Source organism: Agrobacterium albertimagni AOL15, from assembly GCF_000300855.1.
Classification (GTDB): Bacteria; Pseudomonadota; Alphaproteobacteria; order Rhizobiales; family Rhizobiaceae; genus Allorhizobium; species Allorhizobium albertimagni.
The window spans coordinates 1-55,728 of record NZ_ALJF01000019.1 but is presented as its reverse complement, the minus strand read 5'-3'; the positions used below and the strand labels follow the sequence as shown (position 1 = coordinate 55,728).

The 55,728-nt window shown below is 61.9% G+C and carries 54 protein-coding genes (1 of these 54 only partly in view); 22 read left to right on the top strand and 32 right to left on the bottom strand.

The window, feature by feature from the left end:
* Positions 1-383, top strand: the 3' end of a protein-coding gene (locus QWE_RS21060; RefSeq protein ID WP_006728201.1) for a PAS domain-containing protein. 745 nt of this gene lie to the left of the window's left edge; the window shows 383 of its 1,128 coding nt (coding positions 746-1,128); its start codon lies off the left edge, out of view; its stop codon occupies positions 381-383.
* The gene (locus QWE_RS21055; protein WP_006728200.1) at positions 380-784 is read left to right on the top strand and encodes a response regulator; all 405 of its coding nucleotides are present in this window, start codon (positions 380-382) and stop codon (positions 782-784) included. The genes QWE_RS21060 and QWE_RS21055 overlap by 4 nt, the downstream gene beginning before the upstream one ends.
* Before the next feature lie 2 nt (positions 785-786).
* Here the strand turns inward: QWE_RS21055 and QWE_RS21050 are convergent, their stop codons facing one another.
* The 4 genes from QWE_RS21050 to denD all read right to left on the bottom strand — a co-directional run bounded on the left by QWE_RS21050 (position 787) and on the right by denD (position 5,247).
* A complete protein-coding gene (locus QWE_RS21050) occupies positions 787-1,461 on the bottom strand; it encodes a BA14K family protein (RefSeq protein WP_040300829.1) in 675 nt (224 codons plus the stop codon).
* A 126-nt stretch (positions 1,462-1,587) separates the two neighbouring features.
* Positions 1,588-3,372, bottom strand: coding sequence for an IlvD/Edd family dehydratase (locus QWE_RS21045; RefSeq protein ID WP_006728198.1), 1,785 nt, complete (start codon positions 3,370-3,372; stop codon positions 1,588-1,590).
* Positions 3,359-4,267 (bottom strand): NAD(P)-dependent oxidoreductase, encoded by a 909-nt coding sequence (locus QWE_RS21040; RefSeq protein ID WP_006728197.1) that lies wholly within the window; start codon positions 4,265-4,267, stop codon positions 3,359-3,361. Before QWE_RS21040 ends, QWE_RS21045 begins: the two co-directional genes overlap by 14 nt.
* On the bottom strand, positions 4,264-5,247 hold the full coding sequence (gene denD, locus QWE_RS21035; RefSeq protein ID WP_006728196.1) for a D-erythronate dehydrogenase: 984 nt from the start codon (positions 5,245-5,247) through the stop codon (positions 4,264-4,266). Before denD ends, QWE_RS21040 begins: the two co-directional genes overlap by 4 nt.
* 157 nt (positions 5,248-5,404) lie before the next feature.
* Between denD and QWE_RS21030 the strand changes: the two genes are divergently transcribed.
* From QWE_RS21030 to QWE_RS21005, 6 genes are all read left to right on the top strand, one after another.
* A complete protein-coding gene (locus QWE_RS21030) occupies positions 5,405-6,868 on the top strand; it encodes an FAD-binding oxidoreductase (protein WP_006728195.1) in 1,464 nt (487 codons plus the stop codon).
* A 34-nt stretch (positions 6,869-6,902) separates the two neighbouring features.
* On the top strand, positions 6,903-7,631 hold the full coding sequence (locus QWE_RS21025) for a FadR/GntR family transcriptional regulator (RefSeq protein ID WP_006728194.1): 729 nt from the start codon (positions 6,903-6,905) through the stop codon (positions 7,629-7,631).
* 157 nt (positions 7,632-7,788) lie between these two features.
* Positions 7,789-8,958 carry a fumarylacetoacetate hydrolase family protein gene (locus tag QWE_RS21020; RefSeq protein WP_006728193.1) on the top strand — a complete coding sequence of 390 codons (1,170 nt, stop codon included), beginning with the start codon at positions 7,789-7,791 and terminating at the stop codon, positions 8,956-8,958.
* Between the two features lie 6 nt (positions 8,959-8,964).
* Positions 8,965-9,498, top strand: coding sequence for a TRAP transporter small permease (locus QWE_RS21015; protein ID WP_006728192.1), 534 nt, complete (start codon positions 8,965-8,967; stop codon positions 9,496-9,498).
* Positions 9,498-10,775: a TRAP transporter large permease gene (locus tag QWE_RS21010; RefSeq protein ID WP_006728191.1), complete on the top strand. Its 1,278-nt coding sequence runs from the start codon at positions 9,498-9,500 to the stop codon at positions 10,773-10,775. The genes QWE_RS21015 and QWE_RS21010 overlap by 1 nt, the downstream gene beginning before the upstream one ends.
* Before the next feature lie 46 nt (positions 10,776-10,821).
* Positions 10,822-11,826 (top strand): TRAP transporter substrate-binding protein, encoded by a 1,005-nt coding sequence (locus QWE_RS21005; RefSeq protein ID WP_006728190.1) that lies wholly within the window; start codon positions 10,822-10,824, stop codon positions 11,824-11,826.
* 78 nt (positions 11,827-11,904) lie between these two features.
* Here QWE_RS21005 and QWE_RS21000 read toward each other — a convergent pair whose 3' ends face one another.
* Positions 11,905-12,834 (bottom strand): DMT family transporter, encoded by a 930-nt coding sequence (locus QWE_RS21000; protein WP_420804572.1) that lies wholly within the window; start codon positions 12,832-12,834, stop codon positions 11,905-11,907.
* 302 nt (positions 12,835-13,136) lie between these two features.
* On the opposite strand from QWE_RS21000, the gene QWE_RS25955 reads away from it, so the two are divergent.
* On the top strand, positions 13,137-13,271 hold the full coding sequence (locus QWE_RS25955; RefSeq protein WP_276307005.1) for a hypothetical protein: 135 nt from the start codon (positions 13,137-13,139) through the stop codon (positions 13,269-13,271).
* A gap of 65 nt (positions 13,272-13,336) precedes the next feature.
* Here the strand turns inward: QWE_RS25955 and QWE_RS20995 are convergent, their stop codons facing one another.
* Genes QWE_RS20995 through QWE_RS20965 form a run of 7 tightly spaced genes read right to left on the bottom strand, consistent with a single transcriptional unit; the run spans position 13,337 to position 20,495 of the window.
* Positions 13,337-14,713: an FGGY-family carbohydrate kinase gene (locus QWE_RS20995; protein WP_006728188.1), complete on the bottom strand. Its 1,377-nt coding sequence runs from the start codon at positions 14,711-14,713 to the stop codon at positions 13,337-13,339.
* Positions 14,710-15,033, bottom strand: coding sequence for an L-rhamnose mutarotase (locus QWE_RS20990; RefSeq protein WP_006728187.1), 324 nt, complete (start codon positions 15,031-15,033; stop codon positions 14,710-14,712). Before QWE_RS20990 ends, QWE_RS20995 begins: the two co-directional genes overlap by 4 nt.
* Complete coding sequence (locus QWE_RS20985; protein WP_006728186.1) at positions 15,030-16,040, bottom strand: ABC transporter permease; 1,011 nt, start codon at positions 16,038-16,040, stop codon at positions 15,030-15,032. The genes QWE_RS20990 and QWE_RS20985 overlap by 4 nt, the downstream gene beginning before the upstream one ends.
* Positions 16,037-17,029, bottom strand: coding sequence for an ABC transporter permease (locus QWE_RS20980; protein ID WP_006728185.1), 993 nt, complete (start codon positions 17,027-17,029; stop codon positions 16,037-16,039). Before QWE_RS20980 ends, QWE_RS20985 begins: the two co-directional genes overlap by 4 nt.
* A 9-nt stretch (positions 17,030-17,038) precedes the next feature.
* Entirely contained in the window at positions 17,039-18,574 is a 1,536-nt protein-coding gene (locus tag QWE_RS20975; RefSeq protein WP_006728184.1) for a sugar ABC transporter ATP-binding protein, read from the bottom strand.
* Positions 18,575-18,633: 59 nt separating this feature from the next.
* Entirely contained in the window at positions 18,634-19,629 is a 996-nt protein-coding gene (gene rhaS, locus QWE_RS20970; RefSeq protein ID WP_006728183.1) for a rhamnose ABC transporter substrate-binding protein, read from the bottom strand.
* A 53-nt stretch (positions 19,630-19,682) separates the two neighbouring features.
* On the bottom strand, positions 19,683-20,495 hold the full coding sequence (locus QWE_RS20965; RefSeq protein ID WP_006728182.1) for a DeoR/GlpR family DNA-binding transcription regulator: 813 nt from the start codon (positions 20,493-20,495) through the stop codon (positions 19,683-19,685).
* A 200-nt stretch (positions 20,496-20,695) separates the two neighbouring features.
* Between QWE_RS20965 and QWE_RS20960 the strand changes: the two genes are divergently transcribed.
* Entirely contained in the window at positions 20,696-22,792 is a 2,097-nt protein-coding gene (locus QWE_RS20960) for a bifunctional rhamnulose-1-phosphate aldolase/short-chain dehydrogenase (RefSeq protein ID WP_006728181.1), read from the top strand.
* Between the two features lie 38 nt (positions 22,793-22,830).
* On the opposite strand, the gene QWE_RS24885 is transcribed toward QWE_RS20960, so the two are convergent.
* Positions 22,831-22,989 (bottom strand): YqaE/Pmp3 family membrane protein, encoded by a 159-nt coding sequence (locus tag QWE_RS24885; RefSeq protein ID WP_006728180.1) that lies wholly within the window; start codon positions 22,987-22,989, stop codon positions 22,831-22,833.
* A 76-nt stretch (positions 22,990-23,065) separates the two neighbouring features.
* Here QWE_RS24885 and rhaI point away from each other — a divergent pair, with 76 nt between their 5' ends.
* Positions 23,066-24,358, top strand: coding sequence for an L-rhamnose catabolism isomerase (gene rhaI / locus QWE_RS20950; RefSeq protein WP_006728179.1), 1,293 nt, complete (start codon positions 23,066-23,068; stop codon positions 24,356-24,358).
* Between the two features lie 87 nt (positions 24,359-24,445).
* On the opposite strand, the gene QWE_RS20945 is transcribed toward rhaI, so the two are convergent.
* The 6 genes from QWE_RS20945 to QWE_RS25385 all read right to left on the bottom strand — a co-directional run bounded on the left by QWE_RS20945 (position 24,446) and on the right by QWE_RS25385 (position 27,715).
* On the bottom strand, positions 24,446-25,165 hold the full coding sequence (locus tag QWE_RS20945) for a Bax inhibitor-1/YccA family protein (protein WP_006728178.1): 720 nt from the start codon (positions 25,163-25,165) through the stop codon (positions 24,446-24,448).
* 23 nt (positions 25,166-25,188) lie between these two features.
* On the bottom strand, positions 25,189-25,962 hold the full coding sequence (locus tag QWE_RS20940) for an anti-sigma factor family protein (RefSeq protein ID WP_006728177.1): 774 nt from the start codon (positions 25,960-25,962) through the stop codon (positions 25,189-25,191).
* Positions 25,949-26,494 carry a sigma-70 family RNA polymerase sigma factor gene (locus QWE_RS20935; RefSeq protein ID WP_006728176.1) on the bottom strand — a complete coding sequence of 182 codons (546 nt, stop codon included), beginning with the start codon at positions 26,492-26,494 and terminating at the stop codon, positions 25,949-25,951. The genes QWE_RS20940 and QWE_RS20935 overlap by 14 nt, the downstream gene beginning before the upstream one ends.
* A 54-nt stretch (positions 26,495-26,548) precedes the next feature.
* Positions 26,549-27,187, bottom strand: coding sequence for an exopolysaccharide biosynthesis protein (locus QWE_RS20930; RefSeq protein WP_006728175.1), 639 nt, complete (start codon positions 27,185-27,187; stop codon positions 26,549-26,551).
* A 79-nt stretch (positions 27,188-27,266) separates the two neighbouring features.
* Positions 27,267-27,536, bottom strand: a complete 270-nt coding sequence (locus QWE_RS20925) for a hypothetical protein (RefSeq protein ID WP_040300838.1) — start codon at positions 27,534-27,536, stop codon at positions 27,267-27,269.
* 11 nt (positions 27,537-27,547) lie between these two features.
* Positions 27,548-27,715, bottom strand: a complete 168-nt coding sequence (locus QWE_RS25385) for a hypothetical protein (RefSeq protein WP_157790747.1) — start codon at positions 27,713-27,715, stop codon at positions 27,548-27,550.
* A 131-nt stretch (positions 27,716-27,846) separates the two neighbouring features.
* Between QWE_RS25385 and QWE_RS20920 the strand changes: the two genes are divergently transcribed.
* Positions 27,847-28,026 (top strand): hypothetical protein, encoded by a 180-nt coding sequence (locus tag QWE_RS20920; protein ID WP_006728173.1) that lies wholly within the window; start codon positions 27,847-27,849, stop codon positions 28,024-28,026.
* A 72-nt stretch (positions 28,027-28,098) separates the two neighbouring features.
* Here QWE_RS20920 and QWE_RS20915 read toward each other — a convergent pair whose 3' ends face one another.
* Positions 28,099-29,202, bottom strand: a complete 1,104-nt coding sequence (locus QWE_RS20915) for a DUF475 domain-containing protein (protein ID WP_006728172.1) — start codon at positions 29,200-29,202, stop codon at positions 28,099-28,101.
* Between the two features lie 333 nt (positions 29,203-29,535).
* On the opposite strand from QWE_RS20915, the gene QWE_RS20910 reads away from it, so the two are divergent.
* Positions 29,536-29,976 carry a DUF1810 domain-containing protein gene (locus QWE_RS20910; RefSeq protein ID WP_006728171.1) on the top strand — a complete coding sequence of 147 codons (441 nt, stop codon included), beginning with the start codon at positions 29,536-29,538 and terminating at the stop codon, positions 29,974-29,976.
* On the opposite strand, the gene QWE_RS20905 is transcribed toward QWE_RS20910, so the two are convergent.
* The 5 genes from QWE_RS20905 to QWE_RS20885 form a co-directional block, all read right to left on the bottom strand.
* Positions 29,973-30,389: an OsmC family protein gene (locus tag QWE_RS20905; protein ID WP_006728170.1), complete on the bottom strand. Its 417-nt coding sequence runs from the start codon at positions 30,387-30,389 to the stop codon at positions 29,973-29,975. The two genes, QWE_RS20910 and QWE_RS20905, sit on opposite strands and share 4 nt — an antisense overlap.
* 62 nt (positions 30,390-30,451) lie before the next feature.
* Entirely contained in the window at positions 30,452-30,853 is a 402-nt protein-coding gene (locus QWE_RS20900) for a hypothetical protein (RefSeq protein WP_006728169.1), read from the bottom strand.
* Between the two features lie 86 nt (positions 30,854-30,939).
* Entirely contained in the window at positions 30,940-33,027 is a 2,088-nt protein-coding gene (pbpC, locus tag QWE_RS20895) for a penicillin-binding protein 1C (RefSeq protein WP_006728168.1), read from the bottom strand.
* On the bottom strand, positions 33,027-38,471 hold the full coding sequence (locus QWE_RS20890) for an alpha-2-macroglobulin family protein (RefSeq protein ID WP_006728167.1): 5,445 nt from the start codon (positions 38,469-38,471) through the stop codon (positions 33,027-33,029). The genes pbpC and QWE_RS20890 overlap by 1 nt, the downstream gene beginning before the upstream one ends.
* 106 nt (positions 38,472-38,577) lie before the next feature.
* Positions 38,578-39,498 (bottom strand): LysR family transcriptional regulator, encoded by a 921-nt coding sequence (locus QWE_RS20885; RefSeq protein WP_006728166.1) that lies wholly within the window; start codon positions 39,496-39,498, stop codon positions 38,578-38,580.
* Between the two features lie 98 nt (positions 39,499-39,596).
* Here QWE_RS20885 and QWE_RS20880 point away from each other — a divergent pair, with 98 nt between their 5' ends.
* Together QWE_RS20880 and QWE_RS20875 are read left to right on the top strand one after the other, a co-directional pair.
* Entirely contained in the window at positions 39,597-40,784 is a 1,188-nt protein-coding gene (locus QWE_RS20880; protein WP_006728165.1) for an acyl-CoA dehydrogenase, read from the top strand.
* 244 nt (positions 40,785-41,028) lie between these two features.
* Positions 41,029-42,036 (top strand): PAS domain-containing protein, encoded by a 1,008-nt coding sequence (locus tag QWE_RS20875; RefSeq protein WP_006728164.1) that lies wholly within the window; start codon positions 41,029-41,031, stop codon positions 42,034-42,036.
* Between the two features lie 13 nt (positions 42,037-42,049).
* Here the strand turns inward: QWE_RS20875 and glgX are convergent, their stop codons facing one another.
* Positions 42,050-44,128 carry a glycogen debranching protein GlgX gene (gene glgX / locus QWE_RS20870; protein ID WP_006728163.1) on the bottom strand — a complete coding sequence of 693 codons (2,079 nt, stop codon included), beginning with the start codon at positions 44,126-44,128 and terminating at the stop codon, positions 42,050-42,052.
* A 137-nt stretch (positions 44,129-44,265) separates the two neighbouring features.
* On the opposite strand from glgX, the gene QWE_RS20865 reads away from it, so the two are divergent.
* Both QWE_RS20865 and QWE_RS20860 read left to right on the top strand, forming a co-directional pair.
* A complete protein-coding gene (locus QWE_RS20865) occupies positions 44,266-44,457 on the top strand; it encodes a DUF3008 family protein (RefSeq protein ID WP_006728162.1) in 192 nt (63 codons plus the stop codon).
* A complete protein-coding gene (locus QWE_RS20860) occupies positions 44,454-45,242 on the top strand; it encodes an SDR family oxidoreductase (protein ID WP_040300828.1) in 789 nt (262 codons plus the stop codon). The genes QWE_RS20865 and QWE_RS20860 overlap by 4 nt, the downstream gene beginning before the upstream one ends.
* Before the next feature lie 22 nt (positions 45,243-45,264).
* On the opposite strand, the gene QWE_RS20855 is transcribed toward QWE_RS20860, so the two are convergent.
* The gene (locus QWE_RS20855; RefSeq protein WP_006728160.1) at positions 45,265-45,753 is read right to left on the bottom strand and encodes an MgtC/SapB family protein; all 489 of its coding nucleotides are present in this window, start codon (positions 45,751-45,753) and stop codon (positions 45,265-45,267) included.
* 37 nt (positions 45,754-45,790) lie between these two features.
* On the bottom strand, positions 45,791-46,177 hold the full coding sequence (locus QWE_RS20850; RefSeq protein WP_006728159.1) for a hypothetical protein: 387 nt from the start codon (positions 46,175-46,177) through the stop codon (positions 45,791-45,793).
* 198 nt (positions 46,178-46,375) lie between these two features.
* On the opposite strand from QWE_RS20850, the gene QWE_RS20845 reads away from it, so the two are divergent.
* Positions 46,376-46,768 carry a response regulator gene (locus tag QWE_RS20845; RefSeq protein WP_006728158.1) on the top strand — a complete coding sequence of 131 codons (393 nt, stop codon included), beginning with the start codon at positions 46,376-46,378 and terminating at the stop codon, positions 46,766-46,768.
* Between the two features lie 7 nt (positions 46,769-46,775).
* On the opposite strand, the gene QWE_RS20840 is transcribed toward QWE_RS20845, so the two are convergent.
* The gene (locus tag QWE_RS20840; protein ID WP_006728157.1) at positions 46,776-47,396 is read right to left on the bottom strand and encodes a riboflavin synthase; all 621 of its coding nucleotides are present in this window, start codon (positions 47,394-47,396) and stop codon (positions 46,776-46,778) included.
* Positions 47,397-47,626: 230 nt separating this feature from the next.
* Between QWE_RS20840 and QWE_RS20835 the strand changes: the two genes are divergently transcribed.
* From QWE_RS20835 to QWE_RS20820, 4 genes are all read left to right on the top strand, one after another.
* A complete protein-coding gene (locus tag QWE_RS20835; protein ID WP_040300835.1) occupies positions 47,627-48,559 on the top strand; it encodes a 1-phosphofructokinase family hexose kinase in 933 nt (310 codons plus the stop codon).
* 148 nt (positions 48,560-48,707) lie between these two features.
* Positions 48,708-49,835: a tonB-system energizer ExbB gene (gene exbB / locus QWE_RS20830; RefSeq protein ID WP_006728155.1), complete on the top strand. Its 1,128-nt coding sequence runs from the start codon at positions 48,708-48,710 to the stop codon at positions 49,833-49,835.
* Between the two features lie 4 nt (positions 49,836-49,839).
* Positions 49,840-50,322 (top strand): TonB system transport protein ExbD, encoded by a 483-nt coding sequence (gene exbD / locus QWE_RS20825; RefSeq protein WP_006728154.1) that lies wholly within the window; start codon positions 49,840-49,842, stop codon positions 50,320-50,322.
* Complete coding sequence (locus QWE_RS20820) at positions 50,319-51,158, top strand: energy transducer TonB (RefSeq protein WP_006728153.1); 840 nt, start codon at positions 50,319-50,321, stop codon at positions 51,156-51,158. Before exbD ends, QWE_RS20820 begins: the two co-directional genes overlap by 4 nt.
* Here QWE_RS20820 and QWE_RS20815 read toward each other — a convergent pair.
* The 3 genes from QWE_RS20815 to QWE_RS20805 all read right to left on the bottom strand — a co-directional run bounded on the left by QWE_RS20815 (position 51,145) and on the right by QWE_RS20805 (position 55,675).
* Positions 51,145-52,686, bottom strand: a complete 1,542-nt coding sequence (locus QWE_RS20815; RefSeq protein ID WP_006728152.1) for a bifunctional aminoglycoside phosphotransferase/ATP-binding protein — start codon at positions 52,684-52,686, stop codon at positions 51,145-51,147. The genes QWE_RS20820 and QWE_RS20815 overlap by 14 nt on opposite strands.
* 125 nt (positions 52,687-52,811) lie before the next feature.
* Entirely contained in the window at positions 52,812-54,353 is a 1,542-nt protein-coding gene (amaB, locus tag QWE_RS20810; protein WP_006728151.1) for an L-piperidine-6-carboxylate dehydrogenase, read from the bottom strand.
* Positions 54,354-54,391: 38 nt separating this feature from the next.
* Positions 54,392-55,675: an NAD(P)/FAD-dependent oxidoreductase gene (locus QWE_RS20805; RefSeq protein ID WP_006728150.1), complete on the bottom strand. Its 1,284-nt coding sequence runs from the start codon at positions 55,673-55,675 to the stop codon at positions 54,392-54,394.
* Positions 55,676-55,728 lie beyond the last annotated feature (53 nt).

The window sequence follows — 55,728 nt, the reverse complement described above, 5'->3', positions numbered from 1 at the left end:
TCGAGGATCTGGTGGGTGCCTTGAAGCGCGACGACATCCGGGTAACGACCGATCTTTCGCCCGTGTTCGTACCTGCGGTCAAGGCTTCGCCGCTTGCCCTCATCATCAATGAGCTGGTTCTGGATGCCGTGCGGCGGGGACTGAGCGATGGGGGTGGAGATATCCATCTAGAGGTGCGGCGAACCAACGGGCATTTCTTGATCCGGGTTACGGACACAACGAAGCCGGTCTCCGTCAACCCGGAGGAAGAAGCTTTCGGCAAGCTGATGCTGGAGACCTGTGCCAAGCAGTTGGGCGCGAAGATCGTGCGAGAGGTCGAGGGCTACCGGACCGATGTTCAGGTCACAATGCTGGTCGAAGAAGCAAAGGAAACAGAAGCTTGAGGATCATGATCGTCGAGGATGAGGCGCTTCTTGCCCTCGAGCTGGAGCTTGAAGTGGAGGCCGCCGGCCATGTCGTCGTGGGAACGGCCGCGTCGCGCAAGGCCGCCTTCGACATTATCGAATCCAGCACGCCGGAATTCGCCTTCGTCGATGTCCACCTCAGCGATGGTCCCTCAGGAATCGAGATCGGTCGTCGCCTTGCGGAACGCGAGGTTCCCTTCGTGTTCGTGACCGGGAACATCAAACGGATACCAGAAGATTTCGTCGGCGCCATCGGGGCAATCGAGAAGCCCTATACGATGAACGGCCTTCAAAATGCCCTGAGCTATATCAGTGAAAAAGTGGCCGGCGGTCAGACGGTTAGCCCGCCGCCGGGCCTCATTCTGGCCAAGGCCTGTTAGCGTCAGAACGACGCCAACTGACAGGGCTGCCGCGGGCCGCCGCCATAAGGCTGATAGGTGTTGTCGCTCGGACGATAGGAGCGATAGCGCTCCATGCAGGCCATGACGTGGCCTTCGTTTTCCATGCCAGCACCAGGATTGTTCCCGCCAGCACTGACGGTCATGACCTGCGCATCACCTTCGTCAAGCTCGGCCATGACCTCGACCTGATAGGGTGAGTCACAAGGGCGGGTCTCGCCGCTGAAGCTGCGATAGGTGTTGCGGACGGGATCGTAGGAACGATAGCGCGCTTCGCACCAGGAAAAATGCTCCGGAGGCAGCGTATCGGCGCCGAAGCCTGAGGTCGGTTCATCGATCGCGGCGGTGACAAGGATGTCGATGTCGGCAACCTCGGAACCCCGCTCGGATGCTGCGGTTTGCACACTCCGATCCGTCGCCTGTGCGTCCGGTTCGACCATCACGACATGGCTTGCATAGCGGGGTGGCAAGCGCTCCAGATTCTGTGCGGTCCTGTCGATCCGGACAGGCTCCATCGTCCAGAGGTCCTTGATGTCGAGGCCGGTGAATCGGTGGGGGTCTTCTTCCGGGGCGAGCGCGGCTGACGCGAGGACGACGCCACCAATCACCATCCCGGCGGCGAGCGCTGACGCTGAGAGCAGTTTTATAACGGGTTTCATCGGGATCTCCATCCATCGTCTGTGACAGGAGAATGAAATTCCCTTCGGACGGTTCCCGATGAAACTTGTCTTGCCCTTGATTTTTCGACTGTTTCTCCAATAGGCAGCAAACGGCCGAGTTGCTTGTCAGTGGTTGTGGCGCGGCGGCGTCTTGGAGATCTGACGGAAATCCTCGGCGTTTTTGATCGTCGCACCATCGGCTAGCTGGGTGACCGTCTGGCGATAGAGCCGCTGCCATGGTGTTGCGTCTTTCGGCACGGGCGGAATGCCCTCGGCCTTGCGCCTTGCGATTTCCTCGTCGCCGACCAGCATGTCACAACGCCCCTGGTTCAGGTCGATGCGAATGACGTCTCCGGTCCTCACCCAGGCCAGACCGCCGCCCGCCGCGCTTTCAGGCGATGCGTTGAGGATCGACGGGCTGTCGGCCGTGCCGGACTGGCGGCCGTCGCCAATCGTCGGCAGGCTGAGGATGCCCCGCTTAATGAGGTGATCCGGCGGCTGCATGTTGACCACTTCGGCCGAGCCCGGCCAGCCAAGCGGGCCGGCGCCGCGGATGACAAGAACGCAGTCCTCGTCGATCTCGAGGGCGGGATCGTTGATGCGCTTGTGGTAATCCTCCGAGCCGTCGAAGACGATCGCGCGGCCCTCAAAGATGCCTTCGCGGCCCTTTTCCTGTAGGTAACGCAGGCGGAAACCCTCGGAAATGACACTCGTCTTCATGATGGCAAAATCGAAGAGGTTGCCCTTCAGCACAACGAAGCCCGCGCGTTCTCGCATCGGCTCGTGGTAGGGCTTGATCACCTCCCGATCCGTCGCCTCTCTTCCCTCCAGGTTCTCAGCCATGGTGCGGCCAGTCACCGTGCGACAGTTTGCGTCGAGCTTTTCAGCCTGCATCAGCTCCCACATGATTGCCGGTACACCTCCGGCACGGTGGAACCGCTCGCCGAGATAGGCGCCGGCCGGCTGGACGTTGGCGAGCAACGGAATGTCGTAGCCGTGAACCTGCCAGTCCTCGGGCAAGAGTTCCACGCCGGCATGCTTGGCCATGGCCATCAGATGCGGCTGGGCGTTGGTCGATCCGCCGATCGCTGAGTTGACCCTGATGGCATTGAGAAATGCGTCGCGGGTGAGAATGTCCGAGGGGCGGATGTCTTCAAGCACGAGTTCGACCGCCCGCTTGCCCGTGCGATAGGCCATCTGGCCGCGTTCACGATAGGCGGCCGGAATGGCAGCGCAGCCGGTGAGCGACATGCCGAGTGCCTCGGCAATAGCGTTCATTGTCGACGCGGTGCCCATGGTATTGCAATGGCCGGGAGAGGGGGCCGAATCGAGGGCGCGCTCTAGGAATTCCTCGCGGCTGATCTCGCCGGCCGCATATTTGCGGCGAGAGCGCCAGATCACCGTGCCGGAACCCACCAGTTCGCCATCATGCCAGCCGTCAAGCATGGGCCCGCCGGAGAGCACGATGGCCGGGAGGTCGACCGTCGACGCCGCCATCAGGGCAGAGGGCGTGGTCTTGTCGCAGCCGGTCGTCAGCACGACACCGTCGAAGGGATAGCCGTAGAGCAACTCGACCAGGCCGAGATAGGCAAGGTTGCGGTCGAGGGCTGCCGTCGGTCGCTTGCAGTTCTCGAACAGCGGATGCGACGGGAACTCGATCGGAATGCCGCCGGCGTCGCGGATACCATCGCGCACGCGTTTGGCAAGTTCCAGATGGTGTCGGTTGCAGGGATTGATATCGGAGCCCGATTGGGCGATCCCGATGATCGGCTTGCCGGAGCGCAGTTCCTCCGGCGTCGTGCCGTAGTTCATGAAGCGCTCTAGGTAGAGCGCGGTCATGTCGAGGTGATCGGGATTGTCGAACCAGTCCTGTGAGCGGAGGCGGCGTTTCGGTTTCTCAGACTCGGTCATCGGCGGCACCTTTGCGGTGGTTGATTTTTTCCAGTTGAAGCAGAAGGCCACTGTGGTCGAGTTCGCCGTGACCTTCTGCAACAAAGGCCTCAAAGGCCTGGCGAACATCCGAGGTCAACGGAAGCTCAAGGCCAAAGGTCTCGGCCATGGCGGCGACGGCATTCAGGTCCTTCAACTGCAGGCGCGAGGGGCCGCCCGGCTCGAAGCGCCGCTCGACCATCCGTTGTCCGTGCAGTTCCAGGATGCGGCTTTCGGCAAAGCCGCCGCGGATGGCTTCGCGAAACTTCTCCCGCGATGCGCCGCCGGCTTCAACGAGCATCATCGCCTCTGCAACGGCGCCGATGGTGATCGCGACGATTTGCTGGTTGGCGAGCTTGCAGATCTGGCCAGCGCCCGAGGGGCCGACATGGGTGACGCGGCCGAGCGGTGCGAAGACATCGGCCAAGCTCTCGATGACATCGGCATCGCCGCCCGCCATGATTGCCAGCGTGCCGGCTTCCGCCCCGACGACGCCACCCGACACGGGTGCATCGACGTGAGCGATGTCGCGATCGGCGAGCCGGCTCGCGTGATCTTTTGCGATTGGCGGTGCGATCGAAGATGTGTCGATGACGACCGTGCCCTTTGCCAGCGCTTCAGCCGCGCCCTTGGTGAAAAGCACGTCTTCCACCGCGGCGCCATCCGATAGCATGGTGAAGATCACGCTCGCGCCGGAGACGGCGTCTGTCGGGCTCTCTGCAAGCCTGGCGCCGGCCGCCGCCAGAGGCTCTGCCTTGGCCCTATCGCGGTTCCACACCGTGACTTGGAAACCAGCCGCGAGCAGGCGCCTCGCCATGGGCGCGCCCATCAGTCCCGTCCCGAGAAAGGCGATCTGCCTGTTTTCCGTTCCCGTCAAAGCTTGCCTCCCAGCTCATCGTCGATATGCACCCGAATGATTTCATCGAAAGAGTTTTCGGCGGTGAAGCCGAGTGCGCGGGCGCGGGTTGCTTCGAAGCCAGGAGCCCAGCCTGCGCAGATGCGCATGATCATCTCGTCGGGCTCATGGCGGATGAGTTTGACCGCCTTCTCGCCTGCCACGCGGCGCAGGGCTTCGATTTGCTCGCCAACGGTGGCGCTGAGGCCTGGCATCGACAGGTTGCGGCGTGGGCCCACCGTTTCCAGGTCGATGTTTGCGCCGTGGATGAGGAAGCCGACCGCAGATCGGGGCGAGGCATGCCAGTGGCGGACATCCTCGCCGACCGGCAAGACTGCCTCCTGGCCGACCAGCGGCTCGCGCAGGATGTTGGAGAAGAAGCCCGAGGCTGCCTTGTTCGGCTTGCCGGGGCGAATGCAGATCGTCGGGAGGCGGATGCCGATACCGTCGAAATACCCCTTCCTGGAATAGTCGGAGAGCAGCAGTTCGCAAATCGCCTTCTGCGTGCCGTAGCTGGTCAGCGGCGTGGTGTGGAACTCGTCCGGGATCGGATAGGGCAGTGGTGCACCGACGACCGCGATCGACGAGGTGAAGACCACACGCGGGCAATAGCCGTCCACCATATGGGCGAGGCGGATTGCCTCGAACAGATAGCGGGTGCCGTCGAGGTTGATCTTGTAACCCTTTTCGAAGTCGAGTTCCGCTTCACCAGAGACGATCGCAGCGAGATGGAAGATGACATCGGGGCGCGATGCGATCAGGCGCTCGGCGGATGCGGGCTCAGATAGATCGATGGCTTCGATCGTCACCTTGCCGTCGAAGCCGGCGGGGGCGTCGGCCGCCACGACATCGGCGAGCGTCATCGCCGTGATCTGCCGTCCCTGCAGTTCTCCATCGCGGGTGAGTCGTTGCGCCAGCTTGCGTCCGACCATGCCGGCCGCGCCAATCACCAGAATATGCATGTGACAGTCTCCTCCCATGTCATTCTTCGACCCCGCGCGCCTCTGCACAAGGGCCTTCTTCAAAAACCATTTGTAAGGTTGTCTGATAACCTTATATCATTCTCGTGGAAACCGAATTCTTTGTCCATCTCCAGATGGGCCGACGGGGAGACTGATGATGGCCGTGGAAAGCGCGATCGGGAGCAAGGATTTGTGGAGCGGGGCGGGCAACCCGGTTCCTGGTCTCATCGAGGCGCTCGGACCTGACATGGTTGTCGTCGGTGCGGAGGTCGAGCGCTACTGCCGGGATTGGCATGGGGATGTCACGACCGGTGCTGTCGCGGTTGTCCGTCCGCGAACGACCGAGGAGGTCTCCCTTGCCGTTCGGGCCATCCGCTCGCTGGGGCTGACTATCGTGCCGCAAGGCGGCAATACGGGGCTGGTTCTCGGAGGCACTCCCGACGCACCGGCGAGCCAGGTTGTTGTCAGTCTCGAGCGTATGACGGCGATCCGCCGCATCGATGCAGATGATTTCTCGGCCGTCGTCGAGGCGGGCGCCATCCTGCAGGACTTCAAGGACAAGGTCGAGGATGCAGGGCTCTACTTTCCGCTTGCGCTCGGTGCGCAGGGCTCCTGCCGGATCGGCGGCAATGTCTCGACCAATGCAGGCGGAATCAACGTGTTGCGCTATGGCATGACGCGTGAGCTCGTGCTTGGCCTAGAGGTCGTTCTCCCCGACGGGTCGATCCTCGATGGTCTGTCGACGCTGCGCAAGGACAATCGCGGGATCGATCTGAAACAGTTGTTCATCGGGGCCGAGGGCACGCTCGGCATCGTCACCGCCGCTGCCTTCAAGCTTGCTCCGCCGGCAGAGAAGGTTGCGACGGCTTTGCTGGGGCTCGGAGCTTTGTCGGATGCGATCACGCTCTATCGGCGTGCACGGCGCGACTGCTGTGACCTCATGTCGGCCTTCGAATTCATGCCGCCGATCGCTTTCACCCTCGCGCAGGAAGCGATACCCGATCTCGCCATGCCGATGAGTGCCGATTATCCGGCCTATGTACTGCTCGAGATCTCGGGTTCCGGCCTCGTGGATATCGAAGACCTGATGCACCGCTTTCTTGAGGGCGTGCTGGAGGACGGCCTGGTGCTGGACGGCGTCGTTGCGACGTCGCGGAGCCAGGCCCGTTCTCTCTGGCTCTTCCGCGAGGGCATGAATGAAGGGCAGGCCAAACGGGGGCCACACCTTCGAACGGATGTGTCTGTGCCTTTGTCGCGTCTTCCGGAGTTCGTCGAACAGGCGGAAGCAGCCATCGCAGCGCGCTTGCCGGATTGCACCTGCGTTTCCTATGGTCATGTCGGCGACGGGAACGTGCATCTCAACGTGCTGCCGCCTTCTGGCCTTTCCAGGGACGAGGTGGCCGAGCGTATCTACACGGCCAAGCACGTCGTGAATGATGTTCTGGATAGTTTCCAGGGTTCGATGAGCGCCGAGCATGGTATCGGTCGCTTGAAGAAGCCGGATTTTCTCTCGCGTGTGCCGGCCACGCAGCTACATCTCCTGACTGCGATCAAGCGGGCCATCGATCCCTCGGGGATCATGAACCCGGGTTGCCAATTGAATTCGAGTGCGGATTCGTGAAATACCGGAGCAGGTGGCAAGGAGACCAGCGGGCATGTCGATCGACCTCGGGCAATTGAATTTCGGACAGATCAGGCGCAGTGAGCACCTGCCCGCCCGAATTGCCGCGCAATTGGCCGACGAGATCAGCCAGGGGCGCTTGAAGCCCGGCGAGCGATTGCCGACCGAGCATGTTCTGGCCAAGACACTCGGCGTCAGCCGCTCTGTCGTGCGCGAGGCCATTGCCCAGTTGCGGAACGAAGGCATGGTGGAGACGAGGCAAGGCGTGGGGGCTTTCGTCAGCGAACCTTCGGCCAGACCGATCCGCATCAAGGATGGCGAGCTCTCCGAGCCGCAAAGTTTTCGCGCGCTCTTTCAGCTGCGCGTGCCGCTTGAAATCGAAGCCGCGGGTCTTGCCGCCGTGCATCACACCTCAGAGGATCTCGCAAAGATAGACGAGGCGCTGTCGCGCATGACGGGGGCCGAAAAGTGGACGGAGCAGGGGATCGTCGCCGATCTCGCCTTCCACCGCGCGGTCGCCGAGGCGACGCACAACGAGTATTTCGCCCTGTTTATCGGCTTCATCGCCGAGCGCATCAGCCTGGCGATTGATGCGGCACGCTCCCGCGCCGTGCTCGAAGAAATCGTCGAAGTGACCATTGCCGAACACGTCCGGCTGAGAGACGCGATCGCCAAGCGGGACGGTGCTGGCGCACGCGAGGCCATGCGCGCGCATCTGCACGGTGCGGCAAGCCGCATCGATCTCAGCCTCGAGCAGTTCTGAGACGGTCTCGTGCGGCAGCTTTGTCCACAAGTCCGTCGTCCGGGGTAGACAGGCATCAAATCTGACCCTATTAATTCGGATTAAGAGTTGTCAGACATCCTGACAATATGGCAGGCGACAGGGTCGTTCATGCCGGAGGACAAGGAGGAGGTCCATCTTGCAGCGCCGTCAAAGTCTCGAATCCGTCTATATTCTGCCGGAAGATTCCTCCCAGGCTGTGCTGGTGGGCAGAGTGTGGTCGAAGGCGGCCGGCGGTCCCTGCCCGGTGATCGTGCGCCATGGCACCCTCTGCGACCTGACAAGCATTTCTCCTACAGCTTCCGGCCTATTCGAGTTGGACGATCTCGCCGAGCGCTTGGTGGCTGACGAGAGCCTGCCGTCTCTTGGCGCGCTCGACCAGTTCCTGTCCGGCGAGGCCGGTCATCTGCTTGCTCCCATCGATCTGCAAGCGGTCAAGGCTGCCGGTGTGACATTCGCCGACAGCATGCTGGAGCGGGTGATCGAGGAGCAGGCGAAGGGCGATGCCGGCCGTGCCCAGGCGATCCGCGAGAAGCTGGCACCCGTGCTGGGCGACAGCCTGCGTGGGCTCGTCGCCGGCTCCGAGCAGGCAGCGAAGGTTAAAGCGCTGCTGCAGGATATGGGTCTCTGGTCTCAGTACCTGGAGGTCGGTATCGGCCCGGATGCGGAGATCTTCACCAAGGCCCAGCCCATGTCGTCGGTGACCTGTGGCGATTCAGTCGGCATTCACCCCATTTCCCAATGGAACAATCCTGAGCCTGAAATCGTTCTTGCCGTTCGTTCCGACGGCAAGATCATCGGCGCGACACTCGGCAACGACGTCAATCTGAGGGATGTCGAGGGGCGGTCGGCGCTGCTCCTGGGGAAGGCGAAGGACAACAATGCATCGTGCTCGATAGGGCCCTTCGTCCGGCTTTTCCATGGCAGCTTCACGATGGACGTGCTGCGCAAGGTTCGCGTTTCGCTGCTCGTACGCGGCGAGGACGGCTTTGAAATGACGGGGGAAAGTCCGATGGAAGCGATCAGCCGTGCGCCGGAAAACCTTGTTGCGCAGTTGCGTAACCGCAATCACCAATATCCCGATGGCGCGGTTCTGTTCCTCGGCACCATGTTCGCGCCGGTCAAGGATCGCCGTGGTGCTGGCCTTGGCTTCACGCATGAGGTTGGCGATCGCGTCGAGATCGCGACACCGACGCTTGGTCGCCTGGTGAACTGGGTCGATCGCACGGACGCCTGCCCGGAATGGACCTTCGGAACACGTGCTCTTTTCCGCAACCTGGCCCAGCGCGGCCTGCTCGACAAGGCGTGAGGGCGTATGACCAGAGTTGTCGATCTCTTCTACAAGCTGCTTGAACTGCTGCTGATCCTGCTCTTGTCGGGCATGGCGGTCATGGTGTTCGTCAACGTCGTCTTGCGCTACGGCTTCAACTCCGGCCTCACGGTCTCGGATGAAATGGCCCGCTATTTCTTCGTTTGGTTGACCTTCATTGGCGCGGTCGTCGGCTTTCGCGAATATGGCCATATGGGCGTTGAAAGCCTGGTGGCCCTGTTCGGTCGGCGGGGCCGGGTCCTCTGCATGATCCTTTCCAATCTCCTGATCCTCGGCGTTTCTGCCATCTTCTTCTGGGGAACCTGGAAGCAGTTGCCGATCAATGCCAGCATGAGTGCACCAGTGACCGGGCTCTCCATGGGCTGGGTCTACGGCATCGGCTTCTTCACGGGTGCCGGCTGCAGCCTGATTGCGCTCGAACGCCTCTTCCGTCTGGTCACCGGGCGTGTCACCGAGAGTGAAATCGCAGCCTTTGCAGGCGAACACCACGGCATCGAGAAGCTGGTGGAGCGCGCCTGATGACCCTTGTCGTCTTCATCACCTCGCTGCTCGGCGCCATGGCCATTGGCGTCCCCGTCGCCTTCGCGCTGATGTTCTGCGGCGTCACGCTCATGTGGTACATGGGCATGTTCAACAGCCAGATCATAGCGCAGAACATGATCGCGGGCGCCGATACGTTCACGCTGCTCGCCATCCCGTTCTTCGTGTTGGCCGGAGAGCTGATGAATTCTGGCGGCCTGTCGCGGCGCATCATCGAGTTCGCGATTGCCTGCGTGGGGCATATTCGCGGCGGCCTCGGCATCGTCGCCATCATGGCTGCCGTGATCATGGCCAGCATTTCCGGTTCGGCCGCTGCCGATACCGCAGCTTTGGCCGCGATCCTGATCCCGATGATGGCCAAGGCGGGATACAACGTGCCGCGCTCTGCCGGCCTGATTGCATCCGGGGGCATCATCGCACCCGTCATCCCGCCGTCGATGGCGTTTATCGTCTTCGGTGTTGCTGCGAATGTCTCGATCACACAGCTCTTCATGGCGGGGATCGTGCCCGGCATGTTGATGGGGATCGCGCTGGTCATTGCCTGGCAAATCGTTGTTCGCAAGGACAACGTGCTGCCCTTGCCGAAGGCGCCAGCGAAAGAGCGGCTGCGCGTCACCGGGCGTGCCGCCTGGGCGCTCGGCATGCCGGTGATCATCCTTGGCGGGATCAAGGCCGGGGTGGTCACGCCAACGGAAGCGGCTGTCATTGCGGCTGCCTATGCCATGTTCGTCGGCATGGTGATCTATCGCGAGCTTAAGCCAAAGGATCTTCCGCGTGTCATCCTGCAGGCGGCCAAGACCACCTCGATCATCATGTTCCTGGTGTGCGCGGCCCTGGTCTCCGCCTGGTTGATCACTGCAGCCAACATTCCCGGCGAGATCACGCGCTATATCGAACCCCTGATCGATCGGCCGATGCTGCTGATGTTCGTCATCATGGCGCTGGTTCTCGTCGTCGGAACCGCATTGGACCTGACGCCGACCATCCTGATCCTGACGCCTGTGCTGATGCCGATCATCAAGCAGGCGGGCATCGACCCGGTCTATTTCGGTGTCATGTTCATCATGAACTGCTGCATTGGCTTGATCACCCCGCCCGTCGGCGTGGTGCTCAACGTGGTCAGCGGGGTCGGGCGCGTCCCGCTTGGCAAAGTCGTGACGGGCATTGTTCCATTCCTGCTCGCGCAGGTGCTGGTTCTCGTGCTGCTCGTCATATTTCCCGACATCGTCATCGTGCCGGCGCAATGGCTACGGTGATGAACGAAGTTCAACCCACTCATTAAAATCCAAGGGAGGATACACCATGAGGAAGACACTACTCGCAACAACAGCACTGGCATTCGCCGTTTCCGGAGCCGTTCCGGCATTCGCCGAGTTCAACGATCGCACCATCCGCGTATCGAACGGCATCAATGCCGATCACCCGGTTGGTAACGGCATCGAAGCCATGCAGTCGTGCCTGGACGAGAAGTCCGGTGGCAAGCTGAAGCTGCAGGCATTCTGGGGCGGTGCCCTCGGTGGCGACCTTCAGGCGACGCAGGCTCTGCGGTCCGGCGTGCAGGAAGCCGTCGTCACGTCGTCCTCGCCGCTCGTCGGCATCGAGCCGGCGCTCGGCGTCTTCGACCTGCCGTTCCTGTTCGGCTCCGCTGATGAGGCCTATCAGGTGCTCGACGGCGAATTCGGCGAGATGATGAACCAGAAGCTCGAAGCCGTTGGCCTCGTGAATCTCGGTTACTGGGAGAACGGTTTCCGCAACCTGTCGAACTCGGTGCGTCCGGTGACGAAGTGGGAAGATTTCGAAGGGATGAAGGTTCGCGTCATGCAGAACAACATCTTCCTCGATACCTTCCAGAACCTCGGCGCAAACGCCACCCCGATGGCATTTGGCGAAGTCTTCTCGGCGCTTGAAACCAAGACCATCGATGCCCAGGAAAACCCCTATGTGACGATCGATACCTCGAAGTTCTTCGAGGTGCAGAAATACGTCACCGAGACGAACCACGCCTACACGCCGTTCCTTTTCCTCTTCTCCAAGGCGATCTTCGACACCTATACGCCGGAAGAGCAGGCAGCATTGCGTGAATGCGCAACGGTTGGTCGCGACGTCGAGCGTTCGGTTATCGCCGACCTCAACAAGCAGTCGCTGGAGAAGATCAAGGCAGCTGGCCTCGAGGTGAACACGCTTTCGCCGGAAGAGCAGCAGCGCATCCGCGAAAAGTCCATGGTCGTCTATGAAAAGCACAAGGACACGATCGGCGCTGAAGTGGTTGACGATATTCTCGCCAAGCTCGCCGAAGTCCGTAAGTGACCTCCCTGGTCGTGGCGCCCTTGGGCGCCGCACCAGAAGAAGCCCGCAGCGGGAGACCGCTGCGGGCTTTTTAGTTGATCATTCTGGGACGGAGGGCAGGACCTTGTCCCGCTTCTTCAATTGCTGCTCACGGAAGAAGATGAACAGGCCCGAACCGACGATGAGCGTTGCACCGACGATCATGGTCAATCGAGGCACTTCGCCGAAGAAGAAATAGCCGAAGACAACAGCCCATAGCAGCAGGGTGTACTGGAGCGGCGCGACGGTCGCGGCGTCCGAGATCTTCAAGGCGCGGTTGACCAGCATATGGGCGCTCATGGCGACGATGCCGAGAAGTCCCAGCAACAGGATTTCATTTGCCGACGTGATCGGTGTCCAGCCGAAGGGGGCGGCAACGAGGCCGATCACCGCGGCGCCACCCGTCTGGAAGAGTACCAGCGTCTTATCCGGCGTGCCGCGCAGGCTGCGGCCGGAGAGCATCATGAAGGCAAAGGCCGCGGTGCCGATGATCGAGATCAGCGCGGGCGCGGTGAACATGGCGCTTGATGGCTCGAGCGTGATCACGACCCCGATGAAGCCGAGGGCAATCGCCGTCCAGCGCCGCCAGCCGACCTTTTCTCCAAGCAGGAAGGGCGCCGCCGCTGCCACATAGATTGGCGCTGCGAGCCAGTAGGTCATGACATCGGCCAGCGGCAGATACATGACCGCATAGTAGAAACAGAAGAGTTCCAGTGTCGAGAAAACGACGCGCATGAACTGCAGCCAGGGTCGCTCCGCCTCCAGGATCGGTTTCCGGCCGGCCATCCAGAGAAAGGGGGCGAGGATCAGAAGTGCGGCAATGCTACGGATCAGGATGACCTGACCCAGGCCGTAACTTGCCACCAGCCATTTGCCCATGGCATCGTTCATCGCAAAGAGCAGCATGCCGAGCAGCATGACCGCGGGGCCTGCCATCCCGGCGAGTCCCAGTCCCCTTCGAGAAGCCTCATCTGTCGTGTGCGTTGTCATGGCTCCTCCTTACAAGCGTACGACTGTCGTCTGTCATGTTGTCTGACAATTCAACAGTTGTATTGGCTGATGGGCCGTCGATTGACAAGTCCACAGGCATCCCGTTTCGCTCAAGACTTGGCTGATGGCCCTGGCTGGGCGAGATCCGCTGACAAGCCGGCTCGCCCTAGAGAGGAATTTTCCGAACCCGCCCATCTTTAGAATACCAATCTAGTCGTGATTGTTGACGCGGCGTTGATTATGACGAAAATGTGTCAATATCAGCCGGAGCCAATGAGTGGCTCCGTTCGAAGGAGACGGCCATGTCACATGCCATCGCGAAGTTGTTCGGTGAACCCAAATCCCGGCGTTCTGTCGAGGCTTGCCGGCAGCGGGTGGCAATGGCCGCCGCGACTGTTTCCATCGCCTTCATAGCGGTGCTCATCGTCACCTTGTAGGCTCCCATAAGATCCAATCAGCGAAGAGACGTTGATTTTCTGCGGTTGATCGTCTGCGTGACGGACTAGTGCTCGCCGGCCCTTGATCGCCACTCCCGAGCATAATCCTCCAGCCCGTCGAGCACGTTGTTGATGCTCCGCATTTTGACGTCAAGCGTGATCCCGGTCAGAAGGGCCGCGCCGATCGCCGTGCCGGTGCTCGACTCCGATACGTGCACCGGGCGCTTCGTCAGCGTGTGGAGCGCTCGAAGATAGAGTTGATTGGCGGCAAATGGACCCTCGACGATGATCGGCCCCTCTGCCTCGATGAGGTCGAGGCAGGTCTGGGTCATCAGGGCTTCGTAGAGGCTGGCCGCAGCCAGTCGTTCGGCTGCAGTCTGCGGCTCGTTGAGCCAACGGACATGCGAATTCGGGAAAGGGCCGGTCCCCGTCACCACGCTTGGAAGGAGCATCGAACCTGCTTCGATCACCGTTGCAGCGGCGGTGACCAATTCCTCTTCCATCGCGACGGGCGCCAAGTCACGGGTGAGAAGGTCCCATTCGCGGCCACCCATGAAGCGGGACGAGGGAACGGCATGACCGTTGGCGTCGACATTGACCAGCGTATCGCGCGAAGGATCCAGTCTTTGCGGCTTGGCGCCGACGCCGAAGCAGATCACCCAAGTTCCCGTCGAGACGACAGTGCATGGGCTGCCGAAGCCGACGAGATGCGGCAATAGCGACGCGTTGGAATCGTGGAGGCCGCAATAGACGGGCACCGGGACGTTTAACCCGATGGCGTCGGCCACTTCCCGTCTGATGAGCCCGAGGGCATCGAAAGCGGAGCGCAGGGGTGCCATCCGCTCGCGGATATGAAGTGTGTCGACCAGATCCGAATATCCACCCTCAAACGGATGCCAGAGATCGGTGTGGCAACCAAGCGAGGTCCGCTCGTTGGCGGGAACACCCGTCAGGCGATATGCCCAGTACTGCGGATAGGTGAGGATCGTTGCGACCTTGTCGAACTGGTCCGGGAACGTTGTCCTCTGATAGTGCAGCTGCGCGCCGACATTGAGGCCCCCGGTGAGAGCTGGCGAGAAAGTCTCCGAAAAATCCGGCCGAAGCTTTCCATAGGTTTCGGTTATGGCGTCCGGGTAGAGATGTTCGTAGTCCAATACCGGAAGGGCAAGGCCGCCCTCGTTGTTCAGCAGGGCTGCCGATGCGCCATGCGTGGTGATCGACAGGGCGTCGAAGCCGGGGCCGGCAGCGAATTCCTTCAGAGACCTCAGCATGAACGCCCAGAGGGCCTCTATGTCGAAATGCGGATAGGGCGGGCCGGGGATGACCCGGTTTGCCGTTTTTCGCACGGCCAGTTCGGTGCCGGTCCTTCCATCGACGAGGACCACTTTGGCATTCGTCTTTCCGACGTCGATGACGGCTATGCGTTCGAAGGATTGGTTCATGGCATATGGAAGACTGGTTTCAGGTCGACGGCCCAGGGTGAACTGTCCGCGTTCGTTGCCATGATGTCGGCCATATGCGCCCACCAGCGCTTCATCACGGGGTGAGAGGGTAGGTCGGCCATCTTGTGCGTCAATGTGCGCGTGAGAACGCCGATCAGAAGGCTGGTCTCCGGATCGAGATAGATCGTGTAGTCGCTGATGCCGGCGTCATGCAGCAGGTCGACGAGATCGGGCCAAATCTCATCATGGCGCTTGCGGTATTCCGCTTCCATGCCCGGATTGAGTTTCATCTTGAAGACGTGGCGTTCGGTCTCGCTCATTGTGCGTTCCTCGCATGCTTGATCCGCCGGGCCACGATCGGCAGGGCAATCGTGATGATCAAGAGCAGGCCTATGAAGATCGACATGACGATGCCGGGCACGTTGAGAAGTCCGAGGCCGAAGGTGACGAGGCCCATGACAAAGGCGGCGATGACGACGCCGACGATGGTGCCGGATCCACCGAGGATGGAGACGCCGCCGAGCACGACCATGGTGACGACTTCAAGCTCCCAGCCCTGGGCAATCGAGGGGCGGGTGGAGCCGAGACGGGAGGTGAGGCAAACGGCAGCGATGCCGCTCATCAGCCCGGTCAGCAGGAAGAGGATAAACTTCACGCGTTCGACCGGAATGCCGGAGAAGCGGGCCGCCAGCGGGTTCATGCCGATCACATAGACATGGCGGCCGAAATTCGTCCGGTGCAGGAGGATGGCGAAGAGCAGTGCCACCACCAGAAAGAGGACGAACTCGAAGGATATGACCCAGAAGACATAGCCCTGGCCGAAGAAGGCGAAGTCCGCAGGGTATTTGCCGAAGGCCTGGTCGCCCAGGACCAGATAGGAAATGCCGCGAAAGAGGCTCATCGTGCCGATGGTGACGACGATCGAGGGGAGCTTCAGGCCAGCAACGAGCAGGCCGTTGAAGGCGCCGCAGGCAAGGCCGGTGGTGATCCCGATCGCGACCAGACCGGGTGCCCCGACGCCGAGTTGGGCAGCATAACCCATGGCAGTCGAGGCAAGCGCGATGATCGCGGCAACCGAAAGGTCGATCTCGCCGGCGATGATCAGAAGCGCCATGGCAAAGGCAATCAGCGCCTTTTCCGTGAAGTTGAAAGTGGCGTCCGACAGGTTCCAGGCATTCAAAAAGTAGGGCGAGGCCATCGAGTTCGCGATGAAGATCAACACCGCCACGCAGAAGAGCAGAACTTCCCAGCTGCCGAGGAGACGCCGGAAGGGTGTTTCGAGACGGTCGGGAATGACGCGCTTGGTCTGTTCGGTTGCAGTGCTCATGCCGTCGCCTCCTTTCCGGCTGCTCGGTCGCGCAGGATGATACGGCCCTTCTTGCGCTCGGCGCGGGCGTTGAAGACGACGGCGAGCACGATGACGATGCCCGAGATCGCCATTTGGGCGAAGGGCGAAATGCCGATGACGGGGAGCGCATTCTTGATGACCCCGAGGAAGAGGGCGCCCAAGACCGTGCCAATCACGGTGCCGATGCCACCCGCAATCGAGATGCCGCCGATGACGCAGGCGGCGACGCTGTCGAGTTCGAAGCCGGCGGCGATATCGACATAGGCGACGGCATAACGCGACACCCAGAGGTAACCGGAGAGGCCGGCGAGCGCGCCCGAGAGGACGAAGGCGAGGAAGCGGGCGCGACCGACATCAATGCCGGCATAGATGGCAGCGACCGGATTGCCGCCTGCTGCATAGGTCGAGCGGCCGAAGGGGGTGCGGGCGAGGATGAAGCCGACCAGCAGGATGACTGCGATCGCGACCCAGGAGAGGATCGGCAAGCCCAGCACCGGCAGACGCGGCACGCCCAGAAAGTCTGGCTGCATCTGGTGTGCATTCACCCATGCGCCACCCGAGAGCACAAAACTCATGCCGCGATAGATGGTGAGCGTGCCGAGCGTGACAACGATCGGCGGGATCTGCAGGGCCCAGACGAGGAAGCCATTGATCGCGCCCAGCGCTGCGCCGATGCCGATTGCAATGAGCACGAGGAGTGCGAGCGGCAGGCCCGGATAGGCGCTGTCGAGCATGGCGACCGCCATGCCGGTAAAGGCGAGATTGGCGGCAACCGAGAGATCGATCGACTTGGTCAGGATAACGACCATCTGGCCAAGTGCCAGAATGATCAGGATCGAGGTGTCGTTGAAGATGTTCGCAAGGTTAGCAGGAGACGCGAAATTGGGTGCGCGCGTGGTGAAGCTCAGGATCATGCCTATGATGATCAGGGCCAGCAGCATTTCACGATTTTTGAGCAGTTTCTGCATGGTCATTCCTCACGCATTGCCAGTTGCGGCGCGCACGAGCGTCTCGGCGTTGAGGCCCTCGCGCTCGAAGATGCCGGCCTGCAGGCCTTCGCGCATGACCATCACACGGTCCGACATGCCGAGGATTTCGGGCAGTTCCGACGAGATCATGATGATCGAAAGGCCTTCGGAGGCGAGCTCGGAGATGAAACCGTGGACGGCGGCCTTGGAGCCGATGTCGATGCCCTTGGTCGGCTCATCGAGAATAATGACCTTGGGCGAGGTGGCGAGCCACTTGCCGATGACGACCTTCTGCTGATTGCCGCCCGAGAGCGTGCCGACCGGAACCGAGAGAGCCGCCGCACGCAGATCCAGCCGCTCCGCAAAGCGTCGCGCGAGCTTCAACTCGTTGGCCGCCTTCAGGAAGCCCGAGACGGAGGTTCGGATCAAGGAGGGCAGGGACATGTTCTGGTAGATCGGCAGTTCGAGCGCCAGACCATGGCGGCCGCGTTCTTCGGGCACGTAGACGATGCCAGCGGTGATCGCTTCCGCTGTGTCGCGGATGGTGATCTCGCGCCCCTCGAGTTCTATCGTGCCGGATTTCGGTCGGGTGATGCCGAAGATCGACTGGCAGAGTTCGGAGCGGCCGGCGCCGATCAGGCCGTAGACGCCGAGGATCTCGCCTTTGCGCAAGTCGAAACTGATGTCGCGGAATTCGGTTTCGTGGCTGTAGCCGCGGACACACAGGACCGGCGCACCGATGACCGCTTCGACTTTTGGGAAAACATCATGCACGTCCCGGCCGACCATCTGCCGTACGATCTCGTCCTGAGGCGTATCCCTGAGTACCCCAGAGCCGACCATGCGGCCGTCGCGGAATACGGCGTAGTTGTCGGCGACCTCATAGAGCTCGTCGAACTTGTGGCTGATGAAGAGGATGGCCTTGCCCTGACGCTTCAGGCCCTCGACGATACGGAAGAGATCGTCGATCTCCTTGCGCGAGAGGGCAGCCGTCGGTTCGTCCATGATGACGATGCGTGCGTCGACCGATAGCGCCCGCGCGATGGCCACGAGGTGGCGCTGGGCGATCGAGAAGTCCTTGAGCTTGGTGGTCGGATCGATGTCGCTTTCCAGCGCCTTCATCAGGTCCCGGGACCGCTCATTGATGGTGCGCCAGTCGATCAGGCCGAAGCGGGTTCGCGGCGCGTGGCCTAGAAAGATGTTTTCGCCGACGGTCAGCTCGTCGAAGAGCACCGTTTCCTGGTGGATGGCGGTGACGCCTGCGTCGATCGCGTCCTGGGCATTGGCGAAGCTCCTGGGCTTGCCGTCGATCAGGATCTCGCCTTCGTTCGGGCGATATATGCCGGTCAGGATCTTGACGAGTGTCGACTTGCCGGCGCCGTTCTCGCCGATCAGCGCTGTGACCTTGCCCGGATAGAGGGCGATGTCGACCCGATCCAGAGCCTTTACGCCCGGGAAGATTTGGGAAATGCCCCGCATTTCGAGAATGGGCTCGCCAGCCGGGATCGCGCCCGCCGCGAGCTTGGCAGATTGAACGGTCATCATGTGCTTACCGAATGAGTGAAATCCCGGCGGCTTGAGCCGCCGGGTCTTGTTCGCCGAGATCAGAAGATCTTGGAGAATTCCTCGATATTCGAGGCGTCGTAGACGAAGGGATCGGCCATGGCGGCTTCGCCGCCGTCACCAACCTTGATCTTGCCCATGCGGCCGGCTTCGATTTCCGAGCCAGGAGCAGCATCGGTTTCGCCCTTGGCGAGACGATAGGCGATCTGGGTCGCGGAATAGCCGAGGTCGATCGGGTTCCAGATGGCGAATTCCTTCGTCGCGCCGGACTGGATGGCGCCTGCCATTTCGGACGGCAGGCCGAGGCCGGTGACATAGACGTCGCCGATCTTGCCGGCATCCTTGACGGCCTGCGAGGCGGCGAGAACGCCAACCGTCGTCGGGGCGACGATGACCTTGACGTTCGGCTGCGAGGTCAGGAGGCCGTTGGCTTCGCGGTAGCTCTTGTCGGCCAGGTCGTCACCATAGACGGTCGTGACAAGGTTCAGGCCGGGGAAATCCTTGAGCTGTGCCTTCATTTCCTCGATCCAGATGTTCTGGTTGGTCGAGGTGGTGGTGGCGGACAGGATCGCGAAGTCACCCTTGCCATCCGGCAGGTGATTGGCGGCGAGCTGCAGGCACATCTTGCCGATCAGCGCGTTGGAAGAGGGGTTCAGGTGCATGATGCGGCCTTCAGGCGCTACGCCCGAATCCCACGAGATGACCTTGATGCCGCGGTCCATCGCCTTCTTGAGCGCGGGGACGACTGCGTCCGGGTCGTTTGCCGAGATCGCGATGGCGTCCACGCCCTGGGCGATCAGCGAGTTGATGACTTCGATCTGGCCTTCGGCCGTGGTCGAGGTCGGGCCGGTATAGATCACTTCGACGCCGCCGAGTTCCGCGGCGGCTTCCTGTGCGCCCTTGTTGGCGGCCTCGAAGAAGCCGATGCCAAGTGACTTCACCACAAGCGCGATCTTCATGTCAGCGGCCTGTGCCGCGGAGCCCATGGTGGCGAGTGCCATGGCGGCACTGGCCAGCAGAATCTTTGTCAGTTTCATGTTTTCCTCCCAGGTTGATGAACTGCTTTTCCCTTCCTCCCGGCCGCCTCCTCTTAAGCGACCGACGAGGTATCCTCCCTTGCCGCTGAAGCCATCGGCTTCACGGTTATGAGCTTCACGCCGGCGTCGGTGACCATGGCGGCCGCCTCGTCAGAAATTGCGTCGTCTGTGATGATCGTCGAGACCTTGTCGAGCGAACACAGGATCAGGCTCGACCGCTTGGCGAATTTGCTGGAGTCGACCATGACGATCAGCTCTTCAGCCTGGCGCACCAGCTTCTGTTCGCTCTGGATGACCAGCGCATCCGATTCCATCACGCCGAGTGCATTGATGCCCTGCGCGCCAATGAAGATGCGACGGGCATAGAAATTGCGGATCGCATCATTCTCGAAAGGCGAGAGGATCAGGCTCTGGTCGCGATAGATCGCGCCGCCGGGAACCGAGACCGTACATTTCGAATGCTTCACCAGATGTTCGGCGATCGCGAAAGAGTTGGTCATGACCTGCAGGCGGCGGGCCGACATGAAATGCACCATCTGGAAGGTGGTGGTGCCGCCGTTGATGATGATCGAATCGCCTTCTTCGCAGAGATCGACGGCGGCGCGCGCAATTGCGCGTTTCTTGTCGATGTTGACCGATTCCGATACGCGGAAGGGGCGTGCTGCGAGGTTTCCAAGCTGCGGCGGGTGCACGGCTTCGGCGCCACCGCGGACGCGTCTCAGCTTTCCTTGCACATGGAGAGACGCGATATCGCGGCGGATCGTGGCTTCTGAAGCCTCGGTCAGCTCGGCAATGTCCTGCACGGTGATCACAGGTTTTTCCTGGATCGCGCTCAGAATAATGCGATGGCGTTCGCGTTCGTGCATGGGGTCCTCCTGACCGTGATTTATTCGCAATGTTTTTACGCTGTCAATCAGAAACGATCAAAAATAATAATATTGCAACGCACAATGAGAATAAATGATCGAAAATGATTGACAACTGGACGGCGGCTGCGCGATATCTGCGAACAAGAAGGAGATGGGCTGTCATCGACCGCTCATGAAATAATTGCAGGGAGGATGTCATGACGGGCCAAACCCGCCTTCTCGAAAGCCGCTGGGATGATGCTTATGCCGCCACGCTCGATGAGCCCGGCAAGCTTCTCTATCGCTCCAACCTGCTGGGTGCCGACAAGCGCATCACCAATTACGGGGGCGGCAACACCTCTGCGAAGGTGATGGAGATCGATCCGCTGACTGGTGAAACGGTCAAGGTGCTCTGGGTCAAGGGCTCGGGCGGTGACGTCGGAACGATCAAGCTCGATGGCTTTGCGACGCTCTATCAGGAGAAGCTTGAAGCGCTGAAGGGCATCTACAAGGGTGTGCACGACGAAGACCGCATGGTCGGCTTCCTGCCGCATTGCACCTTCAACCTCAATCCGCGCGCGGCCTCGATCGATACGCCGCTGCATGGTTTCGTGCCTTTCACGCATGTCGATCACATGCATCCGGACGCGATCATCGCGATTGCGGCCTCGAAGAATTCGAAGGAATTGACTGAGAAGATCTTCGGCTCGGAGATCGGCTGGCTGCCCTGGCGCCGTCCCGGCTTCCAGCTGGGCCTCGACCTCGAAGCCTTCGTGAAGGCCAATCCGACCGCCAAGGGTGTGGTTCTCGAAAGCCACGGCCTGTTCACGTGGGCCGATGATGCCAAGGATTGCTACCTGCTGACGCTTGAGATCATCAACAAGGCGATCGCGTGGTTTGCCAAGGAGACCGAGGGCAAGACGATCTTCGGCGGTGCCGTCGCAAAGAGCCTGCCGGCAGACGAGCGCCGTGCGATTGCTGCGCGCCTGATGCCCGAAATCCGCGGCCGCATCGGCAAGGCAGAGCGTAAGCTCGGCCATTTTGACGACCAGGATGCGGTGCTCGAATTCGTCAATTCGAAGAACCTGCAGCCGCTGGGCAGTCTTGGTACCTCTTGCCCCGACCATTTCCTGCGCACCAAGATCCGGCCGCTGATCGTCGATTTCGATCCGGCAAAGCCGGATGTCGATGCGGTTCTTGCCGGCCTCGACAAGGCGCTCGAAGCGTATCGCGCTGACTACACGCGCTACTACGAGACCTGCAAACACGACAATTCGCCCGCCATCCGCGATCCGAACCCGGTCATCTTCCTGGTTCCGGGTGTCGGCATGCTGTCCTTTGCCAAGGACAAGGCGACGGCCCGCATTGCCGGTGAGTTCTACGTCAACGCCATCAATGTGATGCGCGGCGCCTCGACGGTTTCCGAATATCAGGGACTGCCGGAGCAGGAAGCCTTCGATATCGAATACTGGCTGCTGGAAGAGGCAAAGCTGCAGCGCATGCCGAAGCCGAAAAGCCTGGCCGGCCGGGTCGCCTTTGTTACCGGTGGTGCTGGCGGCATTGGCCGGGCGACGGCGGACCGGCTGATGGCGGAAGGCGCTTGCGTGGTGCTGGCCGATATCGACGCTGCGGCACTTGAGCAGACCGTCGCGGACTTCTCGAAGAGACATGGCGCGGATGTGGTCCGCTCGCTTCAGCTCGACGTGACGCGCGAGAATGCGGTTATCCGCTCATTTGCCGAAGCTTGCGTGGAGTTCGGCGGTGTCGACATTCTCGTTTCGAACGCCGGGATCGCTTCGTCTGCGCCGGTCGAAGATACGACGCTGGCCATGTGGGACAAGAATATCAGCATCCTGGCCACCGGCTATTTCCTCGTCTCGCGCGAAGCCTTCCGGCTCTTCCGGCGTCAGAAGCTCGGCGGCAACGTCGTCTTCGTTGCCTCGAAGAATGGCCTTGCCTCTTCGCCAAACGCCTCCGCCTATTGCACGGCCAAGGCGGCCGAGATCCATCTCGCCCGTTGCCTGGCGCTCGAAGGCGCAGACGCCGGTATCCGGGTGAACACGGTCAATCCGGATGCGGTTCTGCGCGGTTCTAAGATCTGGAATGGCGAGTGGCGCGAGCAGCGCGCGGCCTCCTCGAAGATCGAAGTCACCGATCTCGAGGAGCATTACCGCAATCGCTCGATGCTGAAACTGAATGTCTTCCCTGAAGACATTGCAGAGGCGATCTACTTCCTCGCCTCCGATCTCTCGGCGAAATCCACAGGCAACATCATCAATGTCGATGCCGGCAACGCGCAGAGCTTCCCGCGCTGATCTCCCGAGCCCTCGCGGCGCTTGCGTCGCGAGGGGGCCTACTTGCGGATGATGACCCAGATGGCATGGATGATGCCTGGGATATAGCCGAAGAGCGTCAGCAGGATGTTCAGCCAGAAATGCAGGCCAATGCCGACCTGGAGGAAAACGCCGAGGGGCGGCAGGAGGATGGCAAGCAGAATGCGAAGAACGTCCATGTTGGCTCCGATTTTAGTGTGTGACTGCAGATAAACGCGCTTCGGTGACAATCGTTCGCGCGAAGTGGAGGAAAGAATGAGCGAGATCCGAATAGCCGCTGACATCGTTGCCGCTGAGAACGAGAAGCGGGAAGGCGCCCATCGCAGCGACTTTCAGGCGCTGGGCGAGAAGCTCGCACGGAGCTCAATCGACATCGAGAAAGTCACGGCCAAGGTCGCGGACTTCTTCGTCGCCGTGCCCTCTTGGGGTGTCGGGACGGGCGGCACGCGTTTTGCGCGCTTTCCGGGGCAAGGCGAGCCGCGCCACATCTTCGACAAGCTCGACGATTGCGGCGTCATCCAGCAGCTGACGCGGGCGACACCGACAGTGTCACTGCATATCCCCTGGGACAAGGCGGATCCGAAGGAGCTGAAGGCCAAAGCGGATGCTTTGGGTCTGGGCTTCGATGCGATGAACTCGAACACCTTCTCTGATAGCCCTGACCAGCCGCATTCCTACAAATACGGCTCCCTCAGCCATGTGGACGCCGCGACCCGCCGGCAGGCCATCGAGCACAACATCGAATGCATCGAACTCGGTGCCGCACTCGGCTCCAAGGCGCTGACCGTCTGGATCGGCGATGGCTCCAACTTCCCTGGGCAGAGCAATTTTACCCGGCAGTTCGAACGGTATCTCGATGCGATGCGCGACATCTACAAGGCGCTGCCGGAGGACTGGCGGCTGTTTTCCGAACACAAGATGTACGAGCCGGCCTTCTACTCGACTGTCGTCCAGGACTGGGGCACGAACTATCTCATCGCCCAAACGCTGGGTGAAAAGGCCCATTGCCTCGTCGACCTTGGCCATCATGCCCCGAACACCAATATCGAAATGATCGTCGCGCGGCTGATCCAGTTCGGCAAGCTCGGCGGCTTCCACTTCAACGACTCGAAGTATGGCGACGACGACCTCGACGCTGGATCGGTCGAACCCTATCGCCTGTTCCTCGTGTTCAACGAGCTGGTGGATGCCGAGCACCGTGGCGTGAAGGATTTCTATCCCGCCCACATGATCGACCAGAGCCATAATGTGACGGATCCTATCGAGAGCCTGATCTCCAGTGCGAATGAAATCCGGCGCGCCTATGCGCAGGCGCTGCTCATCGATCGGGCGCAGCTGGAGGGCTACCAAAACGACAATGATGCGCTGATGGCATCCGAGACGTTGAAGCGGGCCTATCGGACGGATGTCGAACCGATCCTCGCAGAGGCCCGTCTGCGGGCAGGCGGTGCCATCGATCCGGTGGCAGCCTATCGTGCCAGCGGTTACCGCGCTCGCGTTGCGGCGGAACGCCCGGCAGTGAAGGGCGGCTCAGGCGGCATTGTCTGAGCCAGGCTTTCTTGTCATCTCGTGAAAACGCCCGGGTCGAAACCCGGGCGTTTTCATGTCAAAGCGTTCTACCGACGCGTTTTTATCTTATTCTTCGCGCTGGCCGGTCAGGCTCAGCAGCAGCTGGAACAGGTTGACGAAGTTGAGGTAGAGCGACAGGGCGCCAAAGACGGCGAGCTTCTGCTGGCTCTCCTGGTCGAAGTTCTCGGCATACTGCTGCTTGATGTTCTGCGTGTCCCAGGCGGTCAGGCCGACGAAGACGAAGACACCGATGACCGAGATCGCGAACTGCAGGGCGCTGGACCCTAAGAAGATGTTGACGATCGAGGCGATGATCACGCCGATCAGGCCCATCACCAGGAATGATCCGAACTGCGCGAGATCACGCTTGGTCGTGTAGCCGTAGAGGCTCATCGCACCGAACATCGTCGCAGTGATGAAGAAGGTGCGGGCGATCGAGGTCCCGGTGAAGACCAGGAAGACCGACGACAGCGACAGACCCATCACGGCAGCGAAGGCCCAGAAGGTCAGCTGCGCGGTTGCGGCCGACATCGCGTGGATGCGGAACGAGAAGAAGAAGACGAAGGCGAGCGGCGCCAGCATCACGACCCATTTCAGCGGGGTCGAGAAGATCGGCACGTAGAGCGCCGGGGTCTGGCTGACAACAAAGGCGACAATGCCGGTGATGACCAGCCCGAGGCCCATGTAGTTGTAGACGCGCAGCATGTGCTTGCGCAGACCTTCGTCGAAGAGTGCCGCGGACTGGGCCTGAGCGCCGTAGCCGAAGCGGTTCTGGATGGGATCCATAGTCAGTTACCTCCTTGGATGGATCAGTAAAGCGTGCGGGCAAGCTTGCGGGCCTGTTCGGCCAGCCTTTCCGCGTTTTCGGTTTCGGAGATCAGCGCGTAAGCAACCTCGCCGATCTGCCAATAGGCTGCGTTGGTCTGACCCTCCTGCTTCAGCAGCACCTGCTGAACGGCAAAATTGCCAGGCCTGACGGCGAAGAGGGACAACCTCTCGCCGAATTGTGGCTCGACCTCGAGCTCGACGCTCGGTCCGTAGGTCGAGGGGAAAATCTGGGCGTCCCGCACGGTCCAGTCATCCGGCATGGCCGGCAGAACGATGGCCGTGGCGGAACGGATCTCGGCCGGATCGAAGCGGCTCGTTTCGGACTGCGAGCTCATCTTTTCGCGCAGCTCCGCCGTCTGATGCGCGCGAACGGCCTCCTCGACGAACTGTGGCGGCGGCACGGAGGCCACGACTTCGCCGATGCTGCCGGGAGCGATCCAACCATGGGCGATCCAGCCGGCGCCCACGAGCAGCACAACGGCTGCCGCACGCCGCATGACGTCGATCGTGCGCGGACGGTTGAAGGCGCTTTCCAGCACTCGGGCTGCATCGCGTGTTTCCTGACGTACGACTGCTGGCATGCCCGCAAGCGCCAGCCGCAATTCGTCGCGCACTCGCAGATCGGCCATGACCTTGGCGGCGATCGCCGGATTTTCCGACAGATAGGCCTCGACCTCGATACGGCGGCCAACATCCAGCTGGTCGTCGACATAGGCGTGCAGGTCGGCCTCGATTACAGGATCATTGCTGGTCATCGGGGTTTCCTCCAACGATTCTGAGGTGGGGCACGAGGTTCGCGTCCTCGCCGCTTTCCATCGCCCTTAGCCGGGCGCGGGCGCGGGAAACGCGGGACATCAGCGTGCCCACGGGGATATTCAGCACATCGGCCGCTTCCTGATAGGAAAGCTCCTCGATGGCCACGAGATGGAGCGCTTCGCGCTGGTCTTCCGGAAGAGACAGGAAGGCGTCGCGCACCTGTGCCAGCCGTACCGAATGCTCCTGACCCGCAGGCGCCACGATGTCGGCCAGCTCCACGGCCGCATCCTGTCGGCGATTGGCAGCACGGTCCCGGCGAAGCCGGTCGATATGGGTGTTATGCAGGATCGACATCAGCCAGTTGCGGATGCTGCCACTGCTCTTGAAGGTCGATCGGCGCTCCAAGGCCCGGATAAGGGCATCGTGAACGAGATCTTCCGCCTCGTCCGGGTTTCTGACGAGCGAACGGGCGTAGCGTCGCAGAGCTGCGAGCTGACCAATCACATTGAACGGGTTCGTGTTCGTCGTCATGCCCCAGTATACGGAGCCAATGGCGATCCTATTCCATCGCCCAAAAGATTTTTTTCATGGGCCGACGATCGAGCCCAGTCCCCAGGCTGCCGCATAGACGAGACCGCCGGTCGCCCCGAGTGCAATCACGCCCATTCCCAATCCCAAAAGTGTCACCAGACCGTCGCGCTCCATGAGGCCAAGCGCGATCATCACAAGGGCCGCCACGGGCAGCATGTTGCCGAAAGGGATGGGTAGCGCCACCGCAATGGCAAGCAGAAGGACGGGGATCCCAAGAAACGCCTGAGCACGCGGTCCCGCGAAGCGCCGCATGCGGTTCTTCTGCAGGAGGGATTCCACGCGCAACACCAATGGCGCCGTATAGCGAACCATGAGATCGATGGTTGCTCCGGACACCTGTCGCCGCCCCAGAAATCGCGGCAACCAGATACGCCGGTAGCCGGCGATGATCTGGAGCGACACGATGGCGAGGCAGCTGCCGAACACCAGCCCGAAAGGTCCGGGGATGGGTGTCAGCGCCGGGAGCGAAAGGATCAGGATTGCAAAGGCGATACTGCTTCGGCCCATGGCCGACATCAGTTCATCCAGGCTGACCGCTCCCTTCTCTGCTGCATGAGCCCTCAATCGGGCAAGGCGTGTGGACGCCACACCGGCTTCAGCTGGGATGCTGTCTTGCGACGCGGCGCTGGTCATCGGATTGGCTCTTCTGTCATCGCGAAGATGTAGGAGGGCTTGGCCCCGGCGCCAAGATTGCCCGTGCGGGTTTCGTCGATTACTGGCGGGCCGCGATTAGCCGGACCAGAGCGCGGAAGCTTTCGACGTCGCCGTCGGCCTGGTCCAAGAGATCGATCGGGAAAAGGACCGCCTTGCGGTTCGCGTCGGAGAGCGAGGACGTCTGCAGATCCTGCTCTGCCGCCTGTCGGGCCGCGGCCATTGCCTGATGGAGGTCTTCCGCGTCGAGCAGGCCCTTGTCGATCATGCGGCGGACAAGAGCAGAGATCGCGAGATAAAGGCCTTCCAGCTGCGGATTGGCTGTGTTCATGGCGATGATCTTCAATCTATCCGGCGCTTGGGATCGAGATCAACGCCCTGTTCGGTCGGTCCCTCTTCAACGTCGTCAGCGTCGTCTCGTTCTGACCGTTCGAGGCGAGCGCCCCGGGTGTCGCTGTCCCGGTGGGGCCTTTGAACGTCGTGCGGTTCGGCGGTCTTTGCGCTGGTCATGCCGGTTCTCCTCCTCTTCACATCTCTATCGAACGTCGTCGTCCACAGTCGGTTCCGGAGACATGGTGCGGAATGGGTGGAACCTCTGCGCTTGCCTGCAGGTTTCCCGTGTCCCAGCAAAGGAGACATCCATGACGGAAGACATCGAACATTCGCGCAAGCGGCCAGTCGAAGGAGAAAAGTCTCACGCAGAAGACATGCCCGCGGCGGGTCCGCACGACAAGAAGGAGTTGCAGGATCCGATGAAGACGCCGGGCACGGGATCGCTGCCGGAGATCGGATCGCAAAAGACGGATGCCGGCCCGGAGTGACACTCCGCCCATCCGAAACGAAAAAGGCCGGCGCAAAGGCCGGCCTTTCTTACTTTTCTCAACCGTTCTCGGTCAGATGTGCTCCGCCACGGCCTCGCTGGCGAGACGCTGCTCTTCCTCGCGCTCATGGCGATTGTACTTGATCGAGGACCAGAGCGAGATGCCGATGAGAGCGGCGCCACCGAGACCGGTGATGACTTCCGGGATGTGAACCAGCGTCTGCACATACATGATCACAGACAGGATGAGGATCGCGTAGAACGCACCGTGTTCTAGGTAACGATACTCGGCGAGCGTGCCCTTTTCGACGAGCATGATGGTCATCGAACGCACATACATGGCACCGATGCCGAGGCCGATCGCGATGATGAAGAGGTTCTGCGTCAGAGCGAAGGCGCCGATGACGCCGTCGAAGGAGAAGCTCGCATCCAGCACTTCGAGATAGATGAAGGCGCCGAGGCCACCCTTGGCGGCTTCGCTCATGGCGCGCTGCGAGGCGTCGAGCAGACCGCCAAGAACTTCGACGGCGAGGAAGGTCACCAGACCATAGATCGCCGAATAGACGAAGGTCGTCGCATCCTCTCCTTCAAGAAGGTTCGAGAACAGCAGGATCAGCAGCAGCACGAGTGCGATCTCGATGCCCTTGATGGAGGCGGAGCGCGCCATATGGCTTTCGAGCCAATCGATCCAGTGGATGTCCTTCTCCTGGTTGAAGAAGTAGGTGAGGCCGACCATCATCAGGAAGGTACCACCGAAGGCCGCGATCGGCAGATGCGCATCGTTCATGATGCGAGCATATTCCGCAGGCTCGCGGGCAGCGAGGATCACGGCTTCAATGGGGCCGATCTGCGCCGCGATCACCACAATCAGCAGCGGGAAGATGATGCGCATGCCGAAGACGGCGATGAGGATGCCCCAGGTCAGGAAGCGCCGTTGCCAGACGGGCGTCATGTCCTTGAGCTTGTTCGCGTTGACGATCGCATTGTCGAAGGAGAGCGAGATTTCAAGCACGGCCAGGACCGAGCAGATGAAGAAGATGGTCGCCATGCCGGCGAAGGTACCGCTCATCTGCCATCCGAGAGCGGCGCCGAGAAGCAGGCCGATCACCGTGACGATAAAGGCCCAGCGGAAGTAACCAAGGGTGGAATTGCCACCCGTTGCTGCTGCGGTGCTCATGTGCGGTCCTCCAGGCTGGAGGAGACGAAATTACGGGAGATGCGAAGCGTCCTGCACGCCTTCGCATGAAGCATGATCCAAGTGTTCATTGTTCTAGAATCCGCCGGCTCAAATTGCTGGCGGTACCGACATCACGAGAGCGCCGTAAACTCTCGCCAGAGGGGCCCGGCACCAGGTTCGGGCGCGGTGATGCTGAAATCACGGCGCCTCACATTCTTGTTAACGAACATTGGTCCGACGTCAAGATTTAAGGCGGGTAGGGCTGAACAGTTGATCGCATCAGGCATGGGCGATGGCCTCCGCGGTCACCGCTGAAGGAGGAGGAAGGCTTATATGTTTGAAGATCGTTCTCCCGTCGACTTGCCGCGCTTCATGGACGCGCAGCGGGACACCTACGCGCAGGCGCTACGGGAATTGCAGGGTGGCCGCAAGCGCAGTCACTGGATGTGGTTCATCTTCCCCCAGCTGGAGGGCTTGGGCCGATCGCCCACTGCGCAGCATTTTGCCTTGAGGTCGCTCCATGAGGCGCGTGCCTATCTGGTGCATCCCATCCTCGGAGAGCGTCTACGAGACGCCACCCGGGCCGTTCTGGCGCATCGGGACCGAAGCCTTATGGAGATTTTCGGGCAACCCGACGACATGAAGTTTCGATCGTCCATGACGCTGTTTGCGGCGGCTGCCGATCCCGAAGGCGCTGCCATCTTCCGCGAGGCTCTCGATGTGTTCTGTGGCGGAGAGCCTGATCCCATCACGTTACAGCGTCTCGCGCGCTAGCCGGAGCCGATCCGTAATTGGGGGCGAACTGCGAGGCTGTTGCTGACAGTGCAGATTTCTTCGGCGCGGTGCGCAATCCTCGACTGGTCACGGGGATCAAGAGCACCCTGGAACGTCAGCGAGACGGTGATGGAAGCGAAGCGCGAGGGTTCGTCTGGCGCCTTCTCTCCTGTTACTGCGACCTGCAGGCTCTCGAAATCACCTGTTAAGCCCAGTTCCCGGGCCGCGATCCTTGCGCTCATGCTCATGCAGGCGGCAAGCGAGGCCAAGAGCAGGTCGAGGGGATTGAAGCCGGCCTCGGTCGGTCCGGTGACGATTTCGAGCTCACCACCGGTCGCGGAACTGATGACCGGATAACCCCTTCGCCCCAGTGTCGCTGTCGCGCCGATCGAACGGCTCCGCAGATCTGCCATTCCAGTCCCCATTATGTTCCAAGGTTCAAAATAGGGACCGGGGGATGGTGCGACAAGCTGCGTCAGATGCTGTTGCCGATGCGCGCCGTGCCGGTCTGGCCGTTGTCGCGGATCCACTTCAGGCGCTTGTCGCCGGTGCGGATCAGCTCGAAGCACATCGGTGCTCCCTTGTACCAGCTGGTGAACTGCTGGCAGAGACGATCGCCATTGATCCACCAGCGTCCCTTGTCATTGGGCTTGGCGAAGCGGCCGAGGCCGAGGGCTTCGCCCGAACCGTCCACCTGGCCGTTGGGACGATAGTTCAGCGGGAATTCACCGCCGAAGGGTACGGCAAGGTAGATCCTCTTGCCGATGATTTCATCCTGAATGGCGGAGGCTGTGAAGCGTTCATTGGCCATCGCTGCCGGGGCGATGAACGCGATCGTCAGGAGCGTGATCAGTCCGGCACGCATGCTGCTGGTCATAACGAAGATCTCCCGTTCAAATGGGTTAACGGGATCCTTTACGCGAGCCGTCCTGCGGCGGATCACGCGTCGCTGTGACAGACGCGTCAATTCCGGACGAAGACATTGACCGAGGCGGCTCGCCCTTCCGCATCGATCACGGTGAGGGTCGATTGCCCGATACCTTCGGGATGCCATTCGCCGGTCCTGCGGCGCGTGGATTCACGCATCGGTTTGCCATCGACAAGCCACCGAAAGGGCGCGCGTCCGGCTTGCATCTTCATGACGACTGGCAAAGCCTCGCCGTCTGGGCCCTTGCCGCGCTCGAGAACCGAACCTTCCAGGGGGTAGACGATCTCCGGTGGCCGCTCGCGCGCGGAGACGGCGATCAGGCCGTTGGCGTTGACCGAGAAGCGGCGAAGCGATTGCGGCAGGTCTGATGCCGCGAGGCGGTTCGCACCTGTCGGGGCGCGGGGCAGGGGCGTTCCGGCAAGGCCGGATTTGGCAAAGGCTTCGAAGAGGATGGGGGCTGCCGTCTGATAACCCGAGATGCCGGGGACGGCGGCATTGTCCGGACGGCCGATCCAGACCCCGAGCACATAGCGCCCGTCATAGCCGACCGACCAGGCGTCACGATAGCCGTAGCTAGTGCCTGTCTTGTAGGCGATGCCGGCGGGCGGGCTTCCGGCCGGCGGGAGAACGTCGCCAAGCACGTCTGCGACGGTCCAGGCGGCAGAGGGTTCGAAAAGCGGCTCTTCGTCGATCCGTTCGGCCAAATCGCGGATTCCGTCCCCCAGCCGGACCGGCTGTTCGCGGTTTGCGAGACCGGCGTAAAGCTGCACGAGATCCTTCAGCGTAATCCCGGCACCGCCAAGCGCGATCCCCAATCCCGGCGCTTCGTTCGGCGGCAGCTTCAGTGTCACTCCGGCGCGGCGTAGGCGCACCATCAGGCGGGAGGGGCCGACGGCATCGAGAAGACGGACGGCGGGCACGTTCAGCGACAATTGCAGAGCCTGACGGATGCTGACATCGCCTTGATACTGCATGTCGAAATTCTTCGGGCGGTAACCGAAGAAGTCGGCCGGACGATCCTCGACGATGGTTTCCTGCGCCACCAGCCCCTGTTCGAAAGCGAGGCCGTAGATGAAGGGTTTCAGCGCCGAGCCCGGCGAGCGCTCTGCCCGCGTCATGTCGATCCAACCGGAGCGGGACGCATCGAAATAGTCCGCGGCCCCGACTTCGGCGATGATCTCGCCAGTGGTGGCATCGGCCATCAGCAAAGCGAGGGAGACCTTCGGATCGAGCTTGCGGCCCGCTTCGAGGGCGACCTTTTCCAGGGTCTCCTGGACCGGTCGCAGGATGGTTGTCTGGTGAGTGCTGGCCTCGGGTGCCTTGCGCCGAGCGGCTTCGGCGAGATGGGGGGCCAGAGCCGGCAACTGCCTGCGCACAGTCGGGAGGGATGCGTTGAGCGCGAACTCGACCTCCGTGTCGTCGACGACGTCGGCCTCGCGTGCGCGCTCCAGAACCCGCTTGCGGGCTTCGAGCGCATTGTCGCGGTAGCGGTCCGGGCGGCGTTTCTCGGGCAATTGCGGCAGGGCGACCAAGAGAGCGGCCTCCGCAGTCGACAACCGTTTTGGTTCCTTTCCGAACCAGGCAAGGCTTGCGGCACGAACGCCTTCCAGGTTTCCGCCATAGGGGGCGTGCGTGAGATAGAGATTGAGGATTTCCGTCTTCGACAGACGCCGCTCGAGCTGGATCGCGCGGGCGATCTGGATGAGCTTCGCTGTCAGCGATCGCTCCCTGCGGGGCTCGATCAGGCGGGCGACCTGCATCGAAAGCGTCGAGGCGCCGGAGACGATGCGGCCGTTGGCGGCCAATTGCCAGGCGGCGCGACCGAGCGCCATGAGATCGACGCCGGAATGGCTCTCATAGCGGCGGTCCTCATAGGCGACGAGCATTTTCAGCAGAGCAGGGTCGACGTCATCGACGGTTGTTTCCAGGCGCCAAAGGCCTTCTTTCGTGGCAAAGGCGCGCAAGAGTTGGCCGTCGCGATCGAGAATTTCGGTCGAGATTTCGCGCGCTTCCTCCAGCGGGGGAGGGTAGTTCCTATCTGCCCAATCCAGCGCAAAGATCGAGGCGGTGGCCGCCATGGCAGCCACCCCCAAGCTTGCACCGATGCGCCGGGCGCGGCCCATCAGGGCGCCGTCGAGACCGTCATCGCACCGGCTGCGGTGCGCGCCGACAGCTGCGGACGATACATGTCTTCGACGCTTGCCGCCGGCAGGTCATAGGTGCCGGGCGTGACGGCGCGCACCACGTAAGCCAGCGTGATCGTGCCGTTCTCGCCTTCGCTCCTGTTGATCGCCGCGACGAAACGATCGCTGCGGAATTCGAGATGCGCGGTCTCCGTCTGGCCGATCCAGTCGAAGTTCTCAAGCGCCGCGCTGTCGACGAGGCTCGGGTTGTCGATCTCGAAACCTGCAGGCAGCAGATCGGTTACGAGAAGCTGGGCCGGCCAGTCATCCGCTTCCGTCACTTCCAGCACCACGACATAGCTTTCGTTCTGGATGACCTCGGTGATGTTGGCCTCTTCGCCGGTCAGGCTGTAGTAGGTCTTGCTGATCTCGAAGCCTTCGCCGCCGGCTGCCGGTGGCAGTGCCGGGGCTGCGACCGTGGTGATCGCGGCGCTGACAGGATCAAGCCCGGTGTTGGTCAGCGTCAGCGGCGCTTCGAGGAGCGCGTCACCCGGGATCGTGGCGGCGTAGGCGCCGGTCTTTTCGGCACCATTGACCTCAAGCTTCAGCCCCTTGTCATCCTGCTGGAGCGCGCGGGCGGCAAGCAGCATCCAGGTCTGTTCCTGGGTGCTGAGCGTCTGCTTCGCCTTCCACTCGTCGGCCACGACTTTTGCCAGGATCGGAACGACAGGCGGAACCGGGCGGCTTTCGGCGGCAAGCGCCAGAACGCCTGCTGCATCGCGCAGCGCCGAGCCATAGTCGGAACGGGAGAAGCTGACCGGCGTCAGGCGGGCCTGCTCGCTCATGCCGGCGGCATCGAGGAAGACGGCGTTGGCGCGCTCGCTATCACCGTAGAGCGACAGTGCCGCTGCCAGATGCGCTTTCGAGAGCGGCGTCGGGAAGTCACCCAGCATGGTATCGGCGTAATAACGGAGATCGCTGAGCGAGGCTTTGCGGCTGCGGGACAGCACGTAGAGCGCATAGGCGATCTCGTTGCCTCGTGTGCGGATGTCGTTGTCATAGGCGATGCGGTTCTGCAGGTTCTGCAGTGCCTGGACCAGGGCTTCTTCCGGCACGTCGAACTTCTGTTCGCGGGCGCGGGTCAGGAAGTCGGTGACATAGGCGTCGAGCCAGAGGCTTTCGGAACCCGGTGCCCAGAGGCCAAAGGAGCCGCTCGACGACTGGTAGGCGAGCACGCGCAGGATGCCGTCCTGAACGCGCTTGTTGATCGCCTCGTCCTCCGGCAGGCCGGAGAGCTTGGCCAGTTCATCGAAATAGAGAAGCGGCAGCGCGCGGCTGGTTGTCTGTTCGGCGCAGCCGTAAGGGTAGCGGTCGAGCGCCATCAACAGGCCGGGAATGTCGAGGCCGTCGGCGCGCGCGACATTGAGGCTGACCGAGGCTCCCTGCAGCAGGCTGTCGGCGAGCAGGTCGCCGTCGACGGTCAGGCTCTTGCCCGGTGCGAGCGCAATGACCTGGCGTTCGGTGATCGGCAGCGTTGCCGGACGGACGGGAAGATCGAGAGACTGACTGACGGCGATGCCGTCGGCGCCGGAGAGAGCAATGTCGATGGCGCCATCGCCGGGTGTGTTGGCAGTCAGTGGCAGTGTAACGGTGGTGGTTTCGCCTGCCGTCAGTGCAACGTCCTGGCTTTGAAGCCCACCAATGCTGACGGGACCGTTGCCGGTCACAGCGAGCGTGTAGGTGCCGGATGGAGCGTCCGTCGCGGCGATGTCCAGACGAAGACTGCTTTCGTCCTCAGGCGCGAGGAATTTTGGCAAGCTCGCCGTCACCACGATCGGATCTCGGATGATCACGTCCGTCTCGCTGTGGCCGACCCCGGTCTTCGACCAGGCCCAGGCCATCACACGGGCGGTGCCGTTGAATTGCGGGATATCGAAGGAGACCATCCCCTTGCCTTCGGCATCGAGCTTTACCGGACCCGAGAAGAAGGCGACGAGCTTTTCGCGCGGTGGATTGCCCTGAAGGGCAACCTGTCCGCCGTCACCACCGGTGCGGAGCCTTCCGGTTGCCCCCAGCGAGCTATCGATCAGGCGGCCATAGAGGTCACGCAGTTCCAGGCCGAGGCGCCGCTGGCCGAAGTAATAGGTCTCCGGATCGGGTGTCTCGTAGCGGGTGAGGTTGAGGATGCCGACGTCGACGGCGGCGACCATCACATAGGCTTCCTCGCCGATGCCGGCGCCGGTCACTTCCACCGGAATTTCCAGCGGCTGGTGGGGCAGGGTCTTTTCCGGCGGCGAAAGCTTGATGCCAAGCTTGTCGGCACCCGGATCGACGGCGAGCCAGGCAATGCCGATCGCGCGCGCCGGCATCCGGCTTTCTTCGGCGTCGCCAGGGCGGAAGAGGGTGGCCGTCACATAGGCGCCGGCGCCGAAATCCGCAGTGACTGGAATTTCGATTTCCGTGCCGGTGGCCGGGACCTCGGCAACCTGCGTCGAGATAAGGGCATCCGTGCCCGAGGTGACGATAACCTGGCCTGCGAAGCGCGGCGAGATCTTGAGCTTCGCGGTGTCCCCGACACTGTAGGCCGGCTTGTCGAGACCGATCTCCAGCGCGTCCGGCGTTTCGGTCGAGCTTGCGGTGACAAACCAGCCGGCATCGAAGTCGGCGCTGGTGACGGCGCCGCCCTGCTCGACCTCCAGTCGATGGGTGCCCCAGGTCACCGGTGCTGAAAGTGGTGTGCCTTCCGCTGCGATATCGACGGTACCATCGGCCACGAGCTTGGTCGTGATGATCGGCTCATAGCGCCAGGAGGAGCCATCGCGATACCACTGGTAGTTTCGCTCCAGCTTGATGAGTTTCCAACTTGCGCCGGCAAGGGCCTGGCGCTCGCCATCAGAGCCGAGCGCGATCAAGTTGAAGGCGGCATTCGAGTTTTCGGAGACCTCGCCTTCGAATTCCGGCTTGATGCCGATGACAGGCCCATCAGGCGTGACGGGAAGGGTCAGCTTGCGCTCGACCGCGCGGCCCCCGCTTTCGCGCAGCCGCAGGACAATATCGGCGTTCAGGAGGCGTGTCGTTGAGGGTAGATCGGTCAGCGCCACATCAATCTCGGCGAGGCCATCGTCATCGAGCGCGTCCAGCCCTTCGAGTGGCAGACGCATGTCTTCGATGCCCTCTTCGTCCGAAAGGCCGAAGCTGTAACGGGGGAAATCGGGATGGCTTGTCGTCGGCTGGATCACCACTTCGCCTTCGAGCGTCAGGCCTGCGGCCGGCGCACCGTAGAGGTAGCGGCCATCGGCGGAGACCGCAATCGGCTCGTCAGGCGAGATCGCCTTCGCTTCGCTGGAGAGCTTCAGGTCCAACCGGTCAGGCACGAAGTCATCGACCAGGAATGTCGAGCGGGCGATTGCCGGCTTTTTCGGGTCGGTGTGGATGGCGACTGTCCAGGTGCCACGCATGGCGTTAGCAAGGATCGGCAAGTCGACTGCATAACCGCCCAGCGTTTCGCTAGTCACCGCTATGCGGCGGAACTCGACCCCGTCCGGCCGGGAAAACAGAAAGGTCAGCGGCAGGCCCGAGATGGCGTCGGCATTGGTGTCGCGGGCCAACGCTGCGGCATGCACGGTTTCGCCGGGGCGGTAGATGCCACGCTCGGTCCAGGCGAGGATATCGACCGGGCCGGGCGCGGGGCGACCGGTGACGCCGCGGTCGGAGAGGTCGAAGCCGGCGCGGGTCATGTCGAGGAAGACGTTGTCGTCGGCGCCGCTGCGGGCTGCGATGACGGCCGGAGCGAGGGCTGCGCCGCCGCGCACGAGGCCAGCGTCGAAACGGGCTCGGCCTTCGGCGTCGGTTGTGGCGGTCGCCAGGATCTCGTTGTTCTTGGCGATCAGTTGCAGTTCGATATTGGCAAGCGGGCTTGCCGTTGCCAGCGAGCGGGCAAAGATATGCAGGCCGTCGGTGCCGGCAAAGGTCGAAAGCCCGATGTCGGACACGACGAACCACTGCGTCGCACGGCTATCCCAGTATTCCGTGACGGATGTCGGGGGGACCGCGGTCAAGACGTAGATGCCGGGCCTGCGGGTCGGCAGCGCTTCCTGAAGCGGAATGCTGGTAACGACTTCCTTGTTCTGCTCGTTGGCAATCTCGACCGAGCCCTGCCAGACCAGTTCGCCGATCTCGTCCTTGACGCGGCTGGCGGTATAGCCGTCCATCTGCGTGAGAAACTGCGATGCCGCGAGCAGGGGCGCTATGTTGCGGTCGCCGATCCGGTAGAGTTCGAGATTGGCGCTGTCCGTGTTGATCGAGACGAGCGGAATGCCCTGGCGGGCGGATGAAGGGAGAACGAAACTGTCGCCGGTAAAGCGCACGGTCGATGCGCGATCGCGAACATAGAGTTCGAGCTCGACCGGGGCTTCCAGGTTTTCGTCGACGGAGGAGGGGAGGCCGGCGCGAACGGCAAGCCGATAGCGACCGCCATGCTCCAGGCCCTCGACACAGATCTGGTTGTTCTTGGCTTCCAGCGCCTTCGGTGTTCTGCCGTCGAGGGTGACGAAGGACGAGTAGTCGACGCCGCGCTTGACCAGCGGTTCGGAGAACTCGACGCAGGCGCGCGGCGAGGCGCTGTCTGAATCGACCGTGTTGTTGACGACGCGGAAACCCTGGCGGGAGCGCAGGTCCTCGAAGGCCGCGCGCACTTGGGCATTCGACGCGAGTTCAAGGCTTGCCTTGTAGGCGCTGAGGGCCGGGCGCCAGTTCTCGCTGTTCTCGAGAGACTTCGCCAGCGTGGCAAGCGCCTCGGCACGGGTCGAGGCGCCCCGGGTCAGCAGATAGCCGTTGATCGCTGCCGTCGCACCCTCATTGGCCATGCCGTAATTGTTGACGACGGTATTGGCCATGCGGGCCATTTCGAGCCAGAGGGACGAGTCGTCTGCGTCGATCGCCAGTGCACCCTTCAGGGAGAGAATGGCATAGTCGATGTTGCCGCTGGCAAAGGCTGCGCGCCCAGTCTCGATCAGTGCATCACGTCCCAAACCCTCTTGTTCAGCCGCGACCGATAGAGTGTCGCGGCGATTGCGGGCTTCCGATCTCAGATAGTCCGAGACGAAGGTCAGCGTTGGTGGCGCGCCGATATCCTCTTCCGCCGTCTGCACGACTATGCGACCGGCGATCGCGCCCGGGAAGCTGTTCAGCTGGTCGTAGTCCGATTTGAGAAAGCACCAGTTGACCTTCGGGTTGTACGTGAAGGCGCGGCAGGTGGCGTCGCCAATGCAGCTCGCCTCGCATTCGTCGATGGAGACGTTCTTCTCCGTCCTGAGATCGAAGCCGAAATAGTCGGCATTCTCGACCCGCTCGACCGTCCTGATGTCCTGAGCACCGGCGGGAACAGATAGGGGGACGAGAGCCAGCGCGAGCGTGAGGATTGCCGAAAAACGGTGTGTGAACATGGTCCCCTCCGAGCCTGATCATGGGCTTCGAAGGATAGTCTTTGCTCATGACGGGGGCTTGTCAATCGGCACAGGACACAGGTGCTGAGTCATTTCTGAGTGGTCCTCAAACGCTCGCAGGGCGCCGCTCGCTGAAGCTTCTTGCCTGTTCGAGGATCCACGCCGCGAAGGTGCTGGCCGGCCCATAGGCCATCTTAGAGAGTGGCCGGACCAGGTAGTAAGCGCTTGCGCTTTTCACCTCGTGATCCCAGGCGCGGACCAGCTGCCCGCTTGAAAGTTCCGGCTCGATCAGGAATGTCGGGACGAGCGCGATCCCGAGGCCTGCGTGGCAGGCCTGGACGACGTTGGAGAACTGTTCGAAGCGCATGCCGCCGCCGCGACCCTCGCTGATGCCGAGGCTTGAAAACCAGTGCTCCCAGGCCCGTGGGCGGGACGCCATGTCGAAGAGCGGCTTGGACAGCAGATCTTGCGGCCGGTTCACCGGGTTGGCATCGAGAAAGGCCGGGCTGCAGACCGGCACCACCAGTTCGTGCATCAGAAACTGGCAATCGGTGCCTGGCCAGTTCGGTTCACCGATATGGATCGCGGCATCGAGACCGGAGCCTTCGAAATCGAACTGGCCTATGCGGGTGGCGAAGTCCATGATGATGGCTGGGTTCTTCGCGAGGAAGTCCGGAATGCGCGGCATCAGCCAGCGGGTGCCGAAGGTCGGCAGGATGGCGAGGCGCAGATGGGTGTCGTCGCGGGTTGCCATGGCCTCCAACGACAGCGTGCGGATCGTGGCCAGCGCGTCGCCGATGCCCTTGGCATAGGTGCGGCCGATCGCCGTCAACTCGACGCCGCGATTGGTGCGTTCGAAGAGCCTGACGCCGAGCTGGTCTTCGAGAAGGCCGATCTGGCGGCTGATCGCGCCTTGTGTCAGCGCCAGCTCGTTGGCGGCGGCCGAAAAGCTGCCGAGCTTGGCGACGGAATCGAAGGCGGCGAGCGCACTTGTGGATGGAAGGAAGCGGCGTTGATGTGTGAGCATGCGATATGAATAGACCTAATAGCAACATGAGTAAACATGGCTTGAATTGCGCTCCGACATGAGCAATCTGGCATAGCGAAACAAATTGGATGAGACCGATGAGCGAGATGCGACCCTTTTCCTGGAGTGATCCCTTCCTGATGTCCGAGATCCTCAGCGAGGACGAGCGGATGATCCAGGATGCGGCGGCGGCCTTTGCTGAAGCCGAACTCGCGCCGCGGGTCGCCGACGCCTATCTCGGCGAAACGGTCGAGCCTGAGATCTTCCGGCTGATGGGGAAGGCTGGGCTGCTTGGTGTGACCCTGCCCGAAAAGTACGGCGCAGCTGACGCCAATTATGTTTCCTATGGCCTCGTCGCCCGCGAAATCGAGCGCATCGACTCCGGCTATCGCTCGATGATGAGCGTGCAGTCGTCGCTGGTGATCTATCCGATCTACGCCTATGGTTCCGAGGAACAGAAGGACAAGTATCTTCCGGGTCTCGTTTCCGGTGAACTCATCGGCTGCTTCGGCCTAACCGAGCCGGATGCCGGCTCCGATCCCGGCGGCATGAAGACGCGCGCCGAAAAGATCGAGGGCGGTTATCGTCTGCGTGGCTCTAAGATGTGGATCTCCAATGCGCCGATCGCCGACGTCTTCGTCGTCTGGGCGAAGTCGGAAGCGCATGGCGGGGAGATCCGCGGCTTCATTCTCGAAAAGCGCATGAAGGGTCTCTCGGCGCCGAAGATCGGCGGCAAGCTTTCGCTGCGTGCTTCGGTCACCGGCGAGATCGTCATGGACGGCGTCGAAGTCGGCGAAGGTGCGCTGATGCCCAATGTTTCCGGTCTCAAGGGTCCCTTCGGTTGCCTCAACCGCGCCCGTTATGGCATTTCCTGGGGCGTTCTCGGTGCGGCTGAAGACTGCTGGCATCGTGCCCGTCAGTACGGGCTCGATCGCAAGCAGTTCGGCAAGCCGCTCGCCGGTACGCAGCTCTTCCAGAAGAAGCTGGCCGACATGCAGACCGAGATTTCGCTTGGTCTGCTGGCGTCACTGCGCGTCGGCCGTCTGATGGACGAACACCAGTTTGCGCCGGAGATGATCTCGATCGTCAAGCGCAACAATTGCGGCAAGGCGCTCGATATCGCCCGCATGGCCCGCGACATGCACGGCGGCAACGGCATCCAGATCGAATATCACGTGATGCGCCATGCGCAGAACCTGGAGACCGTGAACACCTATGAAGGCACGCATGACGTGCATGCGCTGATCCTTGGACGTGCGCAAACCGGTATCCAGGCTTTCTTCTGATTGCTCGATCGAGCTCAAGCAGTCCGGCGTCCCTGACTATTTATGGGTTTGGGCGCCGGACTGTCGCATTCTTGCGCCACCTCCGAAACTCCAAGATTTCAGCTTAAACATTCATATACTTGTCCGTGGCTAGAAACACATTCAGAAGCCGCGATGTTTGCATTATGCTTATGTTTGGCGATTCCTGACCTATGAGGCAGGATGCCTTTTGCTGTACGCTACGGCCGGTTGTGGAGGACGCGTCATGTATGCTCTAACAGTGCTCGACCACTCTGCGCTCGCGGCGTTCCGGAGCGAACACCCCTGGCTGGATTTCCCTGATGCGATCTCGGAGGTCTGCATCTACTTCGACGACAATGGGGGACCGACCCGGCTGACCGCGCTCGAAGAGGGCAGCGATGGAAAGGTCCTGCCTGCCGACGTGAACCGGTTCGGCATCGACACCGTTCTCAGTCTCATTCGTTATGCTCCGCAGGGGACTGCCGAGGTGGAGGAATGTCCCGAGGAGCGCGGGATCTGGGCCTTGCTTGAATCGCTTCCGGTCGCGGACGGAACACGTCCGCTCGACGATGTCGAAGCCGAGCGTGCAACGGCGTTGCAGGGAGCCTATGAGACCCTTCACGGCATCGCTTTGGACAAGCTACGAGCCCTGCGCGACGCGGCCCGCAATCCGCGCGAGATGCAGCGACTGTCGGATGCGGTTGCGTCATTGCCCCCACGTCTGGAGCAGGTCGACGAAGCCCATAAATCATTCTTCATGGAAGTCGATCTGTGGCGGCTGGTTGCCGTGCTGCGTGACGAGTTGGCCATGCCGGCCGACTACGAGATGATGGCAACCGGCGAGGACAGATTGCCGTCCCGCGAAACGATCGAAATGGCCGAGACCAATGCGCTCTCTGGTCCCGTCATCCAGGCCCTCTTCGAACTCTCGCCCGTTGCCTTTTCGATCTCCAGCATCGGCCAGAAAAGCTCCCGCTATGTCAGAGTGAACCAGGCCTATCTCGATCTCGTCGGCAAGACTTGGGACGAGATCCGCGGCAGCGAGATGGTCGCGTCCGGCGTCGTCTCGGGAAGCGAGGCTCGTGCCGAGCGTCTCATGCTGCTCGATCGCGATGGCGGCTATGCGGGCATGCGTGGTGAGATCCGCCATTCGTCCGCAGAGGTCGTCCCCGTGATGATTTCTGCCCGGCGCATTTCCGTTGCCGGGCAGCTTTATGATTTCGAGGTGCTTCAGCGCGCCTCGGACGACTGAACGAACGTGCCGGTCAGGCGCGTCTGAGGAGCGCCAGCGACCGTGCCTCCAGCCTGAAGGCCTTGCCCTCTTCCGCGATATCGCCGTGTCTCTCCACGTCGAAGGTCGTCAGCTCGAGTTGCCAATCTCCGCCGCCTGTTTCAGGAAGGACAAAATCAATGTCCTCGGCAACCGGATTGAAGAGCAGAAGCGCCTCCTGCCATACACCCTCTTCGCCCTCGAGGTCCGGCCTCAGCAGCTTCAATGCCAGCGGGTTGCCATCGTACCAGTGCTCGGCTTCCTGATGGCCGCCTTCTACATGGTACCAGTCGATGATCATGCCATCGCGCCAGTTCGAGCGGCGCAGCAGAGGCTGCTCCTTGCGAAGAGCAATCAGCCGGCGTGTGAATTCCCGAAGGTCTTCACAGGTCTGCGGAAGGTCTTCCCAGTGCAGCCAGCTGATCTCGCTGTCCTGACAATAGCCGTTGTTGTTACCCATCTGCGAGCGGCCGAATTCGTCGCCTGCCAGCAGCATGGGCGTGCCGTGGGAGAAGAACAGGGTGGCCAGGAGGTTACGCTTCTGGCGGTCGCGGATCGCATTGATATCCTCATCGTCCGTCGGCCCTTCGTGGCCGTAATTGTGGCTGCGATTATGGTCGTGGCCGTCGTTGTTGTCCTCGCCATTCGCTTCGTTGTGCTTCTGGTCGTAGGACACGAGGTCGTTGAGGGTGAAGCCGTCATGGGCGGTGATGAAGTTGACGCTGGCCCAGGGACGGCGGCCGCGCTGGTCGTAGATGTCACCCGAGCCGAGCAGACGGGCGGCAAAGTCTTGAGAGGTGTTGTCGGCGTTCAACCAGTACTCGCGGGTTGAATCGCGATACTTGTCGTTCCATTCAGCCCAGCCAGGCGGGAAGCCACCGACCTGATAACCGCCGGGGCCGATGTCCCAGGGCTCGCCGATAAGCTTCACCTTCGACAGGATCGGGTCCTGGGTGACGGCGTCGAAGAAGCCACCGCGCTGGTCGAAACCTTCCGGCTCTCGGCCAAGGATGGTGCCGAGATCGAAGCGGAAGCCGTCGACATGCATTTCCTCCGCCCAGTAACGCAGGCTATCCATCACCATCTGCAGGACACGCGGATGGGACGTGTTGACCGTGTTACCGGTGCCGGTGTCGTTGATGTAGTAACGATGGTTGTCCGGCATCGTCCGGTAGTAGGAGAAATTGTCGATGCCCTTGAAGGAGAGCGTCGGGCCGAGTTCATTGCCTTCAGCCGTGTGGTTGTAGACGACGTCGAGAATGACTTCGATCCCGGCATCGTGGAAAGCGCGGACCATGTCGCGAAAGCCCGCCAGGCCTTTGGGACCGTAGTAGCGGCTCGCGGGCGAGAAGAAACCGATCGTGTTGTAACCCCAGAAGTTATGAAGCCCCTTGTCCATCAGGTGGCTATCGTCCGGGAAGGCATGCACCGGAAGGAGCTCGATCGAAGTGATGCCGAGGCTCTTTACGTAGTCGACCGCTGCCTTGTGGCCGAGCCCCTCGAACGTGCCCCTGAGATTGTCAGGGATCGCGGGATGCAGTTTGGTGAAGCCTTTGACATGGGTCTCGTAAACGATCGTTTCCGCCCAAGGGATACGGGCGAAGCCGTTTGAAATGCGGCTTTCGTTCGGATCAATGACCCGGCATTTCGGCGAGCAGGAAGCGCTGTCGAGTGCGTTGAAGGAGAGATCCTTTTCTTCCGCGTCGAAGTCATAGCCGAAATGCGCCTTCGACCAGGCAAAGTCGCCGACGATTTCCCGGGCATAGGGGTCGAGGAGCAGCTTGTTCGGATTGAAACGATGACCGTTTTCCGGCTCGTATGGTCCGTGAACGCGGTAGCCATAAAGCTGGCCGGGCCTCACGCCCGGCACATAGCCATGCCAGACTTCGTTTGTGTATTCGGGAAGCTCGAGGCGAGCGATCTCGACGCTGCCGCTGTCATCGAACAGGCAGAGCTCAACGCGTTCCGCATGGGCGGAAAAGAGGGCAAAGTTCGTGCCCTCTCCATCGAAGCACGCGCCGAGACTGTGCCATTCGCCCGGCGTGACATGAAAATGCGTGCTCTTGGCGTCCATCTGATCCTCTGATGTCTGGAGTTGCGCAGCTTAATTCCCGAACGCGAAGCTTTGTTCCGAGCCCTTCTCCGGCAGGAACTTTCAGTGCCTTTCCCGGTTTGCCCTGCAGCGAAACCACACCAACAGGAGGGCGACAGATGCCGGCGAAATCAAAGGCACAGCAGAAGGCGGCTGGCGCAGCACTGGCCGCCAAGCGGGGCGAGGCAAAGGTGTCCGATCTGAAGGGCGCCTCGCGCAGCATGGAAAAGAGCATGAGCAAGAAAGAGCTTGAAGAGCTCGCCTCGACGAAGCGTCAGGGCAAGCCCGAGCATGTCGAGGGCAAGTCATGAGCCGCGACGAACTTAAAGGGAGAACCGCCCTGGTGACCGGAGCGGGCTCCGGGATCGGCAAAGGGGCATCTCTCAATCTGGCCAAGAGTGGCGCTTTCGTCGGCTTGTTAGGGCGGACCCGAGAGGAGTTGGACGAGACGCTCGCCGAAATCCGTGGGGCCGGTGGCGAGGGAATGGTGCTGGTCGCCGATGTAAGTGATCACAACGAGATGGAAGAGGCGCTGGCGCGACTGGTCAACGAACGAAAGAGGCTGGACATCGTCGTCGCAAATGCCGGGATCAACGGCACCTGGGCGCCGATCGATGACCTCAAGCCCGAGGAATTCGACAAGACGATCGCAATCAACCTTCGCGGCACCTATCTCACCCTGCATCACGCCGTGCCGCATATGAAGAAGAACGGTGGCTCGATCGTGGTGATTTCCTCTATCAACGGGACCCGAACTTTCACCTCACCAGGTGCGACAGCCTATTCGGCGACCAAGGCCGCCCAGCTCGCCATGGTACAGCAACTGGCGCTCGAACTGGGCCGCCATCGCATACGGATCAATGCTATCTGCCCGGGTGCAATCGAGACCGACATCGACGACAACACGCATATCCGTAAACAAACTCGGACCGAGGTCCCGGCGAAGTTCCCCGACGGCGATATTCCGCTGACGGGTGGGGAATCGGGCACGATTGAGGAGGTGGCCGATGTGATCGGCTTTCTCGCGTCTGACGCGTCGCGTCATGTGACCGGCACGCCGATCTGGGTCGATGGTGGCCAGAGCCTGTTGAGGTAGGATCGCCTTGCCGAGCGCGGCTTCAGTCGCGCTCGGGAGGAAGGGGCAGCCGGTTCTCGATCAGCCGCAAGAGCCAGAGGACGCTCAGCGCAAAGCCGCTCGCGATCAAGCCGATCTGCCAGAAGCCGAGACCGCAGGAGAGGCCGATAGAGCCTGCGAACCAGAGGCCAGCACCGGTTGTCAGTCCCTTCACCTCGCCCTTGTTGAAGACGATCATGCCTGCAGCAAGAAATGCAACGCCTGCGGTCACGGCTTCGACCAGGCGGATCGGATCCAATCGAATTTCGTCACGATCGAATGCACCGTGATGGGCGATCTCGATTGTCAAAATCGCCACGATCGCCGCCGAGAGGCAGACAAGAATATGCGTACGCAAGCCGGCAGCGTGGCTGCGCCATTCGCGCTCCAAGCCGATACAGGCACCGCAGACCATCGCGATCAGTAGCCTGATAACGATGGCCGACAGTTCCAGAGTGGTCGCGGTGCCGAAGCTGTTCAGTTCAGAGGGCATTTCCGGATTCCCTGACGATACCGATTTTCTTCAGGGATTAATGCTTCCGGTCGCTGGCGATGGTCGATGTGTAGGAGGCAGAGACCGGGTCACTGGCCGGGAAGGTATCTTCCAGACCCTCCTGTAGGGCCGAGTCGCTATTCTTGCTGTCCGCCTTTTCGTGCTGCTCCTGGCGCAGGCTTTCGACCGCATCGCTCGGCTCATCGGCGCCGTCACCGCCTTCGCTTTCGGCGGTTGCGCCGAAGCGGCTTGCCTGCACGAGCAGAACTTGTGCCTTCTGCAGGGCGTTGTCTCGGTTCAGGCCGCCGTTTTCCGACTGTGCCATATGGACCGATACCTTCTCGCCACCGTCCCCGAGGAATTCGACGACAAAGCCACCTTTTGCATCGTGGCCTTCAATGACTTCCGTTCCGATGATCTGCATGGATGATCTCCCGTGGTTTCCGGGATGGGAAACGCGTGGCTTCGCAGGGATGTTCCATCGGGCCGCAGGTTCCATTTATGCGAGTAACATATGCTTTGCTTGGGCTGTTAAGTCTATGTTTACCATATCGTTTGGCAATTTATGAAAATCTGAACAAACAGGGGTTGTGGGCGTTGTGGTGGCAAAAGGAGAACTAAGATGAGACCAGGACAGCCCCTTGCCATCGATACGATCCTCATTGTCGAAGACGATGTCTTCATTTCCATGGATGCCGCCGATGCGGTGGCGCGCGCCGGCGTCAACGTCATCACGACCGAGACGGTCCGAGATGCGCTCGAAATCCTCGAAAGCGAGCATGTGTCAGGGGCGATCCTTGATTTCAAGGTTCGCGACGGCGCCGTGACGCCGATCGTTCAGCGGCTGCGCCGCAGCGGTATACCCTTCCGCATCGTCTCGGGATCAGCCATCCGGGAGATTGAGGAGAACGGCATACCGCCGGAGCTTTGCGCACCGAAGCCCGCCGACTACAGGAAGGTGCTCGTTTCCATCATGAATGACGTCAACGCACCGCCTCCAGGCGGTCAGCACTGAGTTCAGTTCATGCACGCTTGGACATCAGACGTTCAAGCGTGCGTTCCACCACATCGACCATCACCATGGTCTGGTGATCGACCTCAATGTTCAACGCATCACCAGGCTTGTAGCGTGGAAACGTCGTTTGGCGGAGCGTTTCCGGGATCAGGTTGATCGTGAACGTGTCGTCTTCGGCCTCCGCAACCGTCAGGCTTGCGCCGTTCACGGCAAGATAGCCCCGCTTGAAGACGTATTTCGCCCACTCTTCGGGCACGCGAAAACGGATGAAAGCGCCGGGCATTTCCATCTTCGCCGCTACGAGTTCGGCGGTTGTCGCGATGTGTCCGGCAATGTTGTGACCACCATTTTCATCGGTCGGCTTGGCAGAGCGTTCGATGTTGACGCGGTCCCCGGCTTTAAGCGTGCGCAGATTGGTGCGCTCGAGCGTTGCGTCCATGGCGTCGAAAGTGACGACAGTGCCCTCCATCGAGGTTACGGAGAGACATACGCCTTCGACCGAGACGCTAGCACCCAGTTGCAGATCCACCATCAGCCGCTCTGGGAATTGTACGTAAAACGTCGTGTAGCCGTCATGTGGGATGACGGACTTGATCGGGGCGACTGTCTGGACGATGCCGGTATACATGCTGCTTTCCTCGGTAAATGCGTTGAAAAGGTAATGTCTCAGGCGCCAAAGACAATGCCCCGCGGCAATACCTCAGTGTTCACCATCTGGGCAATCGGGAACGGGGTGATCTCCCATCAGTTGAGCACCTGCGGCTTTCGACCGGGTTGCGGACAGGTCCCTGGCTGTCCTAGATCTGTCGTAGCTTTGTTGCAGTCTGGCACTCCGACTTTTCCATGGTGGCCCATTCGATGACCAAAATCCTTTGCCTCGCGCTCAATCCTGCGATCGACATTTCCAGCGAAGCGGAGGTGGTGCGTCATACTCACAAGACCCGAACCTACAATCAGCAGCAGTTTCCAGGTGGCGGCGGGATCAATGTCGCCCGGGTCATCGTCACCCTTGGCGGGACGTGCGAATTGATGTTCCTGTCGGGTGGCGCCACCGGCGAACTGCTCGAGGCGATGTTGAAGCCTTTGCCGATCATGGAGCAGACGTTTCGCATTCACGATCCCGTTCGGGTGGCTTTTGCCGTGCACGAGACCTCGACCAATCTGGAATATCGTTTCGTGCCGGAAGGCCCGCTGGTAACCGAGGCAGAGCTCGAGCCTGTATTCGATGCGGTCGCCGCCAGCGATGCGGATTATGTCGTCGCAAGTGGCAGCCTGCCGAGGGGCGTGCCTGATGACACCTATGTGCGTCTTGCGGATCTTGTCGCTGCGCGGGGTGGCAGGTTCGTCCTCGATACGTCCGGGGCTCCGCTTTCGCAGGCGTTGTCGCGGTCGCGCATGTTCCTGGTGAAGCCGAGCCTCGGTGAGTTCGAAGCCTTCCTGGGGCGTAAGCTGGCGCATGACGAGGTGGGACCTGCAGCACAAGCGCATGTTCGCACGGGCGCTGCCGAACATATTGCCGTCACCCTGGGGGGCGACGGTGCGATCCTTGCCTCTGCCGATGAGATCATTCGCCTGCCGGCAATCAATGTGCCGGTCAATTCTGCGACCGGGGCGGGCGATAGCTTCGTCGCGGGCATGGTGTGGTCACTTGCCAAGGGCAATGCCATCGGCGACGCCTTCCGTTTCGGCCAGGCGGCCGGTGCTGCGGCGGTCATGACGCCGGGCACAGAGCTCTGCCGCCAGACGGATGTCGTCGATCTCTACGAGCGCGAGCGGCAAAAAGGCAGCTGATCGCCACCGAGCGATTGCGACGGCGGGAAAACCGCGCTTTGGTTGTTTTATTACTTGTCACCGATTATCAAGTTTTATATGGGGAAGGCAGCGTGACGGCGCGGCGATGAGCGCCTGATTTTTATCACAAGTTCATAAGGAGCTCCCAATGCCGCTCAACCATTCGGGACCTTCGCTGAAGCGATTTGGCTTTCTTCTTGCTTTTCTTCTCTCTGCATCGTTGGTGCAGGCGCAGCAGTCGGCTCCGGCGGCCACGGAAACACCTGTCGTCTCGCCTCAGACTGGCGCGACAACTGCGCCGACCGTGAATGAAGGGTCAGCAACCTCGCCTCGCGTCGTGACGCAGCCCGACGCTTCCACGCACCCGGCTGCCCAGGGCGCACCTGCTCCGGTCGCGCAGGCCCCGGCGTCCGATCCTGCCAATTCCCAGTCTGACGCGCAGCCGGCCGATGCCGCCGGCGTCGAAGCCGCGCAATCTACGACGGATGCTCTTCCCTCCGAGGTCGGTGCTGTCCCCGCCGACACGGGCACGGATGTGCCGCCGATGAAGGCCATGCCGCATGATCTCTCGCCGGAAGGCATGTTCATGGCAGCAGACTGGGTCGTGAAATCGGTGATGATTTCGCTGGCCGTGGCTTCGGTTCTGACCTGGACGGTGTGGCTTGCGAAATCTTTGCAGCTTTTCGGTGCGCGGGCACGCGCCAAGCGCGGCCTCAAGGCCGTCGCGAATGCCCGCCAATTGCGTGACGCTCTTCAGGTACTTGAAAATCGCGGTGGTGTGGTGGCGACCATGGTTCGCGCTGCCCAGCATGAGGTCAGCCTTTCAGATGCGGCAATCGATCAGGTTGGTGGCGAAGGCGTCAAGGAGCGCGTTGGCTCGGCGCTGGCGCGGATCGAAGCCGGTGCGGGACGCCGCATGTCGAAGGGCACGGGCGTTCTCGCCAGCATCGGCTCGACTGCACCCTTTGTCGGTCTCTTCGGTACAGTCTGGGGTATCATGAATTCGTTCATCGGCATTGCCGAGACGCAGACTACCAATCTCGCCGTCGTCGCGCCGGGTATCGCCGAGGCACTGCTGGCCACGGCCATTGGTCTCGTCGCGGCAATTCCGGCCGTCATCATCTACAACGTCTTTGCGCGATCCGTGACGGGCTATCGCCAGCTTCTCGCCGATGCCGGTGCCGGCATCGAGCGGCTGGTCAGCCGTGATCTCGACTTCCGCAAGAGTGCCCGCATCGCCCAGGCGACTAAGGCCATGGCGATGGCGGCGGAGTAAACCGATGGCCGGTGGTATCAGGGAAAACGGTTCTGGCGACGATCTGGCCGAGAACCACGAGATCAACGTGACGCCCTTCATCGACGTCATGCTGGTGCTGCTGATCATCTTCATGGTGGCGGCACCCTTGTCGACTGTCGATGTGAATGTCGATCTGCCCGCTTCGACGGCGAAGCCGGCCGAACGTCCTGACGAGCCGGTTTATGTCACTCTCAAGGAAGACATGAGCCTGGCGCTTGGAAACGATACCGTAGCACGCGAGACGCTCGGCACGTCGCTCGACCGGATGACCGAAGGTAACAAGGACGCGCGCATCTTCCTGCGTGCCGACAAGACGGTCGACTATGGTCAGTTCATGGAGGTCATGAACCTCTTGCGAGATGCGGGCTATCTGAAGATCGCCCTCGTTGGGCTGGAAGCGGTTGCGGCCGCGCCGGCGCCTGACGGTGCTGCAGCAGCGGCAGAGCCGGTAGGACCGGCACCATGATCGAGCCTCGCTCCACGAAACGGATCCTTGGTGAAGGGCTGTTGTGGACAACGGCCGGTGTGCTGATCGCCACGGCCCATGCGGGTGCGGTGGCTGTCCTATTGCGCGAACCGGACATGGTGATGGCCGATAGCGGACCGCCGCCAGCGATCATGATCGAACTTGCGCCGGAACCCGAGGCTGTCATCACCGACGAGACCGAGATCTCGACCGAACAGGTCGATGCGGAAGAGGTAAAGACCGCAACCAGCGAGCCGCTGCCGGAACCCATTCCGGAGCGTGTGGAGCAGCCCCTCCCTGAGCCGCCGCCTCCGGAGCCAGAACCGGAGCCTGAGTTCGCAGAGCTTCAACCCGAAGTCCCGCCGCTGATCGAGCCCGAGCCGCTACCGGAACCTCTGCCGGAGATCGAGAAGAAGAAGGAACCGGCGCCGAAAAAAGTGGTCAAGAAGCAGGCCACGCCTCCCGCCTCGCAGGCGGCTCGCACGGCCAAGGCGGAGGTCGCCCAATCGACCCGCAATGCGGCCGCTGCCACAGCCAGCGGTGCCGGTCCCGGTGTTTCGCCGGCGAGATGGCAGTCGCGGCTGATGTCGCATCTCGAGCGCCGAAAGCGTTACCCCAGTGCTGCCCGCAGCAACCGGGAAGAAGGCACCGTCTATGTCCGGTTCCGGATCGATGATTCCGGCAATGTGCTGTCCGTGTCGCTGTCTCGCTCGTCAGGCTTTCCGACGCTCGACAACGCGGTTCTCGACATGGTGCGGGCTGCGTCGCCGGTGCCAGCACCCCCTGTCGGGGTCAACAAGACGATCACGGCGCCCGTCCGCTTCAACCTTCGCTGAGCTTCCGTGCAGCCACCAGATCCAGCGCCTCCTGCGCAACGGATGCCGGGGGTCTTGCCGCATTGATGCGATGCCAGCCTATCGGACCGGTTCCGCTCTGCAACTGTTTGTCGAGCACGCTCACCGTGGCGTCCGAGTCGGCAACCGGTCGGGCCTCGACGCGAGCTCTGAGAACAGCCGGGTCCGCCTCCAGCCACAGTCCGAGGAAAGGCACGCGTTTTGCCCGCGCGACTTCCTCGATCGCCGTTCTTTCATCAGCATGGGCGAAGACGGCATTGGCGACAACGCAGCCACCCGATCTCAGAACCAAGTCCGCCTTTTCGGCGAGGGTCGCATAGACGCGTGCTGACATCTCCGGCTTGTAGGCTTCCTGCGGCATGGGATGTCCCCGAGGATGGCCGAGCATTGCGCGGCGCAGGCGGTCGCTCTCGAGCAGGCGTGCTCCCGGAGCAAGCCCCAGGCGAGGTGCTATCGCTTCGGCGAGGGTGGATTTGCCCGAGCCGCTCAGTCCCCCGATCGCGACCAGTACCGGCTCCTTTCGCTGCAGCAGCTTGAGCGCCAGATTGCGATAGGCAATCGCTTCCTCTGCGTTGTGGCCAGAGCGGTCTCCGAGATCGCGGACTAGTGTCGCGCCGACATGAGCGCGGATCGCGGCCCTCAGCGCCAGGAGAAAAGGCATGAGCCCGTAGCCGGTGTCGTCGCCAGTTCGGTCGAGGTAGCGATTGACCACGGCACTGGCGTAATCCGGCAGGTTTCGATGCCAGAGGTCCATCAACAGGAAAGCCAGGTCATACAGGATGTCGGTCGTCGCAAGGCTTTCGTTGAAGTCGATGCAGTCGAACATGCGCGGACCTTCGGGCCCGAGGAAGATGTTGTGCAGATGAAGGTCGCCGTGGCAATGGCGGATCATGCCTTGGCGTTCGCGTTCGTCGAGCAAGCTCGCGTGGCGGTCGAGGGCCTCACGGAAGAGGCTGTTCACCAGATTTGTCTCGTCGGCCGAAAACAGAGACACCGCGGAAAAAGCGGCATGGTTGATATCGAGAACGGCGGCGAGGTTGGCCTGGCCGCTGCCGGTGTGCAGCACCTCCGCTATGCTGTGGAAGTCCGCGATGCGTTCGGCCGTTTCTTCCATCAAGGTCTTCGGCAGACTGCCGGCTTCGGCCATCCTGTCGAAAAGCTTGTCTTGGGAGAAGCGGTGCATTTCGACCACGTAGTCAATGGGTGACGCTTCGGCGTCGAATGCGAGTTTGCCGGACGTGTCCCGGCCGATCGCCCTGACGCCGGAATAGATTTCCGGCGCGGTCCGCGAGTTCAGATCCACCTCTGCATGGCAATAGTGTTTTCGAAGATCGAGCGTCGAGAAGTCCGCATAGGGCAGCTTCACCGCGCGCTTCAGCTTGTAGGCCTTGTCGCCGGCCAGAAAGATCAGGGAGATGTGGGTTTCGATCACCTCGACAGGCGAGGTGATGCCATGGCTCAAGGGATCGCGGAGAAAGGCGATGGCGGCGGACTGGTCCTCGACTGGCATGCATCCCTCACATATGACGGCTGCTTCAGTCTCACTCATCCGATGGTCAAAGGCCAGCGCCTGGCGCATGGACCTTTGTCGCAGGAAAGAAGAGCCGGCGGTTGGCCGCCGACCCTTTCATAGCTTTACTCGATGTCGAACTTGACGCCCTGGGCGAGCGGCAGAGTGCGGCCGTAGTTCACCGTGTTGGTCTGGCGGCGCATATAGGCCTTCCAGCTGTCAGAGCCGGATTCGCGTCCGCCGCCGGTTTCCTTTTCACCACCGAAGGCGCCACCGATTTCGGCGCCCGAGGGGCCGATGTTGACGTTGGCGATGCCGCAGTCCGAACCACGGTCGGAGACGAAGGCTTCGGCTTCGCGGATGTCGTTGGTGAAGATCGACGAGGAGAGGCCCTGCGGCACATCGTTGTTGAGGGCGAGGGCGTCGTCGAAGTTCGCATACTTGATGACATAGAGGATCGGCGCGAAGGTTTCCTCGACGACCGGGCCGCACTGCTCCGGCATCTCGACGAGGGCCGGGCGCACGTAAAAGGCCTCAGCTGCTTCGTCAGAGCGCACGCGGTCACCGCCATGCACCTTGCCGCCATTCGCCTTCGCCGCTTCGAGCGCGTGCTGCATGCGCTCATAGGAGCCCTTGTCGATCAGCGGTCCGATCAGATTGCCGGCTTCCAGCGGGTTGCCGATGGTGACGGAGCCATAGGCCTTGATCAGGCGCGGCACGAGCGTGTCGTAGACGCTTTCATGCACGAAGAGGCGGCGCAGCGTGGTGCAGCGCTGGCCGGCGGTGCCCATGGCCGAGAAGGCAACGCCGCGGAGCGTCAGATCGAGATCAGCAGTCAGTCCGACGATGGCGGCGTTGTTGCCGCCGAGTTCGAGGATCGAGCGGCCGAAGCGGGCGGCGACACGCGGGCCAACTGCGCGGCCCATGGCGGTGGAGCCGGTCGCCGAGATCAGCGGGACCTTCGGGTGGTCGACCAGTATCTCGCCGATGTCACGGCCACCGATCAGCAGTGTTGAGAGATTGGCCGGGGCCTTGCCGCCTTGCGCGTTGTAACGCTTCACGGCCTTCTCGAAGATCGCCTGGGTGGCGATGGCGGTGAGCGGGGTCTTTTCCGACGGCTTCCAGATCGTGGAGTTGCCGCAGACGAGTGCAAGTGCCGCATTCCACGACCAGACGGCGACGGGGAAGTTGAAGGCCGAGATGATGCCGGTGACGCCGAGCGGGTGCCAGGTTTCCATCATGCGGTGTTCGGCGCGTTCCGTCGCGATCGTCAGGCCGTAGAGCTGGCGAGACAGGCCGACGGCGAAATCGCAGATGTCGATCATTTCCTGGACTTCGCCGAGGCCTTCGGAGGTGATCTTGCCGACTTCGATGGAGACCAGGCGGCCGAGTTCGGTCTTGGCGGCGCGCAGCTCTTCGCCGAGCAGGCGGATCAGTTCGCCGCGCTGCGGTGCGGGCACGAGGCGCCATTCGAGGAAGGCCTTGTGGGCAGCGTCGATCGCCTTGCGGGTGTCGTCGGCAGAGATCTCGGCGACGGCTGCGATGGCCTCGCCGTTGATCGGCGAGCGAACCGAAAGCGTGCCGCCGGTCAGGGCCTTGGCGTCGACGCCGAAGCTTGCCATCAGCGATGCCGTTTCGGCGGAAAACTTGAGAGTGGCGAGGGTCATGATGGTCCTTCCGTCAGGTCTACCTGGTTCTTGTTCGTTCAAAATCGTGCGCCGGCCAGATGCGCCACCTGGGCGCCGGCCTCGTACCATGCTTCCTTAAGTGTGCGGAAGGCTGGTGCTTGTGGATCAGTCAGCGGCAAGGGCAATTCTTCCTCGGTGATCTGGCCGAGGATGCGACTTGCAATGGTCTTGCCGAAGACGGTGCCGGGTGAGATGCCTCGGCCATTGTAGCCGGAGAAGCCGATGACGCCGGGCGCAAACTTGTGGAAGCGAGGCAGGGCGTTCGTGGTCATGCCGATCTGGCCATACCATTCGCTCTCGAAGTCCACGTCGCCGATCTGGGGGAAGATGGCCTTCAGCGCGCGGCGTGCCCAGGCGCGATGGATCGAAAGGCCCGTGCCGCGCAGGGCGCCAACGCTGCCGAAGACCATGCGGCCCGCCTTGTCCATGCGGAAGGACGAGAGCACTTCCTTGGTGTCCCAGCAGCCCTGACGCTCCGTCAGTATCGACTTACGCAAGTTGTCGCTAAGCGGAACGGTAGCAAAGTTGAAATAGGGCAGATGCACCTGCTCCTCGCGGACGGCGGCGAAGGGGCCGTGGCTATACGCATCGGTTGCGACGACGATCCATTGGGCATCGACTGTGCCTTCCGGCGTCGAGACGCGCCATCCCGATGAGGCCTTCTCATAGGATGTCACGGGGCTTGCGGTATGCAGGATGGCTCCAGCTTTCATCGCCGCATGGGCGAGGCCCCGGGCGTAAGCAAGCGGTTGCAAGGTGCCGGCCCGGCGATCGAGCAGCGACCCCCGGTAGGCTCGGGTGCTGATCTTGGATTCCGTTTCGGCCTTGTCCAGCAAGTCGACGGGCGCGCCGCGGCGTTGCCATTGCTCGGCGCGTGCCTCGATTTCCTTCTGGCCGGCGCTGCCCACGGCGCAGTGCAGTGTGCCCGAGCGCTCCAACTCACATTCGATCCCGTGGCGATCGATCAGTTCCATCACGGTGCGTGGCCCGTTGCCGAGAAGATCCAGCAGCCGTTCGCCATAGACTGGGCCGAGTTCGCCCGGCAGGTCGTCGGGCATGACCCACATACCGGCGTTGATGAGGCCGACATTGCGGCCCGCGCCTCCGAAGCCGATCTCTTTTGCTTCGAGGAGGATCACGCTGGTGCCGGCTTCGACGAGGTGCAGGGCTGCGGAAAGCCCGGTATAGCCGCCGCCGACGATCACGACATCCGCAGTTGCGGCGCCGTGAAGGGGCGCCGTCTGGGGCGCGGCAGGGGCCGTCTTTTCCCAAAGTCCGTGGGAGCGAGGATCGTTCAGCATGGTGTGGCCCCGAGATCTGCAATGTGCCGGGGCTGGCCGCACGAGATCACTGT

Excerpts from the sequence above, each read along its gene's own strand:
- QWE_RS21050 (WP_040300829.1), bottom strand. The coding sequence starts at position 1,461 with ATGAAACCCGTTATAAAACTGCTCTCAGCGTCAGCGCTCGCCGCCGGG.
- QWE_RS21045 (WP_006728198.1), bottom strand. The coding sequence starts at position 3,372 with ATGACCGAGTCTGAGAAACCGAAACGCCGCCTCCGCTCACAGGACTGG.
- denD (WP_006728196.1), bottom strand. The coding sequence starts at position 5,247 with ATGCATATTCTGGTGATTGGCGCGGCCGGCATGGTCGGACGCAAGCTG.
- QWE_RS21030 (WP_006728195.1), top strand. The coding sequence starts at position 5,405 with ATGGCCGTGGAAAGCGCGATCGGGAGCAAGGATTTGTGGAGCGGGGCG.
- QWE_RS21025 (WP_006728194.1), top strand. The coding sequence starts at position 6,903 with ATGTCGATCGACCTCGGGCAATTGAATTTCGGACAGATCAGGCGCAGT.
- QWE_RS21015 (WP_006728192.1), top strand. The coding sequence starts at position 8,965 with ATGACCAGAGTTGTCGATCTCTTCTACAAGCTGCTTGAACTGCTGCTG.
- QWE_RS21010 (WP_006728191.1), top strand. The coding sequence starts at position 9,498 with ATGACCCTTGTCGTCTTCATCACCTCGCTGCTCGGCGCCATGGCCATT.
- QWE_RS21005 (WP_006728190.1), top strand. The coding sequence starts at position 10,822 with ATGAGGAAGACACTACTCGCAACAACAGCACTGGCATTCGCCGTTTCC.
- QWE_RS21000 (WP_420804572.1), bottom strand. The coding sequence starts at position 12,834 with ATGACAACGCACACGACAGATGAGGCTTCTCGAAGGGGACTGGGACTC.
- QWE_RS25955 (WP_276307005.1), top strand. The coding sequence starts at position 13,137 with ATGTCACATGCCATCGCGAAGTTGTTCGGTGAACCCAAATCCCGGCGT.
- QWE_RS20995 (WP_006728188.1), bottom strand. The coding sequence starts at position 14,713 with ATGAACCAATCCTTCGAACGCATAGCCGTCATCGACGTCGGAAAGACG.
- QWE_RS20990 (WP_006728187.1), bottom strand. The coding sequence starts at position 15,033 with ATGAGCGAGACCGAACGCCACGTCTTCAAGATGAAACTCAATCCGGGC.
- QWE_RS20985 (WP_006728186.1), bottom strand. The coding sequence starts at position 16,040 with ATGAGCACTGCAACCGAACAGACCAAGCGCGTCATTCCCGACCGTCTC.
- QWE_RS20980 (WP_006728185.1), bottom strand. The coding sequence starts at position 17,029 with ATGCAGAAACTGCTCAAAAATCGTGAAATGCTGCTGGCCCTGATCATC.
- QWE_RS20975 (WP_006728184.1), bottom strand. The coding sequence starts at position 18,574 with ATGATGACCGTTCAATCTGCCAAGCTCGCGGCGGGCGCGATCCCGGCT.
- rhaS (WP_006728183.1), bottom strand. The coding sequence starts at position 19,629 with ATGAAACTGACAAAGATTCTGCTGGCCAGTGCCGCCATGGCACTCGCC.
- QWE_RS20965 (WP_006728182.1), bottom strand. The coding sequence starts at position 20,495 with ATGCACGAACGCGAACGCCATCGCATTATTCTGAGCGCGATCCAGGAA.
- QWE_RS20960 (WP_006728181.1), top strand. The coding sequence starts at position 20,696 with ATGACGGGCCAAACCCGCCTTCTCGAAAGCCGCTGGGATGATGCTTAT.
- QWE_RS24885 (WP_006728180.1), bottom strand. The coding sequence starts at position 22,989 with ATGGACGTTCTTCGCATTCTGCTTGCCATCCTCCTGCCGCCCCTCGGC.
- rhaI (WP_006728179.1), top strand. The coding sequence starts at position 23,066 with ATGAGCGAGATCCGAATAGCCGCTGACATCGTTGCCGCTGAGAACGAG.
- QWE_RS20945 (WP_006728178.1), bottom strand. The coding sequence starts at position 25,165 with ATGGATCCCATCCAGAACCGCTTCGGCTACGGCGCTCAGGCCCAGTCC.
- QWE_RS20940 (WP_006728177.1), bottom strand. The coding sequence starts at position 25,962 with ATGACCAGCAATGATCCTGTAATCGAGGCCGACCTGCACGCCTATGTC.
- QWE_RS20935 (WP_006728176.1), bottom strand. The coding sequence starts at position 26,494 with ATGACGACGAACACGAACCCGTTCAATGTGATTGGTCAGCTCGCAGCT.
- QWE_RS20930 (WP_006728175.1), bottom strand. The coding sequence starts at position 27,187 with ATGACCAGCGCCGCGTCGCAAGACAGCATCCCAGCTGAAGCCGGTGTG.
- QWE_RS20925 (WP_040300838.1), bottom strand. The coding sequence starts at position 27,536 with ATGAACACAGCCAATCCGCAGCTGGAAGGCCTTTATCTCGCGATCTCT.
- QWE_RS25385 (WP_157790747.1), bottom strand. The coding sequence starts at position 27,715 with ATGACCAGCGCAAAGACCGCCGAACCGCACGACGTTCAAAGGCCCCAC.
- QWE_RS20920 (WP_006728173.1), top strand. The coding sequence starts at position 27,847 with ATGACGGAAGACATCGAACATTCGCGCAAGCGGCCAGTCGAAGGAGAA.
- QWE_RS20915 (WP_006728172.1), bottom strand. The coding sequence starts at position 29,202 with ATGAGCACCGCAGCAGCAACGGGTGGCAATTCCACCCTTGGTTACTTC.
- QWE_RS20910 (WP_006728171.1), top strand. The coding sequence starts at position 29,536 with ATGTTTGAAGATCGTTCTCCCGTCGACTTGCCGCGCTTCATGGACGCG.
- QWE_RS20905 (WP_006728170.1), bottom strand. The coding sequence starts at position 30,389 with ATGGCAGATCTGCGGAGCCGTTCGATCGGCGCGACAGCGACACTGGGG.
- QWE_RS20900 (WP_006728169.1), bottom strand. The coding sequence starts at position 30,853 with ATGACCAGCAGCATGCGTGCCGGACTGATCACGCTCCTGACGATCGCG.
- pbpC (WP_006728168.1), bottom strand. The coding sequence starts at position 33,027 with ATGGGCCGCGCCCGGCGCATCGGTGCAAGCTTGGGGGTGGCTGCCATG.
- QWE_RS20890 (WP_006728167.1), bottom strand. The coding sequence starts at position 38,471 with ATGTTCACACACCGTTTTTCGGCAATCCTCACGCTCGCGCTGGCTCTC.
- QWE_RS20885 (WP_006728166.1), bottom strand. The coding sequence starts at position 39,498 with ATGCTCACACATCAACGCCGCTTCCTTCCATCCACAAGTGCGCTCGCC.
- QWE_RS20880 (WP_006728165.1), top strand. The coding sequence starts at position 39,597 with ATGAGCGAGATGCGACCCTTTTCCTGGAGTGATCCCTTCCTGATGTCC.
- QWE_RS20875 (WP_006728164.1), top strand. The coding sequence starts at position 41,029 with ATGTATGCTCTAACAGTGCTCGACCACTCTGCGCTCGCGGCGTTCCGG.
- glgX (WP_006728163.1), bottom strand. The coding sequence starts at position 44,128 with ATGGACGCCAAGAGCACGCATTTTCATGTCACGCCGGGCGAATGGCAC.
- QWE_RS20865 (WP_006728162.1), top strand. The coding sequence starts at position 44,266 with ATGCCGGCGAAATCAAAGGCACAGCAGAAGGCGGCTGGCGCAGCACTG.
- QWE_RS20860 (WP_040300828.1), top strand. The coding sequence starts at position 44,454 with ATGAGCCGCGACGAACTTAAAGGGAGAACCGCCCTGGTGACCGGAGCG.
- QWE_RS20855 (WP_006728160.1), bottom strand. The coding sequence starts at position 45,753 with ATGCCCTCTGAACTGAACAGCTTCGGCACCGCGACCACTCTGGAACTG.
- QWE_RS20850 (WP_006728159.1), bottom strand. The coding sequence starts at position 46,177 with ATGCAGATCATCGGAACGGAAGTCATTGAAGGCCACGATGCAAAAGGT.
- QWE_RS20845 (WP_006728158.1), top strand. The coding sequence starts at position 46,376 with ATGAGACCAGGACAGCCCCTTGCCATCGATACGATCCTCATTGTCGAA.
- QWE_RS20840 (WP_006728157.1), bottom strand. The coding sequence starts at position 47,396 with ATGTATACCGGCATCGTCCAGACAGTCGCCCCGATCAAGTCCGTCATC.
- QWE_RS20835 (WP_040300835.1), top strand. The coding sequence starts at position 47,627 with ATGACCAAAATCCTTTGCCTCGCGCTCAATCCTGCGATCGACATTTCC.
- exbB (WP_006728155.1), top strand. The coding sequence starts at position 48,708 with ATGCCGCTCAACCATTCGGGACCTTCGCTGAAGCGATTTGGCTTTCTT.
- exbD (WP_006728154.1), top strand. The coding sequence starts at position 49,840 with ATGGCCGGTGGTATCAGGGAAAACGGTTCTGGCGACGATCTGGCCGAG.
- QWE_RS20820 (WP_006728153.1), top strand. The coding sequence starts at position 50,319 with ATGATCGAGCCTCGCTCCACGAAACGGATCCTTGGTGAAGGGCTGTTG.
- QWE_RS20815 (WP_006728152.1), bottom strand. The coding sequence starts at position 52,686 with ATGCCAGTCGAGGACCAGTCCGCCGCCATCGCCTTTCTCCGCGATCCC.
- amaB (WP_006728151.1), bottom strand. The coding sequence starts at position 54,353 with ATGACCCTCGCCACTCTCAAGTTTTCCGCCGAAACGGCATCGCTGATG.
- QWE_RS20805 (WP_006728150.1), bottom strand. The coding sequence starts at position 55,675 with ATGCTGAACGATCCTCGCTCCCACGGACTTTGGGAAAAGACGGCCCCT.